At 66.5% G+C, this 57,269-nt stretch carries 52 protein-coding genes and 3 tRNA genes (2 of these 55 running past the window's edge); 29 read left to right on the forward strand and 26 right to left on the reverse strand.

The features are described 5' to 3' along the window. The 6 genes from uvrC to LVB87_RS11040 all read left to right on the forward strand — a co-directional run. A protein-coding gene (gene uvrC / locus LVB87_RS11015; protein ID WP_232898007.1) for an excinuclease ABC subunit UvrC crosses the window boundary here: on the forward strand, window positions 1-147 show its 3' end. It extends 1,749 nt beyond the left edge of the window; 147 of the gene's 1,896 nt are visible here — the last part of the coding sequence; its start codon lies off the left edge, out of view; the stop codon is at window positions 145-147. Then, on the forward strand, window positions 144-740 hold the full coding sequence (gene pgsA, locus LVB87_RS11020; protein ID WP_232898008.1) for a CDP-diacylglycerol--glycerol-3-phosphate 3-phosphatidyltransferase: 597 nt from the start codon (window positions 144-146) through the stop codon (window positions 738-740). Before uvrC ends, pgsA begins: the two co-directional genes overlap by 4 nt. 26 nt (window positions 741-766) lie before the next feature. Then, window positions 767-842, forward strand: a tRNA-Gly gene (locus LVB87_RS11025). Between the two features lie 87 nt (window positions 843-929). Continuing rightward, window positions 930-1,003, forward strand: a tRNA-Cys gene (locus LVB87_RS11030). A gap of 58 nt (window positions 1,004-1,061) precedes the next feature. Then, the gene (locus LVB87_RS11035; RefSeq protein WP_232898009.1) at window positions 1,062-1,379 is read left to right on the forward strand and encodes a hypothetical protein; all 318 of its coding nucleotides are present in this window, start codon (window positions 1,062-1,064) and stop codon (window positions 1,377-1,379) included. Window positions 1,380-1,420: 41 nt separating this feature from the next. Continuing rightward, the gene (locus LVB87_RS11040; RefSeq protein WP_232898010.1) at window positions 1,421-2,344 is read left to right on the forward strand and encodes a M14 family metallocarboxypeptidase; all 924 of its coding nucleotides are present in this window, start codon (window positions 1,421-1,423) and stop codon (window positions 2,342-2,344) included. 2 nt (window positions 2,345-2,346) lie between these two features. Here the strand turns inward: LVB87_RS11040 and LVB87_RS11045 are convergent, their stop codons facing one another. From LVB87_RS11045 to LVB87_RS11080, 8 genes are all read right to left on the reverse strand, one after another. Continuing rightward, window positions 2,347-2,688 carry a hypothetical protein gene (locus LVB87_RS11045; protein ID WP_232898011.1) on the reverse strand — a complete coding sequence of 114 codons (342 nt, stop codon included), beginning with the start codon at window positions 2,686-2,688 and terminating at the stop codon, window positions 2,347-2,349. 51 nt (window positions 2,689-2,739) lie between these two features. Next, window positions 2,740-3,648, reverse strand: coding sequence for a hypothetical protein (locus LVB87_RS11050; protein WP_232898012.1), 909 nt, complete (start codon window positions 3,646-3,648; stop codon window positions 2,740-2,742). Window positions 3,649-3,712: 64 nt separating this feature from the next. Then, window positions 3,713-4,588 (reverse strand): polyphosphate kinase 2, encoded by an 876-nt coding sequence (ppk2, locus tag LVB87_RS11055; protein ID WP_232898013.1) that lies wholly within the window; start codon window positions 4,586-4,588, stop codon window positions 3,713-3,715. Between the two features lie 5 nt (window positions 4,589-4,593). After that, window positions 4,594-6,234 carry a SulP family inorganic anion transporter gene (locus LVB87_RS11060; protein WP_232898014.1) on the reverse strand — a complete coding sequence of 547 codons (1,641 nt, stop codon included), beginning with the start codon at window positions 6,232-6,234 and terminating at the stop codon, window positions 4,594-4,596. Window positions 6,235-6,241: 7 nt separating this feature from the next. Continuing rightward, window positions 6,242-6,523, reverse strand: a complete 282-nt coding sequence (locus tag LVB87_RS11065) for a hypothetical protein (protein ID WP_232898015.1) — start codon at window positions 6,521-6,523, stop codon at window positions 6,242-6,244. A gap of 106 nt (window positions 6,524-6,629) precedes the next feature. Then, complete coding sequence (locus LVB87_RS11070; protein WP_232898016.1) at window positions 6,630-7,190, reverse strand: hypothetical protein; 561 nt, start codon at window positions 7,188-7,190, stop codon at window positions 6,630-6,632. 37 nt (window positions 7,191-7,227) lie between these two features. Further along, window positions 7,228-8,118, reverse strand: a complete 891-nt coding sequence (locus LVB87_RS11075) for a DUF2950 domain-containing protein (RefSeq protein ID WP_232898017.1) — start codon at window positions 8,116-8,118, stop codon at window positions 7,228-7,230. Continuing rightward, window positions 8,115-9,893: a DUF3300 domain-containing protein gene (locus tag LVB87_RS11080; protein WP_232898018.1), complete on the reverse strand. Its 1,779-nt coding sequence runs from the start codon at window positions 9,891-9,893 to the stop codon at window positions 8,115-8,117. The genes LVB87_RS11075 and LVB87_RS11080 overlap by 4 nt, the downstream gene beginning before the upstream one ends. A gap of 106 nt (window positions 9,894-9,999) precedes the next feature. Here LVB87_RS11080 and LVB87_RS11085 point away from each other — a divergent pair, with 106 nt between their 5' ends. The 3 genes from LVB87_RS11085 to LVB87_RS11095 all read left to right on the forward strand — a co-directional run bounded on the left by LVB87_RS11085 (window position 10,000) and on the right by LVB87_RS11095 (window position 12,868). Next, entirely contained in the window at window positions 10,000-11,985 is a 1,986-nt protein-coding gene (locus LVB87_RS11085) for a S9 family peptidase (RefSeq protein ID WP_232898019.1), read from the forward strand. Then, on the forward strand, window positions 11,982-12,755 hold the full coding sequence (locus tag LVB87_RS11090) for a glycerophosphodiester phosphodiesterase family protein (RefSeq protein ID WP_232898020.1): 774 nt from the start codon (window positions 11,982-11,984) through the stop codon (window positions 12,753-12,755). Before LVB87_RS11085 ends, LVB87_RS11090 begins: the two co-directional genes overlap by 4 nt. A gap of 26 nt (window positions 12,756-12,781) precedes the next feature. Beyond that, a tRNA-Leu gene (locus tag LVB87_RS11095) sits at window positions 12,782-12,868 on the forward strand. A 27-nt stretch (window positions 12,869-12,895) separates the two neighbouring features. Here LVB87_RS11095 and LVB87_RS11100 read toward each other — a convergent pair. Next, window positions 12,896-13,318, reverse strand: a complete 423-nt coding sequence (locus LVB87_RS11100) for a hypothetical protein (protein ID WP_232898021.1) — start codon at window positions 13,316-13,318, stop codon at window positions 12,896-12,898. Further along, a complete protein-coding gene (locus LVB87_RS11105) occupies window positions 13,315-13,650 on the reverse strand; it encodes a hypothetical protein (RefSeq protein WP_232898022.1) in 336 nt (111 codons plus the stop codon). The genes LVB87_RS11100 and LVB87_RS11105 overlap by 4 nt, the downstream gene beginning before the upstream one ends. A 246-nt stretch (window positions 13,651-13,896) precedes the next feature. Here LVB87_RS11105 and LVB87_RS11110 point away from each other — a divergent pair, with 246 nt between their 5' ends. Continuing rightward, window positions 13,897-15,012 (forward strand): hypothetical protein, encoded by a 1,116-nt coding sequence (locus LVB87_RS11110; protein ID WP_232898023.1) that lies wholly within the window; start codon window positions 13,897-13,899, stop codon window positions 15,010-15,012. Here LVB87_RS11110 and LVB87_RS11115 read toward each other — a convergent pair whose 3' ends face one another. From LVB87_RS11115 to ligD, 7 genes are all read right to left on the reverse strand, one after another. After that, entirely contained in the window at window positions 15,013-15,504 is a 492-nt protein-coding gene (locus LVB87_RS11115; protein WP_232898024.1) for a spore coat U domain-containing protein, read from the reverse strand. A 24-nt stretch (window positions 15,505-15,528) separates the two neighbouring features. Beyond that, on the reverse strand, window positions 15,529-16,014 hold the full coding sequence (locus LVB87_RS11120; RefSeq protein WP_232898025.1) for a spore coat U domain-containing protein: 486 nt from the start codon (window positions 16,012-16,014) through the stop codon (window positions 15,529-15,531). Then, entirely contained in the window at window positions 16,011-18,302 is a 2,292-nt protein-coding gene (locus LVB87_RS11125) for a fimbria/pilus outer membrane usher protein (protein ID WP_232900545.1), read from the reverse strand. The genes LVB87_RS11120 and LVB87_RS11125 overlap by 4 nt, the downstream gene beginning before the upstream one ends. Before the next feature lie 77 nt (window positions 18,303-18,379). Continuing rightward, window positions 18,380-19,144: a fimbria/pilus periplasmic chaperone gene (locus tag LVB87_RS11130; RefSeq protein ID WP_232898026.1), complete on the reverse strand. Its 765-nt coding sequence runs from the start codon at window positions 19,142-19,144 to the stop codon at window positions 18,380-18,382. A gap of 49 nt (window positions 19,145-19,193) precedes the next feature. Next, complete coding sequence (locus LVB87_RS11135) at window positions 19,194-19,730, reverse strand: spore coat U domain-containing protein (RefSeq protein WP_232898027.1); 537 nt, start codon at window positions 19,728-19,730, stop codon at window positions 19,194-19,196. A gap of 287 nt (window positions 19,731-20,017) precedes the next feature. Next, window positions 20,018-21,514: a Calx-beta domain-containing protein gene (locus LVB87_RS11140; RefSeq protein ID WP_232898028.1), complete on the reverse strand. Its 1,497-nt coding sequence runs from the start codon at window positions 21,512-21,514 to the stop codon at window positions 20,018-20,020. A gap of 119 nt (window positions 21,515-21,633) precedes the next feature. Continuing rightward, window positions 21,634-24,117, reverse strand: coding sequence for a DNA ligase D (ligD, locus tag LVB87_RS11145; RefSeq protein ID WP_232898029.1), 2,484 nt, complete (start codon window positions 24,115-24,117; stop codon window positions 21,634-21,636). Between the two features lie 74 nt (window positions 24,118-24,191). Between ligD and LVB87_RS11150 the strand changes: the two genes are divergently transcribed. The 8 genes from LVB87_RS11150 to LVB87_RS11185 all read left to right on the forward strand — a co-directional run bounded on the left by LVB87_RS11150 (window position 24,192) and on the right by LVB87_RS11185 (window position 35,163). Then, on the forward strand, window positions 24,192-24,371 hold the full coding sequence (locus LVB87_RS11150) for a hypothetical protein (RefSeq protein ID WP_232898030.1): 180 nt from the start codon (window positions 24,192-24,194) through the stop codon (window positions 24,369-24,371). 85 nt (window positions 24,372-24,456) lie between these two features. After that, window positions 24,457-25,104 carry an SOS response-associated peptidase gene (locus LVB87_RS11155; protein WP_232898031.1) on the forward strand — a complete coding sequence of 216 codons (648 nt, stop codon included), beginning with the start codon at window positions 24,457-24,459 and terminating at the stop codon, window positions 25,102-25,104. A 256-nt stretch (window positions 25,105-25,360) separates the two neighbouring features. Further along, the gene (locus LVB87_RS11160) at window positions 25,361-27,433 is read left to right on the forward strand and encodes a ZirU family protein (RefSeq protein ID WP_232898032.1); all 2,073 of its coding nucleotides are present in this window, start codon (window positions 25,361-25,363) and stop codon (window positions 27,431-27,433) included. A gap of 65 nt (window positions 27,434-27,498) precedes the next feature. Beyond that, window positions 27,499-28,251 carry a ZirU family protein gene (locus LVB87_RS11165; RefSeq protein WP_232898033.1) on the forward strand — a complete coding sequence of 251 codons (753 nt, stop codon included), beginning with the start codon at window positions 27,499-27,501 and terminating at the stop codon, window positions 28,249-28,251. A gap of 93 nt (window positions 28,252-28,344) precedes the next feature. Beyond that, a complete protein-coding gene (locus LVB87_RS11170) occupies window positions 28,345-30,336 on the forward strand; it encodes a hypothetical protein (RefSeq protein ID WP_232898034.1) in 1,992 nt (663 codons plus the stop codon). Window positions 30,337-30,468: 132 nt separating this feature from the next. After that, entirely contained in the window at window positions 30,469-32,178 is a 1,710-nt protein-coding gene (locus tag LVB87_RS11175) for a hypothetical protein (protein ID WP_232898035.1), read from the forward strand. Between the two features lie 61 nt (window positions 32,179-32,239). After that, entirely contained in the window at window positions 32,240-33,520 is a 1,281-nt protein-coding gene (locus tag LVB87_RS11180; protein ID WP_232898036.1) for a nucleotide sugar dehydrogenase, read from the forward strand. Window positions 33,521-33,540: 20 nt separating this feature from the next. Continuing rightward, a complete protein-coding gene (locus tag LVB87_RS11185) occupies window positions 33,541-35,163 on the forward strand; it encodes an FMN-binding glutamate synthase family protein (RefSeq protein WP_232900546.1) in 1,623 nt (540 codons plus the stop codon). 4 nt (window positions 35,164-35,167) lie between these two features. Here the strand turns inward: LVB87_RS11185 and LVB87_RS11190 are convergent, their stop codons facing one another. Next, on the reverse strand, window positions 35,168-35,734 hold the full coding sequence (locus LVB87_RS11190) for a TMEM175 family protein (protein ID WP_232898037.1): 567 nt from the start codon (window positions 35,732-35,734) through the stop codon (window positions 35,168-35,170). Between the two features lie 108 nt (window positions 35,735-35,842). Between LVB87_RS11190 and LVB87_RS11195 the strand changes: the two genes are divergently transcribed. Continuing rightward, window positions 35,843-37,681: a M28 family metallopeptidase gene (locus tag LVB87_RS11195; RefSeq protein ID WP_232898038.1), complete on the forward strand. Its 1,839-nt coding sequence runs from the start codon at window positions 35,843-35,845 to the stop codon at window positions 37,679-37,681. 14 nt (window positions 37,682-37,695) lie between these two features. Here LVB87_RS11195 and LVB87_RS11200 read toward each other — a convergent pair whose 3' ends face one another. Then, complete coding sequence (locus LVB87_RS11200; RefSeq protein ID WP_232898039.1) at window positions 37,696-38,322, reverse strand: hypothetical protein; 627 nt, start codon at window positions 38,320-38,322, stop codon at window positions 37,696-37,698. Next, complete coding sequence (locus tag LVB87_RS11205; RefSeq protein ID WP_232898040.1) at window positions 38,319-38,765, reverse strand: hypothetical protein; 447 nt, start codon at window positions 38,763-38,765, stop codon at window positions 38,319-38,321. The genes LVB87_RS11200 and LVB87_RS11205 overlap by 4 nt, the downstream gene beginning before the upstream one ends. 101 nt (window positions 38,766-38,866) lie before the next feature. Here LVB87_RS11205 and LVB87_RS11210 point away from each other — a divergent pair, with 101 nt between their 5' ends. After that, window positions 38,867-39,433, forward strand: coding sequence for a hypothetical protein (locus LVB87_RS11210; protein ID WP_232898041.1), 567 nt, complete (start codon window positions 38,867-38,869; stop codon window positions 39,431-39,433). 3 nt (window positions 39,434-39,436) lie between these two features. On the opposite strand, the gene LVB87_RS11215 is transcribed toward LVB87_RS11210, so the two are convergent. Then, entirely contained in the window at window positions 39,437-39,685 is a 249-nt protein-coding gene (locus LVB87_RS11215) for a DUF6522 family protein (protein WP_232898042.1), read from the reverse strand. Continuing rightward, window positions 39,685-39,837 carry a hypothetical protein gene (locus LVB87_RS11220; RefSeq protein ID WP_232898043.1) on the reverse strand — a complete coding sequence of 51 codons (153 nt, stop codon included), beginning with the start codon at window positions 39,835-39,837 and terminating at the stop codon, window positions 39,685-39,687. Before LVB87_RS11220 ends, LVB87_RS11215 begins: the two co-directional genes overlap by 1 nt. 245 nt (window positions 39,838-40,082) lie before the next feature. Between LVB87_RS11220 and LVB87_RS11225 the strand changes: the two genes are divergently transcribed. Both LVB87_RS11225 and LVB87_RS11230 read left to right on the forward strand, forming a co-directional pair. Beyond that, a complete protein-coding gene (locus LVB87_RS11225) occupies window positions 40,083-40,265 on the forward strand; it encodes a hypothetical protein (protein ID WP_232900547.1) in 183 nt (60 codons plus the stop codon). Between the two features lie 123 nt (window positions 40,266-40,388). After that, the gene (locus tag LVB87_RS11230; RefSeq protein ID WP_232898044.1) at window positions 40,389-40,739 is read left to right on the forward strand and encodes a YkgJ family cysteine cluster protein; all 351 of its coding nucleotides are present in this window, start codon (window positions 40,389-40,391) and stop codon (window positions 40,737-40,739) included. Here the strand turns inward: LVB87_RS11230 and LVB87_RS11235 are convergent. The 4 genes from LVB87_RS11235 to arsC form a co-directional block, all read right to left on the reverse strand. Further along, entirely contained in the window at window positions 40,729-42,423 is a 1,695-nt protein-coding gene (locus LVB87_RS11235; RefSeq protein WP_232898045.1) for an ATP-binding protein, read from the reverse strand. The genes LVB87_RS11230 and LVB87_RS11235 overlap by 11 nt on opposite strands. A gap of 95 nt (window positions 42,424-42,518) precedes the next feature. Next, window positions 42,519-43,193 (reverse strand): GNAT family N-acetyltransferase, encoded by a 675-nt coding sequence (locus tag LVB87_RS11240; protein WP_232898046.1) that lies wholly within the window; start codon window positions 43,191-43,193, stop codon window positions 42,519-42,521. After that, window positions 43,190-43,945, reverse strand: coding sequence for a DUF4239 domain-containing protein (locus LVB87_RS11245; protein WP_232898047.1), 756 nt, complete (start codon window positions 43,943-43,945; stop codon window positions 43,190-43,192). Before LVB87_RS11245 ends, LVB87_RS11240 begins: the two co-directional genes overlap by 4 nt. 20 nt (window positions 43,946-43,965) lie before the next feature. Beyond that, window positions 43,966-44,313, reverse strand: coding sequence for an arsenate reductase (glutaredoxin) (gene arsC, locus LVB87_RS11250; RefSeq protein ID WP_232898048.1), 348 nt, complete (start codon window positions 44,311-44,313; stop codon window positions 43,966-43,968). A gap of 167 nt (window positions 44,314-44,480) precedes the next feature. Between arsC and LVB87_RS11255 the strand changes: the two genes are divergently transcribed. From LVB87_RS11255 to LVB87_RS11285, 7 genes are all read left to right on the forward strand, one after another. Further along, the gene (locus tag LVB87_RS11255; RefSeq protein ID WP_232898049.1) at window positions 44,481-47,303 is read left to right on the forward strand and encodes an FG-GAP-like repeat-containing protein; all 2,823 of its coding nucleotides are present in this window, start codon (window positions 44,481-44,483) and stop codon (window positions 47,301-47,303) included. A gap of 1,625 nt (window positions 47,304-48,928) precedes the next feature. Further along, on the forward strand, window positions 48,929-50,107 hold the full coding sequence (locus LVB87_RS11260) for a VCBS repeat-containing protein (RefSeq protein ID WP_232900548.1): 1,179 nt from the start codon (window positions 48,929-48,931) through the stop codon (window positions 50,105-50,107). 64 nt (window positions 50,108-50,171) lie between these two features. Beyond that, a complete protein-coding gene (locus tag LVB87_RS11265) occupies window positions 50,172-50,885 on the forward strand; it encodes a hypothetical protein (protein ID WP_232898050.1) in 714 nt (237 codons plus the stop codon). A 35-nt stretch (window positions 50,886-50,920) separates the two neighbouring features. Further along, entirely contained in the window at window positions 50,921-51,262 is a 342-nt protein-coding gene (locus tag LVB87_RS11270) for a zinc ribbon domain-containing protein YjdM (protein ID WP_232900549.1), read from the forward strand. A gap of 114 nt (window positions 51,263-51,376) precedes the next feature. Continuing rightward, complete coding sequence (locus LVB87_RS11275) at window positions 51,377-51,919, forward strand: hypothetical protein (RefSeq protein WP_232898051.1); 543 nt, start codon at window positions 51,377-51,379, stop codon at window positions 51,917-51,919. 132 nt (window positions 51,920-52,051) lie between these two features. Beyond that, entirely contained in the window at window positions 52,052-54,901 is a 2,850-nt protein-coding gene (locus LVB87_RS11280; protein WP_232898052.1) for an FG-GAP-like repeat-containing protein, read from the forward strand. 11 nt (window positions 54,902-54,912) lie between these two features. Further along, window positions 54,913-57,269 carry the 5' portion of an FG-GAP-like repeat-containing protein gene (locus LVB87_RS11285; protein WP_232898053.1) on the forward strand. Its footprint extends 568 nt past the window's final position, so 2,357 of the gene's 2,925 nt are visible here — the first part of the coding sequence; it begins with the start codon at window positions 54,913-54,915; its stop codon lies off the right edge, out of view.

Consider the following 57,269-nt stretch of genomic DNA (forward strand, 5'->3'; position numbering starts at 1 on the left):
GGTGGCCTGGCAGGCCTGAAACAGGCCGGATCCGAAGAAATCGCGCGCGTGGAAGGCATCAATGCCGCGCTCGCCGAGCGAATCTATGCGACGCTGCACGGGCTGCCGATGCCGGCGACAGGAATGGATGCGGGACGCGACGGATGAAGATGACGGTACCGACCATGTTGACCCTCGCGCGGATCGTGATGATCCCGGTCCTGGTCCTCGTGTTCTATCTCCCTTACAAATGGACGAATTTCGCGGCGGCCTTCGTGTTCGCCTTCGCGTCGGCGACCGACTGGCTGGACGGCTGGATCGCGCGCCGCTGGAACCAGTACTCGGCCTTCGGCGCGTTCCTCGACCCGGTGGCCGACAAGCTGATGGTCGCCACCGCCTTGTTCCTGATCGTGCAGAGCCACCCGACCAAATGGATGGCCCTGTGGGCGGCCGTGATCGTGGGTCGCGAGATCGCGGTGTCCGCGCTTCGCGAATGGATGGCCGAGCTCGGCCAGCGCGCGAAGGTGGCCGTGGCCACGGTCGGCAAGATCAAGACGATCGTGCAGATGGTTGCGGTGACGCTGCTGCTGTACCAGGCGCCGCTCCTCGGTATTCCCGTGTTCACGATCGGCGAATGGATGCTCGCCGCGGCCGCGCTGCTGACCCTGTGGTCGGGCTACGAATACCTGCGCGCGGCCTGGCCGGCGATGCGTGCGCAAGCCACATCGACGGGGACGTCATCGGGTGTTGACACTCCGTAATTCGCCCGTAGAATGACGGGCTCTCCGCGGGAATAGCTCAGTTGGTAGAGCACGACCTTGCCAAGGTCGGGGTCGCGAGTTCGAGTCTCGTTTCCCGCTCCAGTTTGTGAACCTCAGTGTTCATCCCGAAGCCCCGTTCGCGGGGCTTCGTTGTTTCAGTCGGATGTGGTGAAATCCGATACGTCATCCGGCCGGGTGGCAGAGTGGTTATGCAGCGGACTGCAAATCCGCGTACGCCGGTTCAATTCCGACCTCGGCCTCCAAACAAAAGGGTTGCGCGAAAGCGCGGCCCTTTTTTTGTTCAGGCATGCGAGCAACGCCATGCAATGGATCGAGTGGTACCGCATCGTCGCGTACAGGGACTTCCACGACGTCCCGCGCTATCTGCTCGCGACGAATGATGCCGAAGACGCTTTCTGGATCCTGGATGCCGGCTTCGACGATGTCGTCGATGACTACTCGACGATCTACACGATCCACGGGGCGGGAAGCACGCTGGACGAGGCGATGGCGTGTTTCGAGCGGCACGCGGGCGATACGTCTTCGCTGCCTGCGTTCGGATGCATCCCCGTGGAGCACGTGCAGTTCGACGAGACGCGACACGGCGCGTTGAAGCTGACGAGCCCGCCGATCACTTGAGGTGCTAGATTTCCGGCTCCCCACGATGCCGTGACCGCCCGATGACCACCGCGACCCCATACCCGATCGGCACCCCCAACCAACCTTGGGGCGACGTCGAAAAGCAGCTCTGGCTTTCCCGCCAGGTGCGCCATCGCCGCTACGCCGACGACGTGCTCGCGCGCGTCGACCGCCTGCGCGCGCGCTACGACGTCTCGGAGTTCGGCCGCCTCGAATACGCCACGGATGCCTACCCGTTGCTCGTCCTGCGCTCGCGCGACTGGAACGACGCGCTGCCTTCCATCCTGGTCACCGGCGGCGTGCACGGTTACGAAACCAGCGGCGTGCACGGCGCGCTGCAGTTCCTCGAACATCACGGCGCGGCCTACGCGGGCAAGGTCAACCTGATGGTCGTGCCCTGCGTGAGCCCCTGGGCCTACGAGCACATCCATCGCTGGAATCCGAATGCGATCGATCCCAATCGTTCGTTCCGCGAGAACAGCCCGTCGGAAGAGTCCGCTGCCCTGATGCGTTTGCTCGCGCCGCTGCGCGATCGCTTCACCGTGCACATCGACCTGCACGAGACCACGGACTCCGACGAATCCGAATTCCGCCCCGCGCTCGCGGCGCGCGACGGCAAGCCGTTCGAAGCCGAAGGCATCCCCGATGGCTTCTACCTGGTCGGCGACAGCGAGGATCCGCAGCCCGCATTCCAGCAGGCGGTCATCGCGGCGGTGGAGCAGGTGACGCACATCGCGCCGCCGGACGCGCACAACCAGATCATCGGCTCGGACGTGGTCGCGCACGGCGTCATCAACTACCCGGTGCGCAAGCTCGGCCTGTGCACGTGCCTGACGAACGCGCGCTATCGCACGATCACCGAGGTGTATCCCGACAGCCCGCGTGCGACGCCCGAGCAGTGCAACGATGCGCAGGTGGCGGCGGTGCGGGCGGCGATCGATTACGCGCTGCGCAATCGCGACTGAACTCAGCTCCGCCGGAACAACACCGTCTCGTTGCGCGCCCGCACGGGGAACTGCACGTTCGCGCGCCAGCAGGCGGTGTCCGGGAACGCGGCCACCATCGCTGCTTCGAGCTCATCGAAGCCGGCGCGCCCCTCGCTGATCGCGATGCCCTTGTTGCCCATCCAGAACTCGACGAAGGCCTCGTCCGTCGTGCGCCGGTCGACCTTGTAGGCGCGGATTTCCCCGACCGATTGCCAGGCCACGCAGTCGCGCGCGACGGCAAAGCCGAACGGCGTCACCGTCAGGGGCGAGTCGTCATCGGCGCCGATGCAGGAGCGGCGGGTGGGGAACCGCAGGATGCTCATGCGCGGTTTGACGCAGTCGGGCCCGGAGGGCGGCCACGGGTCGCGATTTCGCTATTTCTTCACGCTCGGCGGCACGCCCATGTTCGGCGGGGGTGTCGCGCGCGTGGGCTGCAGCCACATCCGCCCTGCGGCGAGGTCGAGGGTGACGACCCAGTCCTTGAGGAAGGGCATGCCCAGGTTGCCGTCGATGTTCATCTCGGGGGTCCCGAACAGGCCTTGGGCGACGATGCCAGGCGCGACTTCCAGCTTGCCTGCCTGGAAGTCCTTGGCATCGGGGTCGAGCCCGAACAGGGCGGCATAGCCCTTCGACACGAGCAAGGTGCCGCCATTCCCGCTGTCGAGTTCGAATCGCGCGACGCCCTTGGACGTCGGCACTTCGAGGTTGACCGCGAGCGCCAGGCCCTGCACTTCGCGCGACAACCGGATGGGCAGTTCACGTGCGCCCGCGATGCGTTGCGCGGCACTCGCGGGCGATTCGACATAGAGCTTGCCGCCCGCGAAATCCATGGTGATGGTCTTGCCGGCGAAAACGTCGAGCGCGAGCAGGCCTTCGATGGGCGCGGCGTCCTTCGAAATCAAAGGCGCGACTTGCATGACACCGGCGACGGGCGCGACGACGGGATAGCCACCAATCTCGAAATGCAACGCATCGCAACGCGGCATGGCCAGGCGCGTACCCGTCATGTTGAAGCCGCCGATCTCGCCCCACGGCGTGCAACCCGCGGTGGCGGCGAATTCCGGCGACACGACGGTGTGCCCGCCGGCGGTATCGAAGGCGAACAGCCCTGGCTTGCCATGGGCGGTGACGCGGACGGCGACGCTGCGTCGATACGGTTCGAGGGCAAGCGTGGCGAGCGGGGCGGCCTGCGCTTCGGGGGCTTGCGCGGGCGTTGCGGCACGCACGCCGGGAACCGCGCAGCAGGCGAGGGCGGACAACAACAAGGCAGGCAACATGCGCATGGCGCGACGGCTCCGAAAGGCAATCGCGGACTCGGATGCGCCGAACGAGCGAGGGGTTTAGACCTCAGTACCGCTCCTCGATGTACTTGTACGGGTACCTCGGCTCCACGTACCCGTGCGGCTTCTGCCGTTTCGGGAACTTGACCTTCTCCTTCGGCAGGTCTTCGTAATGCACGTGGTCGAGCAGGTGCTGGATGATGTTCAGGCGCGCGCGGCGCTTGTCGTCGGTGCGGGCCACGTACCAGGGCGCCTGGCCGATGTCGGTGGCGGCGAACATCTCGTCGCGCGCCCGCGAGTAGTCGTACCAGCGGCTGTAGGACTTCATGTCCATCGGCGAGAGCTTCCACAGCTTGCGCCCGTCTTCCGCACGATCCTTCAGGCGCTTGGTCTGTTCTTCTTCGCTCACCTCGAGCCAGTACTTGATCAGCAGCACGCCCGATTTGACGATCGCGGTTTCCACCATCGGCACCATCGCCAGGAACTCGCGCACATGGTCTTCGTCGGTGAAGCCCATCACGCGCTCCACGCCGGCGCGGTTGTACCAGCTGCGATCGAAGATCACGATTTCGCCCGCGGCCGGCAAATGCTTGATGTAGCGCTGCAGGTACATCTGGCTCTTCTCGCGTTCGGTCGGGGCGGGCAGGGCGACGACGCGGAACACGCGCGGGCTCACGCGGTCGGTGATCGCCTTGATCGTGCCCCCCTTACCGGCGCCGTCGCGGCCTTCGAACAGGATGCAGATCTTCAATCCCTTCGCCACCACCCAGCGCTGCAGCTTCACGAGTTCGACGTGCAGCTTGTCGAGCTCGACTTCGTATTCCTTGAACTTCATCTTGCCGGAGGGCGGCGCATCGGCAGCGGCGATCTGCGCGACGACCTTTTTCGTTGCGGCTTTCTTTGTCGCTTTCTTCGCCGCGCGCTTTTTCGTGGTCCGTGTCATGTTGATCACTCCATGGGTGTGGCCGCGGGCGCTTCCAGATGGCGCACCGCCATTTCGAGATTGAAGAACATGCGTCCTTCGCCGAGGGTTTCGTCGAGGGGCGAGCGACGCACCATTTCGAGCGCCTCGGGCGCCAGGCCGACCAACACCACCTGGATGCCCGCTTCGCGCAGGCGGCGCTCGCCCGCGATCAACGCCTGCAACGCGGAGTACTCGATGTCGAACACACCCGCCATGTCGATGACGATGACCTTCGGGTGGAACTCCGCGACGAGGGCCTGGAAGCGTTCGGCCAGGCGATCGGTGTTGAGGAAGAACAGTCGGCCTTCGGGGCGCACGAGCAACAGGCCGGGGAAGGTTTCGTCGTCGGGATTCTCGTCCGACACGGGGCGGAACACGTTGGTCCCGCGCTTGCGCCGCAGCACGTAGAGCCGCGGGTGCGTCGCCTGCTGGCTCAGCGCGACGAGCGAGACGATGATCGCGACGATGATGCCCTTCAGCGTGCCGAGCAGGATGACGCCCGCGAACGCGACCACGGCCCAGATGAATTCCACGCGTCGGATGCGCAGGATGTCGCGGAAGTCCTTCAGTTTGAACAGGCCCACCGAGTAGACGATGACCAGGCCCGCGAGCGTGGCCTGCGGCATCAGGCCGAGCAGCGGCGCGAGCCACAACATGGTGACCAGTGCGGTGACGGCAGTCGTCAGCCCGGACGCCTGCGACTTCGCCCCCGCGCTGCGGTTCACCGCCGTCTGCGACATGCCACCGCCTGCCGGCATCGCGCCCAGCAACGCACCGATCGCGGTGCCTGCGCCGGTGGCGATCAACTCGCGATTGGGGCTGGGCGGCGGTTCGTCCTGGGCCTGGAAGGTGCGCGCAACGGCGATCGTTTCGGTGAAGCTCATCAACGCGATGCCGAGCGCGGCGGGCCAGAGCGCTTGCACGAGGGAGAACTGCGGCAAGGTGATGTGCGGGAGGCCACTCGGGATCGCGCCCACGAGATCGATGCCGAAGCGATTCCACGCGAACAGCCCCGCGCACGCGATGGCCGCGCCCACCGCGATCAAGGGTGCGGGCCAGCGCGGTCGGAAATGCTCGAGCGACGTCAGCAACAGGATCGTGCCCAAGCCGACTGCAAACGTGGGCCACGACAGGTGTCCGAGCCCCTGCAAGATCTGCCCGATGTTGTGCAGGAAGCCGCCTTTCTCGAAGTGCAGTCCGAGCAGCTTCGGCACCTGGTCGACGATGATCACCACCGCGATGCCTGCCTTGAATCCGACGAGCACGGGCGTGGAGATGAAACTCGCGACGAAGCCCAGGCGCAGCACCGCAGCGAGGATCAATGCGAGGCCGACGAGCAGGGTCAGTGTCGCCGTCGCCGTCAGCAATTGCGTCGGGTCGCCGTTGGGCACCACCTGGGAGAGTTCGGCGCCGGTCAGGATCGCGATCGTGGTGGTCGTGCTCACCGACAAGGGGCGCGACGAACCGAGGAACGCATACACGGCCATCGGCACGAGCACCGTGTACAGGCCCACTTCGACGGGCAAGCCCGCGATGGTCGCGTAGGCCATCGCTTTCGGAATGACGACGGCGGCCGTCACCAATCCGGCGACGATGTCCTCGCGCAACTTGAAGCCGGCGAACATGCAGGCCTCACGTGCCCTTCTGCTCGTTCTCGAGGGCCTTCTTCATGATCTGGTCGTACAGGTCGACCACTTGCCCCGCGAGCTTGTGCGACTCGGGGTGCTGCACGAAGTAGCCCTTGTTGCGGTTGGCTTCCTCGAGCACAGACTTGAGGTAGTCGATGTCCTCGTCGCTCATGCGCTCGCCGGCGTCCACGCGCTTCTGCATGTCCAGCAGGCGCGGCAGGCGCTGGTGCATCAGGCGATCGATCATCGCCTGGCCGGTCGCAGCCTCCATCTTCTCGTCGGACATGACGCGCCCTCCGCGGCTCGGTCCCGTGGTGCATGGCAACACCGGCCGGCGGGGATATCCATTGGACTTCGGGCCAACGCGCGGCGCTGGCTCGGCAGTACGGCCTTCAGCGCGTGAATTCGGCCGCGATGGGGGGCGAGAGCAGGCGCTTGATGATCCAGCCGAACACAAGCGCGAAGGCCAGGGTCAGCACGATGCTGGCGGTGCGCAGCACGTGGATGAACATTGCGATGGGCGGTGCGCCTTCGTCCTGCGGGATGGCCGGCAACATCGAGAAGATCTTCTGCTGCACCGCCAGGCCCGCGATCTGCGAAACGATCGTCAGCAGCAGCATCGCGATGAACAACAGGCGGCCCCAGTTCCGGCGATGCAGCAGGCCGATGGAGGCCACGAGCGAGACGATCGACGACAGGAACATCACGCCGGTGATCCACGGGAACCAGTGGAACAGGGAGGTCGCGAACTGGATCTGCGGGTCGCTCGACGTCGACGCCTCCGCCATCGCGTGTTCGAAGTTCTGGCCCGGCAACAGCACGCCCGCGAAGATGGTCTGGACGAACGCGACGAACGCCGACAGGCCCGACATCGCGATCCAGATCCATGCCACCGCGGTGACGAAGCTCGACTTGGCCGGCGCGTTGGCCGCCCTTGGCACGGGCGTGTTCATCAGAGCCTCCCCGTTGGGCAGGCTCGCACCTTAGCGGTCAGGGCGTCTTGGCGTCGACTTCCTGCCAGCCGCTATCCGGGTCGAAGGACTTCATGCCCTTGGCGACGCCTTCGCTGTCCTTGCCCAGGTCGCGCTCGAAGACGGTGCCGTCGTGGCTGATCATGAAAGTCATCACGCCGGTGTCGCCGTACTTCGCGGGCCAAGCCACCAAGGCAAAGCCGCGGCTCATGTTGTCCTTGCCGATGAGGTAGCTGTACGCACCGCCCGGTGCGGACGGGCCCTGCGATTCCAGGATCTTGTAGCGATAGCCGAGCCAATCCGCATGCGGCCCTGCATCGCCGAACAGCGGGCCCAGCGGGCTGATTTCGCCGCTGTCGTCGTCGGCCCAGTACAAGCCGTCGTGCAGGCCGTCGGTGCTCACGATCTTGCGCGCGTATTCCAACACGCCGTCGCCGTCGCGGTCTTCCTCGGCGTAATCGTTCTGCGCATCGTGGTAGGTGCGCAGGGCTTCGACCACGTCGAGTTCGTTGCGACCGATGCGGCGCGCGCGGATTTCATCCGCGCCTGCGTGCAGGTCGTAGTGCCAGCCCTTCGCGTCCTTCGCGATGGGGACGGGCAGGGTCCAGGCATCGTTGCCCACGGCCAGTTGCATGCGGCCTTCCGTGCCGGGTTGCCAGGCGTGTTTCTCGCGATAACGCGCGAGGAAGGCATCCACGTCGTCGCGGTCGACGCTGCCGACGGGGATGAAGTCGCGCCAGTCCTTCCCGAGCAGCGCGGCGAGGCGGTCGGCGTCGGCCTTCGTCGTACCGAGGGCCTGCACGAGGGCCTCGCCTGCTGCGTCGGGAGTGGGGAAAGCTTCCTGCGCGAAGACGGGCGCGGCGAATAACGCGAGCGCAAGCAACGCGATCGAGCAACGTTTCGTGTTCATCGACGATGTCCTCCGCCTCCACGATTGCCGCCCGAGCGCTGCGCGCCTCCCGAGGAGCGCTGGGCGCCTCCCGAAGAGCGCTGCGCGCCGCCGGACCGTTGTCCACCACCACTGTGCGGTTGCCGGTTCACCTGGTGGCTCGCTTGTTGTCGACCGCCGCCGCCTTGCTGGCGTGACCGTTGCTGGCTGGCTTGTCCGCGCTGCGCGGCCTGCCGCGATTGCTGCGGTTGGCGTGCGCCGGAGAAGGCGTCGTTGCGCGGGGACTGGCGTTGTTGCTGCTGACGACGGGCCGCGTCGCGCGAGGCGTTGTTGTTGGCGCCCTGCTGGCGATGGCGCTCGGGCGTCGCCTGGCGATTGCCCGCACCGGCCTGGCGATTGCCTGCGCCCGCTGCGCCGGGGCGGTTCTGCGCGCCACCGGCGCGATTCTGTGCACCGCGATTTTCGGCACCTCGATTCTGCGCGGCACGTTGCGCCTGCGCGCGCTGGGCGTCGCGGTTTCCTGCGCCTGCATTGGCGCGGCCCGCGCCTTCGCGTCCGCCAGGCTCGCGCCCACCGAGCTCGCGCCCTGCATTCTGCGCACGCTGCTGGGCTTCGCGATTGGTGCGCGCCGGGCCTTCCATGCCGCGACGGTCCATCGATTGACGTGCCTGTTCGCGCGAACGCGCACGCGCCGGATCATCGCCACGCATGCGATCGCGCGATGCGGAATCGCCCAATCGGTTGCCGTAATTCTCGCGGCTGTTGCGGTCGCGATACGGCACGCCATCGCGGTTGGCGGCGTTGTGCTGCCACGTCCCGGAATTGATCTGGCGATTGGAGTTGAAGCTGTTGTAGCTGGACGTGTTGATGTTGATGTCGTTGCCGCCCCAGTCCATGTCGCCCCACAGGGAACCTGCGATCGCCATGCCCGTGCCCCACGCCAGGCCGCGCACGAGCGCGCTGCCCGCGTAATAGCCCGCCGGTGGCGGGTAATAGGCCGGCGGATACGACGGGTAGGCCCATGTGCCGTAAGCGGTGGTCGGGTTGTACGACGGCACGTACACCACCTGCGGGTCGGCGGATTGAATGACGATCGTGTCGGTCGATCCGGCTGCGGTCGAGGTTTCATACGCGCCCGTCGACGGCTGTTCCATCGGCGCGGATTCCGCGGGCGCCGCACCGGCGGCCGGCGCCGCGGCGGGCTGCACGCTCACCTTCTGGTACTGGTTGGAATCCAGGTTGCCCGCGTCCTTCGCCTTGTGGCGCAAACGCTGCACCGCATCCATGACGTCGTCGGGCTGCGCGAGGAATGCATCGCCCAGCTTCTGCACCCAGCCCGGATCCTGGCCGAGCGTGGCCAGCACCTGCGGGAACGCGGCGAGCGATTGCACGCTGGGGTCCCAGGGTTGGTCGGCGACCTGGCGCACGGCGGCGTCGCCGTTGGCCTTGGGGTTGGCGGCCGCCCACTTCGCGGCGTCGGCCACATCGCCCGGATAGGTCGCAGCCATCAACACCTGCGCGAGCAGCGGATCGGGATACAGCGCGATGGGCGCGACCATCTGGTCGAGCTCCTCGACGCCGAACACGCGATCCTCCGCGGCCGGGGCGGGCGCGGCAGCCTTCGCAGTCGTGGCGGCTGCGGCAGGCGCGGCGGCAGGCGTCGCGCTCGCGGCGGGTGCAGCCGGGGTGGCGGGCGCCTGGGGCGCGTTCTTCGAACACGCGCAACAGGCGAGCAGGCACAGCAACAGCACGCGCTTGGTCATGGCACGGCCCTCGTCGACGAGGGAAGTGTCCACGCGGCGAGGCGAATGCGCCTCCGCAAAAACCCTCCAGCCGCCTAGGGAAAACTACTGGTGCCGGATCGGGCTAAGCTCATCCGCATCCAATGGCCGGGAGCCCGCAATGCACCGCAAGCACGCCTTGTTCCTGTCGATCCTCGTGACGGTCTGCGCCGCGGCCTCCGCCGCCGACGCGCCGCCTGCAGGGGTCCAGCGCGACGTGGTCGGTACGCGCACCAGCGAGAACATCCCCGAGATCCCGGCCGCGCTGCTCGAACAACTCAACCGTTACCAGAACACGCGCGGCGCGGGCGTCGCCGGCTGGACGAAGGACGGGTGCCTGCTGATCTCCACGCGCTTCGCCGAAACCGCGCAGGCGCATCGCGTGTGCCAGCCGATGGGCATGCGCGAGCAGCTCACGTTCTATCCCGAGCCCGTGAACGGCCTGGCGCCGGTGCCGATGGCGTCGAAGCAGGACGGCTTCGTGTTCGCCAAGGACGTGGGTGGCAACGAGTTCTCGCAGCTTTATTGGTTCGACTTCGGCACGCGCGACATCACCCTGCTCACCGACGGCAAACGCAGCCAGAACAACGGCGCGCTGTTCTCCGACGACGGCGCGCAGCTGGCGTACAGCAGCACGGCGCGCAACGGCAAGGACACCGACGTGTGGGTGCGCGACATCAAATCCGGGGCGGTCAGGCCCGTCGTCACCGAAGGCGGCAGCTGGAGCGCGATGGACTTCTCGCCCGACGGCAAGCAGTTGCTCGTGATGAAGTACGTGTCGGCGAGCGAGATGTACCCGGGGCTGGTCGACCTGGCGAGCGGGAAGCTCGAGTTGTTCCCGGTCGATGGCGGCAAGGCGGCGTTCGGTGGATTCAAGTTCGCGCCGGATGGCAAGTCCGTGTACTACATCTCCGACGAACCGTTCGAAGGGAAGCCGCGCGAGTTCCAGACGCTGCGTTGGCACGATCCTGCCACGCATGCGTTCCGCGAACTGAGCGCCGACATTCCGTGGGACGTGGAATCGCTCGACATTTCCGACGACGGCCGCTATCTCGCGTACACCACCAACGAAGGCGGCATCCAGCGCCTGCACGTGCTCACGCTGCCGGACCACAGGCCGGTGCGCTTGCCGGAGTTGCCGGTGGGCCTGATCGGCGGTGTGTCGTTCTCGCCCGATGGCAAGCGCCTGGCGCTGACGCTCAACACCGCGACCTCGCCCAGCGATGCGTACGTGATCGACCTTGCGGGTGCGAAGCTCGCGCGCTGGACGCGCAGTGAAGTGGGCGGGCTGGATGCATCGAAGTTCGTCGCGCCCACGCTGGTGCGCTTCCCGACCTTCGATAGGGTGGACGGCAAGCCGCGCACGATCCCGGCGTTCTACTACAAGCCGTCGAAGCCTGCGAAGAACGGCAAGTACCCCGTCGTCATCAACATCCACGGCGGCCCCGAATCGCAGGCGCTGCCGAACTTCAGCCCGAATGCGCAGTTCCTCGCCAACGAACTTGGCGTGGCGGTGCTCGTGCCGAACGTCCGCGGCTCCAGCGGCTACGGCAAGACCTACCTGACGCTCGACAACGCCGAGAAGCGCGAGGACTCGGTGAAGGACATCGGCGCGCTCCTCGACTGGATCGCGAAACAGCCGGAACTCGACGCCTCGCGCGTCGGCGTGCAGGGCGGCAGCTACGGCGGCTACATGGTGCTCGCCTCGCTGATGCATTACCCGCAGCGCATCAAGGCGGGCGTGGACATCGTGGGCATCTCGCACTTCGGCACCTTCCTCAACAACACCGAAAGCTATCGACGCGACCTGCGCCGCGCCGAGTACGGCGACGAACGCGATCCGAAGATGAAGGACGTGTTCGACCGCATCTCGCCCCTCAACAATGCGTCGAAGATCACCTCGCCGCTGTTCGTCGCCCAGGGCAGGAACGACCCGCGCGTGCCGTACACCGAAGCCGAGCAGATCGTGAAGGCCGTGCGCGGCAACGGGCAGCCGGTGTGGTACCTGCTGTACGCCGACGAGGGCCACGGATTCCAGAAGAAGGCGAACGCGGATTACTACGGCGCCGCGGCGATCCTGTTCTGGCAGAAGAACCTGCTGGATTGAGCGAGCCGACGCCCGTGGCCGACGTGCCTTCGCTGGATGCCATCGGCCCGGGCGACTTCGTGTGCATCGCGCATCGCGGTGCAGCGGCGCTGGCGCCGGAGAACACGATGGTCGCGTATCGCGCGGCGTATGCGTCGGGGCTGCGCTTGCTGGAGCAGGACGCGCGGTTGTTGGCCGATGGGGCGTTGGCGGTGATGCACGATGCGTCGGTGGATCGCTTGACCGATGGGCGAGGGGACGTGCGCGGCTTTGACACCGCGGCATACCGTGCGCTGCGTGTCGATGCGCGGCGGTTTCCGCAGTTTGCGCAGCAGACGATTGCGCCGGCCTTGTTCGACGAAGTGTTGGCGGAGTTTCGAGGGCGCGCGGTGTTGGTGCCGGAGGCGAAGGACGTGGGCAGTGGCGCGCCGATGGTCGCGGCGCTGCAACGTGCGGGCATCGCGCGGGAGCATGCGTTGGTGCAGTCGTTCCTGTTGGAGGAACTAAGGCCTGCCGTCGATGCCGGTTATCCGGCGATCTACCTCTCGCGCACCGACGAGGGCATCGATGCAGTGAAGGCCGCGGGCGTCGGCTGGGCCGGGATATGGAAGGGCGCCTCGGACACGGTCTTTCGTGCCTGGATCGAGGCGGGCTTCCGCGTCATCGCCTACACCGTGGACGACCACGCCGAGCGCGACCGCCTGCGCGGGCTTGGCGTCCAGGGCATGTTTTCCGACGACCCCTTCGCGCTGATGGCGGGCCTACCATCGGACCTGCGCTGCGTGTATTGAATGGCGCGGCTAGAATCCCCGAGCCGGCCCGGATGGCGAAACTGGTAGACGCAAGGGACTTAAAATCCCTCGACCGCAAGGTCATGTGGGTTCGATCCCCACTCCGGGCACCATGCCGATCCGGCTTGCGGAAGTAGCCGCTACTCGCCAACCGGGCACGCGCCCGACGACAACCGCCATCCTTCCTTCGAACCAAACTCCGACAGGAACGCCGACTGGATCGCGCTGGCCTGCGGTCCCGCGTCGGTTGCCTTCGCATCCACCGACACGGTGAAGTTGAAGCAGTAGCGACTCGCGTCGTTGTTCAACCCGACCAGCACATGCGGCGCGCTGCTGCTCTGGTAGTAGCGATGCACGGCGCCACCGGCGTCGTCGCCGCCCCGTCGCGGATAGCCCTGGCCGTCGAGGAACTGCTCGACCTGGTGCGCCGCTTCGGCTTGCGTGAGCTGCTCGACGACACCGCTGGACGTGGAGACTTCCTTCCACTGCGTGTCCTCGCCACCGATCGAACACGCAGCCAACGCGAGGAGGGCCACCGACGCGAGCGCGATGCGCGCGCTCACAGCGCTTCGATCCGATGGGCTTCCTCGGACAGCTTCTGGCGCTTCCACGGCAAGGCTTCGTAACGGCGCGCGTAGACGGTGCTCTGCAGGCCATCGAGCACCAGGTAACTCACTTCGACGCGGAAGGGGCCGACGACGCGCGCTTCCAGGTCCGACTTGGCGAGGGGCCGATCGGTGCCGCCGAGGGCGTGGCCGCGGATGCCGCGCGGTGCGAGGTCGCCCCATGCGTCGTCGATGCATGCACTGCGTGAAAAGAACGCCGTCGCATATCCGCCCGCGATGGCGAGGACGATCAGGAAGAGGAACAGGCGGATGATCGAACGGACGCCCATGGGCCTTCCGTGGGTCGAGGCGGACCAGAATGCTACACCCGGCCATGAACGCGCTGTCCACCGTGCAGCACCCCGGGATGCGACGTTCGTCGCAACGCGAGCGCCCGACAAGCCTTCGCTGACTTCTTCAGGTGAGAACCATTCCACCTCGTGCGGTGTTTGCCTGAACGCGCGCGGCTTCACATGGACTTGAGTTTTCGACAAGCAACCTGAGCTCGTCATTCGCAGTGCAGCAGGGGACCCCCGATGAATACGAAATCGTTCCGCCACGCCGCCGTGGCGGCCGCCGTCGTCGCCGCTTCCGCCGGCGCCTCCGTTTCCGCCCAGGCCGCCACGCCGCAGGGTCGCATCGTGTTTTCGCGATCGCAGCAGAGCGCGGCCGACGCATTCCCGCGAGCGAGCAGCCTGTGGATGCTGGACCTGGGCACCAGGCAGGTGCGTCCGCTGACGACGTCGACCGACCGCGTGTTCGATGCGGTGGCCACCTGGGCACCGAACGGTTCGGGCATCGTGTTCGACCGCGGCGCCAGCCGCCCGCGCGCGGCCGAGACGCACTCTCTGCATTACCTGCGCGCCGACGGCACGCACCTGCGCTCGGTGGTGCACGGCCTGGGCGATTTCTCGAAGCCGGCGTGGGGCCCGGGTGACCGCATCGCCTACATCGCGGCGCAGGGCGCGGGGAACTGCGTGTCCATCACCGATGCCACCGGCACTTCGCACCGCGCGCTGTTCTGCGTGCCCTCGACCACCGAGCTGGCGCGTCCGCTGTGGTCGAAGGATGGCCGTCAGTTGTTCGTCGCGGGCAACGCACCGGAAGGCAAGCTCGAACCCGTCTTCCACGCACTGGCTTACCGCATCGACGTCGCCACCGGCCGCGCGACGCTCCTCAGCGACATCGTGATGTACGAACCGCTCGAACTGACCTTCTCGCCCGACGGCACGCGCGGCGTGTACGCGGACGTCGTCGCCAACGACATGACGCTGGTGGACTTCCGCAACGGCGCAGCGACGGCCCTGCCGCGCGGCCACGCCCCGTCCTGGTCGCCGGATGGCAAGCGCATCGCCTACGCCGGCGAGGTGTACGAGACCGGCGCGCAGTTCCGTTACTACGAACCGCTGTACGTGATGAATGCGAACGGCACCAACGTCCGCCGCCTGACCGACTCGCGCGTGGACAACCACGCCTACACGCCGGCGCAGTGGTCGAAAGACAACATCCATGTGCTGGTGAACCGCCGCGTCTACTCCGACGTCGGGCTCACGCACGCGACCTATGCACTGCGCATCGTGGATGCGAATACGAAGGCGCTGGTGCAGTTGCCGGCGGGGTTTGCGGATCAGGGGGGGTGGTTCGAGCCCTGATCAGAAGGTGACGGTGACGTTGATCGTGTCGCTGTAAGTCCCCGCACCGACGTTCTGGCTGCCGCCGATCTGCCCGTAGATGGGGCGGACCGCGCGGCGGCTGCCGCCGGAGGGATTGCTGCCGGTGCAGCCGTTGCCGGTCTGGCCGGTGGTGCAGGTCGACGTCGAAGAGCCTCCGGTGCCGTCACCGAAGATGGTGGCGTGCGCCGCTTCGAGATAGAGGTTGTAGAACAGGTTCTCCGCCCCGTTCACCATGCGGCGGTTCGCGAAGGAGCCCGAGTTGCCCGCGTCGATCGAGACGGTGAAGGTGAGTGGATTGCCCGTGCAGTCGATCGTCAGTGAGCCCGTACCGTCCAGGGGCGCGGCAGACGAAGGATCGTAGACGCCGAACGCGACGCCCGCGGTGTTGATCGTGCAGCTGTCGGCCGCGTGCGCACGGGTGGCGAACGCGCAGCCGGCGAGGGCGAGCAGGAGGGCGCAGACGGATTTCATTTCGCATGCTCGCATGCGCGCGGGTCAGAATGTGATCGCGACGCGGATGGTGTCGCTGTAACTGCCCACGGCGACGTTCTGGCCCGCGGGGACGAGGCCATACATGCGCTGCGTCGCAGTGAGCGAAAAGATGCCGCTGCAGCCACCGCTGGTCCAACCGGTCAGGCACGTCACGTCGGAGGTGCCGTTCGTGCCGTCGCCGAAGATCGTGGTGTAACCGGAATCGGTGTAGAGCTGGTAGAACAGTTTTTCGATGCCGCTATTCATGTACCGATTGGCGAAGCCACCCGCGCCACCATCGTCGAGCTGGACCTGGACGCTGACCAGATAGTTGTCGCACGTGACCGACACCGTGCCGGTGCCTTGCAACGCGGTGGCGGAGGCCGGGCTGTAGACGCCGAAGGCCACGCCCGTGGAAGCCACGGTGCACGCGGCCTGCGCCAGCGGCACGGCGCCGAACCATCCGAAGGCGATGGCCAGCACGAGCACCGCCCGCGCATGGCGGCTCATTGCAGCTTCTCGCAGGCGATGGTGCCGAGGTCCACGGTGCCGGCGGCGTCCTGGGCCGGCACGTCCACCTTGCACGCGAAGTTGCCGTCGTCGCTTTCCACGCGCACGTCGTTCTGGCCGACCTGCAAGGTCTCGAAGTAGAACAGGCCGTCGGTGCCGATCGGCATGCCCGCGTCACCGTCCTTCACGTGCGCAAGATCGCCCGCCGCCTGTCCCGCGTAGCGGAAGTGGCCCTTCACCGCGCGCACCGCGTGCGCATCGAGCACGAGGATCGAACCGGTGTTGCGCGCCACGCGCAGCTGGTGGACCGGCTTCTCGCCCAGGTCGACCCCGGCCGGGATGGCGGCGTCATCGAGGCTGAGGCGGTTCGGGTAGTAGGGCAGCATGTCGCGCACGAGCAGGTCGCCGTGCTTGTCGGTGCGGCCGATGCGCTGGTTTTCGCGCAGCACCGGAACGTCCGCCATGCCGGGCACGCGCACGAGCGCGAAGCTGCTGTCGATCGGCGGCGTGGCGAACACCCGGCCGCCGACGGCGACGATCGCGCCGGTCGCCGTGGCGCGGAGGTTGGTGTCGTCGCCGTTGCGCTCGGCTTCGAGCAGGTAGCGGCCGTGCGTGCCTTCGTATTCGCCCAGGCCGAAGCCGATCGTGCGGCCGCCTTCGCGCTGCACGTTGACGGCGTAACCAAAGCCTTGCTCCAGCGGACGCGAGCGCTGCGCGTTGAAGCCGTAGCCATCGTGCGACACGCCATCGCGCTCCTGGTGGCGCGCGGTGAAGCCGACGTTGTCGCGCGAGAACGCCATGTTGAGCGTCAGCTGGATGCTGGTGTCGCGGAAGAAATCCGATTCGGTGCGCTGGCCGAGCAGGTACAGCGAGGTCAGCTCGCCGATGCGCCACGCGGTGGAGAAACCCGCACTGCGCTCGAGCGGCAGGCCATCGCGCTTCTGCCGGCCCGCGTTGAGCTGCACGCTCAGGCGGCTCGTCGGGGAGAAGGAGAAGGCGGCGTAGTCGTTCTCGCGCACGGTGCCGAGCGAGCGGACGAGCGGGTCGGACAGCGCGCGGTAGTCGCTGGTCGCGCGCAGCGCACCCAGGCCGAAAGACCAGGAACGCGCGCTCCAGCTGTAGTTGGCCGAATACGCGTGGCCGTGGTCGAGCAGGTCGGCATCGCTCACCGCGTAGGCGAAGGCGAACTCTCCGAAGCCCGTGCGCAGCGCGGTGTCCACGCCCGCGTTGCGGACGTTGTCGTCGCCTTCGATGCGGCCGCCGAGGGTGACCGCGTCGCTCAGGCCGCGGCGATACCAGCCTTGCGCGGCGGTGTCGTCGGCGTAGTCGCCGTTGCCGAAACCGCCATCCGTGCGCGGCTTGCCCACGCGGAACGAATACTCGCTCAGTCCCTTCGCCAGCAGGCGCGGGCTGCCGCCGTAGTACGACTGCGTGGCGAGCTCGGTGCGATTGCCGAGCGGATCGCGCACGATGACGCGCACGTCGCTACGGCCCGGCGGAATGCCGAGCTGTTCGAGCGTGAAGGGACCGGCGCCGAATTCGCGGCGGCCGATCAGTGCGCCGTTCGCATACACCTCGACCGTGCCGGGCGTCTGCAGCACACCGGAGAAATACGGGCGCGGCACCGTGACGAGATAGGGATCCTGATCGAACGCGCGCTCCACGCCCACGCCGCCGAGCAACTGCCCGCCGCCGAGCGGATCGCGCGCGATCGCGTACTGGTCGCCCACGGTCCAGCGCTGCATGGCGGAGACGCGGTCGTATTCGAAGCGCGTCATGCCGCGCAGCCAACCGTCGATGTTGTTCCATCCGCCGGTGGAGCGCAGCGCGGCGTTGCCGCGGCCGATGGCGGCGTCGAAGAAGAGATTGCGTTCGTCGCGCGTGCCGACGGTGGCGGCATAGTTGGCGAACGCGGTCCACGAAGGCGTGCCCTGTTCGCCCGTGTTGCCGCGCGGGGACATCGTGGCGGTCTGGCGCGGCAGGCGCTCGGGACGCAGCGTCAGGTCCAGGCGCAGTTGGTCGCGGTCGATCGCGAACGTGCTGCCGTGGTTGAGGGCGCGCAGCGAAATGAAGTGGCCCTGGCCGAGCGGTTCGGCCACGACGCCGGAAGTGTCGATGCCGGCGGTGATGAGCGCCTGTTGTTCGACAAGGACATCGTCGCCGCGTGCGATCACCGGCGCGACACCGACGCAACGCGCGTTGATGCACAGGTCGAGCAGAAGCGTTTCATCGCCCGGAAGGGCGTAGACGGGCAGGGCGAGCGCAAGGCCGAGGCACAGGCCGAGCATGCGTCGCACGGGGAGCCGTGCAACGGAAAGCGTTCGTCCTTGAAGCTTGGAATCCTTCGGGAGTTTGCGTCCCTGCGTCAGCGGGCGCATGCGGCAAGACCCGCCGGGACGTCAGCCGTGAGGACCTGGTTTTCCAGGAGCTGCAATTCCACCTTCGCCGCATGCGCGCACGCACCGGCGGGAAGATTGACCTGCACCGGGGCCTGCGCACCGGCCAACAGGTACGGCACTTCGATATTGGCTTCCTTCAGCACCTTGCCGCCTGCGTCGCGGACGATGGCCTTGCCGCCGTTCGGCGCTGCATAGCCGGTGCCGGTGTTGCGGAAGAGCAGCGTCGCGCCGTGGGCGTCGACCTTGTTCACCGAGACGCCGACCGCGGGCTTCGCGTTCGCCGGCTGCACGAACACGGGCACGCTGATCTTCGCGAGCATGCGGATGTGGCCCGCCACGGCTTCGGCGTGACCGGGGAGTTCCTGGAGTTCGACGCGATACGCCACTTCGGACTTGGTGTCCGGCGACAGCGAGCCGATGCGCACGCGGCCTTCGGCCCCCGGCGCGATCTGCAGGATCAGCGGATGCACCACCAGGCCGTCGTCGGGCGTGAGCTGCCACTGGCCGTCGGCGTCCATGCGCCAACGCTTCACGTGGACCTCGAAGGCCAACGGAAGGTCTTCGTTGTTCGTCATCACCACGGTTTCCACCGGGTGCGAAGCACCGAGATGGATTCGGGTGATGTTGAGGTTGAACTGCGCCGCGGACGCAATGCCCGCAACGGTCAACGCGATGGCGATGGCCACGAAGGCGGAGAAGGCCGCGCGCGGGGCCCTGCTGATCGAACGCATGGGTGTGTTACCGAAGGGTGCCCGGCCTCGCGGCCGGGCACCGGGTGGATCAGAAGTTCACGGTGTAGCCGACGGTGTCGGCGTAGCTGCCGTTCGCCACGTCCTGGCCGCCCGGGATCGAGCCGTAGGTCGTGAAGGTCTGTTCGGCGTTGTTCGGCGAGGAAGCGACGGTCACGTCGTTCGCGCCGGCGGCCGGGGACAGCGTGCAACCCCAGACGACCGAGCGGCCGGAGTCGCTATAGATCTGGTAGCCGAGGCGGTTGGTGCCGCTCGCCATCTGGCGGACGGGCGCGCCGCACGTCGAACCGGCGCCCTTGTTCGCCGGCAGGCCTTCGTCGAGCGTGATCTTGATGGCCGTGCCCTTGGTGCAGCGGATCTTGATCGAGCCCGAACCCGTGGCGGCGGTGGACGCGTTCGCGCCGACCGAGTCATAGGTGCCGAACGCGATGCCGGTGGCCGGCGTGGAGATCACGCAGCTCGGCGAAACGGTGGCGGTGACCTGGAAGGTGTTGCCCACGGTGGCGGCGGAAGCATTGGCGGCGACGAGCGCCGTCGCGAGAGCGAGGAGGATCGGAGCAGAACGCATTTTGTGTTTCCCCTGGAGCTTGGTCGTGCGGAGCCGGACGACTCCGTGGCGTTAAAAACTAGTGACGACCCCTCGGGGGAGCAACGAAAAACTGGTGTGGTTCACAGATACGTATCGAAAGTGTGACGTACGTCACAGAAAACGGTTCAGACTGAGACCGAGGTCTCCTATTTAGCGAAGTGAATTGGCTGTCAATGCGCGTCAGTACGGGTGACGCGCCGCGTCCTATGGGTGACCCTGCTACCGCAGGTCACCTTGTGACGTGACGTGGAGGCGCAACGCTACCATTACTCACCCCCGGTTTTCACCGGCAGTTTCATGCGGGGAGGAGGGAGGGGGTTGACCTGCGCGGAAGCACTCGCCAGGCCCACGGGCGAGGGCTTCTGGCCCCCGCCTGTGCGCAGGTCGTCGTTGACGATCGTGCCGATCGCCTGGCCATCGCCGAGCGTGGCGTTGACCGGGTTGGTGAGCGTGACGCGGAAGGTTTCGCTCGCTTCGCGCGTCGCGTCGCCGTTGATCGTGACCGCGAAGCTGCGCGCCGTCTGGCCAGGCGAGAACGTGAGCGAGCCCGACGCGGCGACGTAATCGCTGCCTGCGGTGGCCGTGTCGTTCGACGTCGCGACGGACACAGACACCGCGGACGTCGCCGGTGCGGACAGGCGCACGGTGAACGACAAGGTCTTGGTGCCCGACGCGCCTTCCTTGGCGGAGGCATCGTCGATGAACATCTTCGGCGGCACCGCCGCGGGCTTCCACCCGAGTTGGACCACTTCGAAGTCGCTGGCGCTGAGCGCGCTGAAGGCGGGGTTCAAGGTGCCGTTGTTCCAGCGCACGTTGAAGGTGCCCGAGATGTACATGTCCGAGCCGTTGTCGGCGACGATCAACCCGTACTTCTGCATCGCGCGGAAGATCTTGCGGGCCACGGGGTCGGTGGTGCGCGTCACGGGGTCGACGCCGTTGACGCTCTTCTTCAGTCGCAGGCGCGCGCCCATCGGCAATGCGCCGGCGGTCGAGCCCGCGGTGTGCGAGGCGGGATAGACGTGGCCGTTGCTGGTGCGCACGGTGACGCGGAAGGCGTGGTTGATGTCGGCGACGGCCGTGTTGGCGGCTTCGTCGTAGCGCACCAGGCCCGGGAAGATCGCCAGGCCCGCCGCGTCGGCGGAGGTCCAGCCTTCGGGGCGGCGGTCGTTGCGCGTCATGTCGTAGAACGCGCCGGAGCCGGCGTGCCAGCGCTTCTCGGTGTTCGAATACCACACGTTATAGAGCTCGTAGAGCGTGCGGTTGGTGCAATCGATCATGAGCAAGTGGCGATCGCCCATGTCGCGCTCGTCCACGCTGCCGGGCGAACCGCCTTCGACCCAGTGCGCCTGCGAAATCGCCTGCGTGGGAATCGGATAGAAGGGAATGCCCGCGCCGGAATTCATGTCGACACCGTCGCTCTCGTCCCAATAGAGGAACGAAACGGCCTGCTTGGCTTGCGAACCGCTGACGACGGCGTAGGGGAAACCGTAGATGGCGGTGCTGCCGGGCGACGCCTCGCCGCCGAAATCCGGGTGCAGCTTCCGCGTGGTGCCGATGAAGCCGATGAAGCTGGCCGACTTCGCATCGACCGGCGCCGCGCTGATGTCGGTGTTCCACCAGTTGTCGGCGGGGAACACGGGCAAGGGCGCGGCGATGGGCGCGCCCTGGGCGGGGACGGTGGCGGGGCACTGTTGCGCGTGGGCCAGGCCGTTGCATCCGAGCACGGCGATGGCGAGCGCGAAGGCGATGTTGCGCTTGCACATGGGAAAGCGTTCCTTGCACTTCCGGGACCGGGCCCGAGCGTCTGCCCGGACCCGCGCGAGCGTCAACGCCCGGATGCAGGCAATGGAGGAACGGTCACGTTTCGCCGGGCGAATCCACATCACTCCCAGGCCGACAGGTCTTGTTCGACGGTGTCGATCCCCGCCCACGGGTCCTTCCGTTGACGTTTTATGCGCGCGAGGGTGCTTCCAATGTCGAAGGCATCGGGCCGTTTGAGTGCCGACAGTTCCGACCATGCGAGTGGAACCGCCACGGGTGCGCCGGCGCGTGCGCGCAGCGAGTACGACGCAACGGCGGTCGCGCCGCGGCCGTTGCGCAGGTAATCGATGAAGATTTTCCCGGGGCGCAGTTTCAACGTCGCCGTCGCTAGGAAACGGTCGGGGTCGGAACCCGCAAGCGCTTCCGCGAAGCCCTTCGAGAAGTTCTTCACCAGCGACCACTTGTTTCCCGGCTTCAGCGGGACGACGACGTGCAGTCCCTTGCCGCCCGTCGTCCGCAGGAAGGAGCGCAATCCGAGTTGTTGCAGGAGATCGCGCACCTGCGATGCGGCGCGCTTCACTTCGGGAAAGGAAACGCCGGGGCCCGGATCGAGATCGAACACGATGCGATCGGCGTGGTCGGGGTCGTCGGCGTGCGCGCCCCAGGGATGGAATTCGAGCGCATTGAACTGCACGAGTTCGAGCACGCCGGCGGCGTCGTCGGCGACGAGATAGTTGGCGTTGATGCCACCTTCTTCCTTCAGGCGCACGAAACGCACGATGTCGAGGCCGGGGGTGTGGTGCTTCTGGAAGAAGCAGGCTTTGCCGGCGCCTTGCGGGCAGCGAATGATCGACAACGGGCGTCCCGCGATTTCCGGCAGCAGGCGCGGCATCACCGCTTTGTAGTAATCGAAGACCTGCTGCTTGGTGATGTTGCGGTCGGGGAAGATGATCTTGGTCGGGCTGCTGAGGCGGACTTCGGTGGCGGGGGCGTGTTTCGACGTACCGCGATCGGAGTCGCGCAGGTCGCCGACATCCTTGTCGAGGCGAATCGTTTTCAGCGACGGCTGCCGCAGGATTCCCGAGCTGCCGGTGCCACGCAGGAAGACCTCGACGACGAACAAGGGCGGAAACCACGTCGCACGCTTCAGTTCCGCGGTGAGCGCGATGGGCACGTGCACGCTGGGTGTCGAGGATCCGCGCTTGCCGATGTGCGCCACGATGTCACGCAGGTCCTTCTCCGAAAAGCCGGAACCGACGCGCCCCACGTACACCCAACCGCGTTCCTTGTCTGGCCGCGCGAGCAGCAACGAACCAAAGCCGTCGCCGCGCGCGCCCTGCCCAGGCGTCGTTCCCACCACCGCGAATTCATCCGACTCCTGGCGTTTGGTCTTGCGCCAGTCATCGCTGCGTCCCGCGTGGTAGGGCCGATCACCGCGCTTGGAAATGATGCCTTCGAACTTCTCATCGGACGCGAGCGCGAACGCGGCATCGCCTTCGTCGCCCGGCACGTGTGAGCTGTATGCGAGGTGGGACGTCGGCGTCGCAAGCAATTCCTGCAACAACGCCTTGCGCTCGACGAGCGGCACGTTGCGCAGATCGATGCCGTCCACGTGCAGCAGATCGAACACTACATAAGTGAGCGCGCCATGCGTCTCGCCCGACAAGGTCGCTTGCAGCAGGTTGAAATCCTCCTGCGTGCCGCGGCCCGCGATCAGCTCGCCATCGAAGGCCGCGCGTTGCACACCGAGTTGTTCGAGTGCCGCGCGCAGCTCCGGCACCTTGCCGGTCCACTCCAGCGCATTGCGCGACCACAGACGCGCCTTTCCGTCGACCAGCGTGGCGACGAGCCGATACCCGTCCCACTTCACTTCATGGATCCATTGCGGACCCTTCGGCGCGCTGTCGCCCAGTTTCGCGAGTTGCGGTTCGAAGGCTTCGTTGCGCAGCGCAGCCTTTTTCGCACCCGCAAGCCCGGCCGCCTTCGCCGCCCAATCCACCTTGCGCCGACGCTTCGGTGCCACGTCAGTTGCCTTCCTGGCCACCTTGCGCGGCTTCTCGCCCGGCGGCGGTGTCACGTCGCCGAGCAGGTCGTCCGCTTCCAGCTTGCCCGCATACGCATCGGGTTCCTTGAACAACAGCCATTGCGGCTGCTTCGCCTGCTTGCCCGATCGCACGAGATGCCACTCGCCCTTCAACTTCTCGCCGAACAATTCGAAACGCAGATGGCCCTTGGCAAGTTGCGCCTCCGCGTCGTAGGGCGTCGTCCACACACCCTGGTCGAAGGTGGCCACGTGCCCGCCGCCGTATTCGCCTTCCGGAATGTTGCCTTCGAAGGAGGCATAGGACAGCGGATGGTCTTCCACCTCCACCGCCATGCGTTTCACGCTCGGGTCGTAACTCGGCCCCTTGGGCACCGCCCAACTTTTCAATGCATCGCCGACCTGCAGGCGGAAGTCGTAATGCCGGCGCGAGGCATGGTGCAACTGCACAACGAACATCGGCCGCTCGCCTTTCGGCGGGCGCTTGCCGGCCGCGTGCGTGCCCGGCGCAGGCTCGCGCGTCTTGTCGAACCGTCGTTTGCGTCGGTATTCGGTAAGGCTCATCGATCCGTCACGGACCCTCCACGGAGGCCCGTCGAATCATTGGACGCTAGCCCAGCGACGTGAGGAGGTCGTGAATGCGCAAGCGGGAAGGGGGAGGGCAGGAGCCCAATGACAAGCGCACGCAGCGGCGCGATTCCAAGGGGCGTTTCAGCTACGGCGACAAGCATGCGAGCGCCTCCGAGGAGTCGCATGAGCAAGAGCCCGAAGGGCAACCGCCCGGCGCAGAAAGGGAAGACGGCGAGATGAAGCACTGAATCCGGCCGGTCGCGCTAGGATTCGTGCATGTGCGGCCGCTTCACCCGCGATTTCACCTGGCAGCAAGTTCGCGAGTTTTCGCGGATGCTGGATCTGATCGTGCCGGAAGAAGAGCCGACGGCCGTGTGGAATATCGCGCCGACGGATCCGGGCCCGGTCATCGTCGCGAGCGACCACGTCGCCGGCGGTGGCGGCAAGGTGCACATGATGCGTTGGGGCCTGCTGCCGTCCTTCGCAAAGGACACCAAGCTCGCCTACAGCACGATCAACGCACGTCTTGAATCGGTCGACACGAAGCCTGCGTTCCGCAATGCGTGGCTGACGCGTCGTGCACTCGTGCCCGCGACGGGGTACTACGAGTGGCCGGTGATCGATGGCGTCAAACGCCCGCACTACATCGCGCTCGCCGATTCGCCCGTGATGATGTTCGGTGGCCTGTGGGAAACACGGCCCGACGGGGCGGGCGGATGGTTGTCCACGTATTCGATCGTGACGCGCGAAGCCGATCCGGTGATCGCGCCCGTCCACGATCGGATGCCGCTGATCCTGCCGCCGGACATGCATCGCGATTGGCTGCACGGCAGTGCGGACGATGCAATGGCGATGGCGCATGCGGCGCCGGAACCTGCACTCGTGTTCCATGAAGTCGACAAGGCCGTCGGCAATGTCAGGAACCAGGGGAAGCAATTGATTGCACCGATGCCGTCGGCATCGGACGCGTTGTTCCGATAGACGCGAACTGACAGCACGCGCTTGCCCCAAGGGGCGATAGCGCAATCCAACTCGCGATGTTCTGCTGACGCCGTCGCTCACGGCGTTCTCGCGAGACGAGACCCATGAACGGAATCGCTGGCGAAATTTCTCTCACCCCGGAGGGAAGTCTCCTGCTTATCCATGCGCGAGACGAACGGAACACTACGCCACCCGCTCCCACGCCCCGCTGATTTGCACGGGCTCCCGAAACGACATGTCCGATTCGAACTCCAATATGTTTCCCTCGAGACTGGCGAAAGCGATCGCCATGTCGCTGGCCGTTTCCGTCATGGCGCCGGTTGCAGGCGCGACGGAATCGTCCGCAACCAAAACGACCGAAGTCCTGACCGAAGAAGAGCGCAAGCGCAAGAAGGAGAAGGAGCGCCATCCGCTCCTCGATCCGAAGCGGGAACAGACGCAGAAGGTCCAGGCAAGTCTTCCGGATATCGGCGGTGGCGCGGCCGCGGACGCCGCGGCGAAGAAGGCGCGCGTGGACGCCGCCAAGCAGCAGGTGACCGCCGCCGCAATCGCGACGGCGCAACAGGCCGCCAACCCGAACAACACAACGGCCCCGCTCAAGGATCTGGGCGAAAAGGTCGTCAACTCCGGCTTGTCCGCAGGTGTGCGCGCCGCGGGCGACAGCACGTTGCCGTTCCTCGGAAACCTCACCGGCAACGTGTCCTACGGCGACAACGGCGTCGACTTCAACCTGCAGACCGTCGGCGTGCTGTCGGGCAAGGGCGTGGGCCACACCCTTCTTGCGCAAGTCGGCGCGCACAACGAAGCCGATCGCCCGACCGCGAACGTCGGCCTGCTGTGGCGTTACATCGCCAACACGGAGAATTGGTTCGTCGGTGCAAATGCCTTCTACGACCACGACTTCCACGCGGGCGCGCATCGCGTCGGCGTCGGCGTCGAAGCTGCGTCTAGGCAAGTGCGGGGCTTCGCGAACTACTACACGCCGAAGTCCGACACGTGGGTGGACGTGAAGGGCAATGAAGACCTGATCGAACGCGCCGCGACCGGTTACGACCTCGGCCTCACCTGGATGCCCGCCGCAGCGCCGGGCCTGGACCTCTCCCTGAAGGGCACGTGGTGGCACGGCGAACGCGTCGATGTCTTCGGCACCGGCCAGACGCTCGAGAACCCGAACCTGTTCACCGCGCGCATCGGCTATTCGCCGGTGCCGCTGTTCGGCATCAGCCTGGAGCACGAGAAAGCGATCGGCGGTCCGAGCGACACGCGCGTGATGCTCAACTTCCGGTACCAGCTTGGCCAGTCCTTCAAGGAGCAACTCGACCGCCGGAACCTCGCGCAGCGCAACGACATCCGATCGCTCGCAACGTCGCCGGTCGAACGCGAGCACCGCATCGTCACCGAGCAACGCGACAAGTGGGCACCGCTCGAACTCCTCGGCCCGCAGACCGTCCACGCGACGATCAAGGACACCGAGATCTATCGTTACCTCGTGCAACTGCAGGGCGGCAAGCCGCCGTTCCAGTTCTCGCTCAATGGCGTGGACGCCGCGCTGTTCACGCTGGTCGGCCAGGAGCTGCGCTTCGACCCTTCGGGCCTTCCGAAGCCGGCCGCCGGCGAGGACAGCATCTATGAGGTCACCGTCGCCGTGCGCGGCGCGAATGGCCACGTCGCCGAGAAGCACTTCGTGATCGAAGTGATCTGGACCGACCGGGACGAAGACGGGTTGAGCGACGAACGCGAAGCCGAACTCGGCACCGACCCGACCAAGCCCGACACCGATGGTGACGGCATCAACGACGGCACCGAAGTTGAAAACGGCACCAACCCGCTGGATCCAAACGACCCGGGCAAGGACACCGACAACGACGGTCTCAACGACGACAAGGAACCCGACCACGGCACGGATCCGACCAAGCCGGACACCGACGGCGACGGCATCAAGGATGGTGACGAAATCGAACTGGGCACAGATCCGACGAAGCCGGACACCGACGGCGACGGCATCAACGACGGCAAGGAAGTCACCGACGGCACCGACCCGCTCGATCCCAACGATCCCGGCGTGGCGGCCAACCAGCCCACCGCCGTGACGGTGCTGATGAACGGCGTTGCGCTCACCGACTTCCCGATCGTCGGCGCCACGCTTTCGGCGAACGTCACCTGCGACGGCGACGGCACTTGCCCGCCCACGCTGCAGTACCAGTGGCAGATCGAATCGGAAATCGGTTCGCACATTTACGTCGACATCCCCGGCGCCACGGCGTCCACCTACACGATCCAGCGCACCGACCAGCGACGCCGCATCCAGGTGACCGTGACCCTGCCTTGACGCCCCAACGCCGGGGTGCGGTTACGCGGCCTCGGTTTTTTCAAGTCCACACGATGGAGTGATTCATGCAACACACCCGCAAATCCCGAGCGAGGTTCCGCCTCGCGCTGTTGGCCGCGTGCGTCGGCCTCGCGATGTCCAGCCTCGCCAATGCGCAGGTGGCCGTCACCTCGCTGGAAACCGACACCGTCAAGGGCCGCGCACCGGTCGTCGCGACGGCGACCATCACCGGCACGCCGAGTGGCGCTGGTAGCACCTGGGTCGCCGGCGACGTGCTGACCGCCGCCTACACGCTCAACGATCCCGACGGCGACGACGCGGACGCTGTCGCGACCGACGCGACCATCCAGTGGACTTCGGACGGCGTCGCCGTCGGCACGATCGGCAGCAAGACCTACACGCTGCAGGCCAGCGATGCGGGCAAGGTGATCACGTACACCCTGGTGCCGCACACCGATGCAGCCATCACCGATCCGTACTTCGGCACGCTGACGATCGCCGCCAATGTCGGCTCGGATGGCAGCGGTGGCGGCGGCGGTGGCGATGATGGCGATGGCGGCGAAATCACGCCGGCCGCGGACAACCTGCTCCTGTCCGTCGCGTTGAGCGGCGATCCGCTCGTTGCCGGCACGCTGACCGCAACGCCGACGTGTATCGGCACGTGTACCGGCAACATCACCTACCAATGGCAGCTCGAAACGGGCAACGGCACCGGCGTCTATGCCGACATCGCCGGCCAGACCGGCACGACGTACACGCCGGTCAAGGGTGACCAGCGGCGCGAGGTCAAGGTCGTCGCGAACCAGCCGGCGTTGTAATGCAACACGTCGCAGCGCCCCTGTGGGCGCTGCGATTTTTCCTGAGAGAAGAGATTTCCCATGAGTCGCCCCGCACCCATTCGCTTGCACAGGATGCGCAAGTTCTCTGTTTCCGTCCTGGCCGCTGCGACCGTGGTGGCGTTGGGCGCAGCGCATGCGCAGGTGCGCGTCGAGGCGCCGCCGAGTGACATTCGTGGTCGTGCGCCGATCGTTACGATCGACAACGTGGTGAACGAGAGCGTCCCCGGGCAAGAACCCGCGGTGGGTCACACGTTGAAGGCGAGTGCGAGCGTCGTGGATCCCGACGATGACACGATCACGGGGACGACGTACCACTGGAAGCGAGGCGACACGGAAGTAGGCACTGGCCAGGAATACACGACGACGCCGGCCGACGCAGGGCAGACGTTGACGCTCCAGGTCGATGCGACGACGGATGCAGCAATTACGGATCCGGCGATCGGTTCGGCGACGCAGGATGTGGCGGTCGCGGCCAACACTGCGCCGACGGCTGCACCGACGATCACCGGCACGGTCACGCTCGAAGAACAACTCACGGGTGTGCCCAATATCACCGACGCCGACAACGACACGATTGGCGGCAGCACATACCAGTGGTATCGCGCCGACAACGCGGCCGGCACCGCGAATCGCATCGCCATTGCGGGCGCAACGAACCTGACCTACACGATCACCGCCGAGGACTCGGACAAGTATCTGGTGTTCGAAGTGGTGCCACGCACCAGCACGGGTACGCCGAACGCTGGCGTGGCGACCTCTGCGGTGACGTTGACGGCCGTGACGATGACTGCACCTACGGCGGCGCCGGAGATCACCGGCACGTTGAAGACGCACCAGTTGCTAACTGGTCACGCGAACTACCACGATGCCGAGAACGACGTTCCAGGCGCGCATCAATACAAGTGGTACACAGCGACGGACGCGGAAGGCACCGACCGCACGCCGATCCCCGGAGCGACGTCGGACACGTTCACGCTGACTGGCGAGGAACAGGGCAAGTACCTCGTGTTCGAGGTGACCCCGGTCTCGACGAAGGCGCCGACGACAGGCGTACCCAAGCGCGCAGTCACCGCGCTGGTGCCAGGTACTGAGCCTCGTATCACTAGTCTGGACTTTGTCGGCACCTTTGCAGTGGGCCAGGAACTTGTCGGTACCTATGACTACCGCGATGCGGAGGATGATGCGGAGGACACGGATGCCACCATTATGGAGTGGCTTGTCGGCGACCCGGACACTGGCGAGTTGCGAGTAGTGCCGGGTGCGACCCGCAAGTTCACGATCCGCCCCGAGGATGCAGGGGTGAAGCGATTCATCATCTTCCGCGTGTTGAGCGTTCGCTCGTTGACCGGTAGTCCCAGGGAAGGTAACTCTGGCGCCATTAATTACAATGGCGTGGTGACGGGTCCGGATATGCCGTTTGGCTCCGCTCCTTCGATTTCAGGGACGCCTGACCAAGGCCTAACGCTGACCGCGAACTTCACGTACCAGAACCAGGGAGCGTCAAATCCGGGGCCGGGAACCCACGCCTACCAGTGGTATGTCAGTTCAAACGAGTCGGGTTCTCCCCGCGGAGCCATTGTTGGCGCAACTGGCCAGACCTACACGCTCAAACCGTCCGACCAGGGTCGTTACTTCGTCGTGGACATCAAGCCAAAGTCAAACCTTGGGGGAATAGGGCCGATAGTGACTGGCAAGACCACGGTGGAGTCCCCTTATCGCGTAAGCACCGGGTGGACTGTCCGCAGTTCCGAGACGATCGACATTCCATTGGCGATCTCCGGCCGAAGCGGCAACGCGCCCTCCAACTTGCGCGTCGGCGCATCGCGAGGCACGCAGGGCGTCAACGACCAGCCCATCTCGGTCGAACTGATTGGTCCGAATGGCGCCTCCCTCGGCTCGAGAAGCCTCAACGTAGGCGGCGACACCGAGACGTGGGACGTCAACGCGTCCTCGCAGACAAAAAACGGCACCTGGAACCTCCGCGTCACCGCCCCCGACTTCGGCAACCCGTCGCTGTCCACCGACATCACCCAGTTCACCCTCCAGTTCGACCACACGCCCTGAGTGGAGCGCACGACCAGCAGCTGACCAGAGGCGCAAGGTCAAGGTCGTCGCGAACCAGCCTGCGTTGTAACGCAACACGTCGCAGTGCCCATGTGGGCGCTGCGATGTTTTTCCTGAGAGAAGAGACCCCTGATGAATCGCCCCGCACCCATTCGCCTGCACAAGATGCGAACGCTCACTGTCTCCGCCCTGGCCGCCGCGACCGCGCTGGCGTTGGGCGCGTCGCATGCGCAAGTGCGCGTCGAGGCGCCATCGAGCGACATTCGTGGCCGCGCACCGGTCGTCACGATCGACAGCGTGGTGAACGAGAGCGTCGCGGGGCAAGCACCTGCGGTGGGCCACACGTTGAAGGCGAATGCGAGCGTCGTGGATCACGACGACGACGCGATCACGGGGACGACGTATCTCTGGAAGCGAGGCGACACGGAAGTCGGCACTGGCCATCAATACACCACGACGCCGGACGATGCGGGGCAGACGTTGACGCTTCATGTCGATGCGACGACGGATGCAGCGATTACGGATCCGGCGATTGGTTTTGCGACGCGGGATGTGGCCGTCGCGACCAATACGGCGCCGACGGCTGCACCGACGATCACCGGCACGATGAAGACGCACCAGGTGCTAACCGGTCACGTGAACTACAACGATGCCGAAGGAGATGCGGCAGGCACGCATCAGTACCAGTGGTACACAGCGACGGACGCGGCAGGCACCGAACGCACGCCGATCCCCGGGGCGACATCGGATCGGTTCACGCTGACGGGCGCGGAACAGCAAGCGTACCTCGTGTTCGAAGTCACTCCAGTCTCAACGAAGGCGCCGACAACAGGCTTACCTGCGCGCGCAGTCACCGCGCGCATTCCAGGCAATGCCCCCTGGGCCTCCGCCCAGCCTGTGGGAACCTTTGAGGTTGGCCAGGAACTGGTCGCTTCATATACCTATCACGATGCGGACGGCGATGCGGAGAAGACAGGAGCCGACGGCACCAAGTTTCGGTGGGTCACCACCACCCCTGAATCGCTAAATTATGTGACAGTGCCTGGTGCCACCACCGACAGGTACACAATCCGCCCCGAGGATGTAGGCCGATATATCTGGGTCATCGTGACGCCTCACGCGTTGACCGGTACGCCGAGTGTTGGCGCCTCATCTGGGGTTGCGCACGGTGAGATCGCGAGGGGGCCGGAGGATATTCCATTCGCTTCCGATCCTTCGATATTGGGAACGCCGGACCATGGCCAGACGCTGACTGCGAATTTCAGCTACCAGAACCACGGGACATCCGATCCGGGGCCGGGAACCCACCTGTACAGCTGGACTAGATCAAACGGTACAAGCATATCTCCAGGCGGAAACGGCCCAACCTACACACTCCAACAGCCCGCCGATCAAGGGACTTACTTCGGCGTCAAAATCACGCCAAGGTCGAACCTCGGAGGATATGGGAAGCCGGTGTACCTGAAGACCGCGGTGGAGTCCCCATACCGCGTAAACGGATTGAGCGTCCAGAGTTCCCGGACGATCGACATTCCAATGACGATCTCAGGTCGAAGTGGCAGCAGGGCACCCTCCAACTTGCGCGTCGGGGCATCGCGAGGCACGCAGGGCACCGTGAACGATCAGCCCATCACCGTCCAATTGATTGGTCCGAGTGGCAGTTCCGTAGGCGGCTCGAGAACCCTCGCAGCGGGAGGCGACTCCGAGACTTGGGATGTCAACGCGTCCTCGCAGACGCCAAACGGCACCTGGAAACTCCGCGTCACCGCCCCCGACTTCGGCAACCCGTCGCTCTCGGCCGACATCACGGAGTTCACCCTCCAGTTCGACCACACCCCCTGAGTGGAGCGAACCACCAGCCCCATGCCAAACTCGCCCCCGGGACTTCCCCGGGGGCTTCTTCATGCGGGACACAACGTCGGCACGCATCGCCGTCATCGGCCTGGGTTACGTCGGCCTGCCATTGGCCGTCGCCTTCGGCCGCCAGCACGACACCCTCGGCTTCGACATCTCCCAACCCCGCATCGACGCACTGACCAACGGGCAGGGCGACCACAACCGTGAAGTGACCCGCGAGGAACTGGCCGCCGCCGAACTCCTCCGCCTCACCGCCGATGTCGAGCAGCTGCGCGACCGCGACGTCTTCATCGTCACCGTCCCCACGCCCATCGACGAGCACAAGCGCCCGGACTTCAGCCCGTTGATCTCCGCCAGCCGCACCATCGGCAGCGTGCTCAAGCGCGGCGACATCGTGGTGTACGAATCCACCGTTTACCCCGGCGCCACCGAAGAGATCTGCGTGCCCGAGCTCGAGCGCACCTCGGGCCTGCGCTTCAACCACGACTTCTTCGTGGGCTACAGCCCCGAACGCATCAACCCGGGCGACGTGAAGCGCCGGCTGCCGGACATTCCCAAGGTCACCTCGGGCTCCACGCCGGAGACGGCGGACTTCGTCGACGCCCTGTACCGCGCGATCATCCGCGCCGGCACGCACAAGGCCTCCAGCATCATGGTGGCCGAGGCCTCCAAGGTCATCGAGAACACGCAGCGCGACGTCAACATCGCGCTCATCAACGAGTTCGCGCTCATCTTCCATCGCCTCGGCATCGACACCAACGAGGTGCTGGAAGCGGCGAAGACCAAGTGGAACTTCCTGCCGTTCTCGCCCGGCCTGGTGGGCGGCCACTGCATCGGCGTGGACCCGTACTACCTGATCCAGAAGGCGCAGGCGCACGGCTACTACCCGGACATCCTGCTGGCCTGCCGCCGCATCAACGACGCGATGGGGCAGCACATCGCCGCCGAACTGGTGAAGCTGATGGTGCAGCGCGGGGCCACGGTGGCCGGCGCGCGCATCCTGCTGCTGGGCATCACCTTCAAGGAAAACTGCCCGGACCTGCGCAACACCCGGGTGGTGGAGCTGGCGCAGGAGCTGGAGCAATACCGGGCCACCGTGGACATCCACGACCCGTGGGCCGACCGCCACGAAGCCCTGCAGGAATACGGCATCCGCCTGGTGGACACGCCGGCCGCCGGGGTTTATGACGCCGTCGTGATCGCGGTGGCGCATGATGAGTTCAAGGCGATGGGCATCGACGGCCTGCGCCGGCTGGGCCACGCCAACACGGTCTACTACGACATCAAGAGCGTCTTCCCCCGAGAGGCCGTCGACGCACGCCTCTGACTCCAAGGAGTTTCGGCATGCTGGGTCGTTACGGGTTGTACATCGCAAGCATCGTGCTGACCGTGCTGTTCGGCGCGCTCACGCTGTACAACTTGCAGTGGGAGTGGGGCCTGGCGATCGCCGGCCTGTTGGTGGTGGTGGGCACCATCGACCTGCTGCAGCACAAGAGCACGCTGCGCCGCAATTACCCGATCCTCGCGCACTTCCGGTATGGCCTGGAGGCCATCGGCCCGGAGATGCGCCAGTACTTCGTGGAGAGCGACATCGCGGAAACGCCGTTCTCGCGCCAGGAGCGCGCGCTCGTGTACCAGCGCTCCAAGTCGGTGCGCGACACGCGACCCTTCGGCACGCTCTACGACGTGTACGGCACCGATTACGAGTGGATCAACCATTCGCTGCGGCCGGCGCACATCGAATCGGACGATTTCCGCGTGGACGTGGGCCTCAAGTGCTCGAAGCCCTATTCGGCGAGCGTGTTCAACATTTCGGCGATGAGCTGGGGCGCGTTGTCGGCGGCGGCGATCCGCGCATTGAACGAAGGCGCACGGCGCGGGCACTTCTACCACGACACGGGCGAGGGCTCGCTGTCGCCGTACCACCTGGAGAACGGCGGCGACATCGTGTGGGAAATCGGTTCGGGCTACTTCGGTTGCCGCACGGCCGATGGCAAGTTCGACGCAGACAAGTTCACAGCGCAGGCCGCGCGCGAACAGGTGCGCATGATCGAGGTGAAGCTCTCGCAGGGCGCCAAGCCCGGCCACGGCGGCGTGCTGCCCGGCGCGAAGGTCACCGAGGAAATCGCGCAGGTGCGCGGCGTGCAGGCGGGCGTGGATTGCGTTTCGCCCGCGGCGCACACGGCTTTCACCACGCCGATCGAGTTGCTGCAGTTCGTGGCGCGTTTGCGCGAGTTGAGCGGCGGCAAGCCCACCGGGTTCAAGCTCGCCATCGGGCATCCGTGGGAATGGTTCGGCATCGCCAAGGCGATGCATGAAACGCAACTGTGGCCGGACTTCATCGTGGTGGACGGCGCGGAAGGCGGCACGGGCGCGGCTCCCGCGGAGTTCATCGACCACGTGGGCGTGCCCATGCACGAAGCGCTGATGCTGGTGCACAACACGCTGGTGGGCTTGAACCTGCGCGAGCACATCGCGATCGGTGCGGCCGGCAAGATCGTGAGCGCGTTCGATATCGCCAGGACGATGGCGATGGGCGCGGACTGGTGCAACGCGGCGCGCGGCTACATGTTTGCACTCGGGTGCATCCAATCCTTGTCGTGCCACACGGATCGCTGCCCGACCGGAATCGCCACGCAGGACCCGGCGCGTTGGAAGAGCCTGGACGTGCCCGACAAGGCCACGCGCGTGCATCAGTTCCACGACAACACCTTGCACGCGTTGCGCGACCTGTTGTGCGCGGCGGGGCTGGAGCATCCGCGCGAGCTGGGGCCCGAACACATCCTGCGCCGCATTTCGCCGACGGAAGTGCGCTCGCTCGCGGCGATCTATCGGTTCCTGGCGCCGGGCGAGTTGCTGCACAAGGTGCCGGAGCACGCGGTGTTCAAGACGTTCTGGGCGGATGCGAGCGCGCAGTCGTTCACGCCACCGGACAAGGTGAAGGCGTTGCGGGTGGGGAAGACGGTTTGACGCCTCAAACGCCAGGCGGATCCGGCTTGAGATAAACGACCAGGCAAACGCCGCACAGCCCGATCGCCGCGATCGGCGACCACAACGCCACACCCGTCGCCAACACGAACAACCCCAACGTAAACGTGGCCCGCCAGCGCATCCTGCGCTGGACGTGCGTTTGCGCGACGCCCGGGCGGATCAACTCGACGATCAGCCCGAGGTAGGTCGCGTTGACCAGCATGAACACCGCGGCATAGAACGACACCGCCGCCGGCGCCAGCTTGCTCACCGCCATCCACGCCGTCGACAGCGGCACCAACGACATCCCGAACAAGTGCGCGAAGTTGGTCCACAGCAGGCGCGGCGTGGCCTCCTGCGCGTAGCGCATCAGGTAATGGTGGTTCATCCACACGATGGCGATGAACAGATAGCTCATGCCATAGCTCACCCATGACGGCCACAGTGCGAGCAAGGCGGAGTAGGTGGGTTCGGCGGGTGGTCGCAGCTCCAGCACGAGCACCGTGATCAGGACGGCGAAGACGCCGTCGGAAAAGAGCATCAGGCGTTCGGGAGTGGCTTTGCGGAGCATGGTGGGGGCTTCCCCTTCGCCATTCGCTACGGCACGTTACCGTGGCGCAGGAGTTTACGCATAATCGACCGGCGCACGCCCTCCGGCGTGCCGTGCTTCGGAGACGCCATGCGCCTGTCCGTCCTGTCCTGCCTCGGCTTCGCCTTCCTCGTTCCGTTCGCTTCGTCTGCTTCACCAGCGAGCGCGCTTCCGCTTCCGGACAAGGACGTCGCTGCGCTCGCACGCGAGGTCAATGGCGAGATCGCCATGCAGACCCTCGAAGGCATCGTGCAGCAGCATCGTGAGCGTGGCTCGCGCGGCTTCCACACGTCGGCGGAATGGGTGGCCAGTCGCGCGCGGTCGTTCGGGCTGGCGGATGTCGAGATCCTCCAGTTCCCCGCCGACGGTACGAAGTTCTACGGCACGCAACGCTCGCGCCCGGCCTGGGATGCGGACAAGGGGGAACTGACCGAAGTCCGCGACGGCAGTGAGGCGACGATCGCCAGCTACGCCGCGGTGACCATGGTGCTCGCCGAGGACAGCGAATCGGCGGACGTGACCGCGCCGCTCATCGACGTCGGCGCCGGTAGCAGCGAGGCCGATTACGCGGGCAAGGACGTGAAGGGCAAGCTCGTGCTGGTGTCGGCCTCGCCCGGGGAAGTGCAGGATCTGGCGATCGGCAGGTTCGGCGCGGCGGGCATCCTTAGCTATCAGCAGAACCAGCCGAACGGCTGGTCAGGCGACAACCTCGAACAGATTCGCTGGGGCCATCTCGACACCTTCTCGGCGCATCCGACCTTCGCCTTCATGCTCTCGATGAAACAAGCGAATGCCTTGAAGGCGCGTCTTGCCGCCGGCGAAACCATCCGGCTGCATGCTTCGGTGAAAGCCGGACAACACAACGGTCCCTACGAAGTGGTGACGGCCACGATTCCAGGCGCCGATCCGCGCCTGAAAGACGAGGAAATCGCCTTCACTTGCCACCTGGACCATCCCAAGCCCGGCGCCAACGACAACGCCAGTGGCTGCTCGACCATCCTGGAAGTCGGCCGCACGCTGCAGAAGTTAATCGCCGAGGGTGCGCTTGCACGACCGGCGCGCACGATCCGCTTCATCTGGGGACCCGAGGTGGAGGGCACCGTGACCTTGCTCAACGCGCGTCCGGATTTCGCCCGTCGCATCAAGGCCGTGGTGCACATGGATATGGTCGGCGGCGGGCCGCAGACACAAGCGGTGTTCCATGTCACGCGCGGGCCGGCGAGCCTGCCGTCCTTCATCCACGACGTTGCGTGGGACTTCGCGCAATGGGTCAACGCGCAAAGCTACGACTTCGCCGCGACCGGCAAGGCGCAGTTCCCGATGCTCGCGCCTTCGGGCGGCAAGGCGCCTTTGCGCGCGGAGGATTCGCCCTTTTCGTTGGGGAGCGACCACGAGGTCTACCAGGATTCCAGCTTCGCGATTCCGGCGGTCTATCTCAACGACTGGCCCGATCGCTACATCCACACCACGCTGGATACCGCGGCGAACATCGACCCGACCAAGCTGGGTCGCGTGGCCTTCATCGGCGCGGCGACGGGCGTTGCACTCGCGAACGATCCGCGCATCGGTACGACGGCGGCAACGCCCGCGCCGATGCGCGCACCGGGGCCTGCTTCGAGTGGCGACGGCAAGCGGATCTTCCGACGCAACCCGGAACCGCGGGGGCCACTCGGCGTGTTCGGCTACGACTGGTTCGATGACCACGCAAAGCAGTTGCACCTGACGCGGCCGAAGCTGCTCGATTTCGAGGGCCTGCACGGTGGCGGCGGCGACTATGCCTATGAAGTGCTGAATTTCGCCGACGGCAAGCGCGATGCGCAGCAGATCACGAACGAGGTGTCGGCCGAGTTCGGACCGGTGCCGTTGGCATTGGTGATCGAATACCTGAAGGCGCTGGAGCGGGTGGGCGTGGTGGGGCAGGTGCGTTAGGCGTTGCGTGTGCCTTACCCGTCAGCAAACAGCGCAAGCGCCTTCCCGATCGCCGGGGCGGGGACTGCAGGCTTCAGGTCATGCGAGTTCGGCAAGTCCGCCCACAGCTTCGCCCAGGCGGGGTTGTTGCGTACACCGATCATCATGTTGACGCGCGGGTGTTCACCCAGCTCGTCCCGGAACACGAAGTAGAGGCGATTGACGCAGCGCGGTCCGTCGGAGGCAACGCATGCGAACGTGAGGGACAGCGCATGGGCGTCCGCGTCCCACTCGTATTGCTTCAGCGCGCCGACCGCAGCGAAATAGCGTCGGAGGGCGGCCATGTCGTTCATCGAGGTCCCGCTCCCCGGATCATCCAGGAAAGGACCGGCGACGGTCGACGACGTTGCAAGGCCGCCGTAGTAGTTGGCCAAATTCGCAAAGGCTTCGGGAGAAGGCGGCGGCGTGTCGTCATGGATCGTCAAATCGTCGACCTTGGCTTGGTCGTTCGCCGCGACCGCCGACAACAACGCGGCCACGGTGGCCGTGGCGGTGTCGTAGTCCACGTCCCGGCTGAGGTCGATCGCCAGACCGGTGCACGCGGTGGCGATACAGGCGACTGCGCCTGCAACGGCGAACGAAAGAATGCGCCTGGTCGTCATGGCGCCTCTCGCCGGCCCGGATCGCGCGCAGCCTGCACGCGCGGAAAGTGGCGCATCACGAAGCCCAGGTACACCAACCAGAGCGCGAACCAGGCAACCGCGACGACAAGCAGCTTGATCGTGAAGAGGATCAGGCTCGGCGTCAGGAATAGCAGCACGCATCCGAGCAGCCAGAAGCGATCGCCGCGGCGCGAGTACTTGGCGCGTTCGGTATCGTCGATGCGGCCGCCCAGCGAGGCGCCGTAGTAATAGAAGGACGAGAAGGCGAAGGAGAACGTCGCCACGCCCATCGCGATCAAGGCCGCCTGGTACAGGTAGGCGTTGACTTCGCCGCTTGCGTACCTGGGATACAGGAAGAACACCAAGAACGTGAAGATCGCGATGCTGGAGGCCGCGAGCTGGTACGAGCGATTGACGTTGGCGGCGGCAAGTTCGTCGGTCATGGAGCGCTCCCGGGGTCCACGAGTGGGCGAAGATACTCCCTTTGATGGAGTGGGTTGCCGGGATGTATAACCTGACCGCGTCGGTCTACGGGGGTCGGGTCATGGGGAAGATCATCGTCTTGGTCGCACTGCTTTCGCCGGCGCTGGCCTTTGCCCAGGACGCCCAAGTCGCGGGCGCAGTGCTTCCGTTGCCGGTGCAGTTGCGCGCCGGTGCCACGGTCGTTCGCCTGAATGACACCAAGCAGCCCGAAGTGCTTCGCGCCGGCACCAACGGCATGGTCTGCATCGCCGACAACCCGAACGACGACGAGTTCGACGTGCGCTGCTATCGGGACACCTTCATTCCCGTTGTCTACCGCGGCTTCCAGATCGGCGGCGGGGAGAAGGTCGGCGCGGAAATCCAGGCGGGAAAGCTCAGGCTTTCAAAGGAGCCCACCGCGGGATACCGCTGCCTAGGCCCCGCTGCGGGTTATGACGCTGCCCGCAACACGACCGACGCGCGGATCGAATGCTGGCAATCGCTCCACTTCCCGTATCGCACCGCCGCCGAAGTGGGTTTCCCGGATGAAGCCGACGTGCCGGAGAGCGAGCAGCAAAGCACGCCATACGTGATGGCGAGCGGGACGTACTGGTCGCACGTGATGATCCGCCACCCGGGCGGACACTGATCATCAAGCAGAAACCACGCGCCCATCCTGGCCCACGACCAAGCGCGCCTTTCGATCCCCGTAATAAAAGCTCGCCCGATACAGCCCCGCATCCTCCCCGGTGCCGCGTTCGCACAGCACCGTGACCTTGCGATCGGCCATCAGTTGCCGAAACGCCGCCACCTCAAGCCCGAGCGCACGAGCGACGACGGCGCCATCGATCTCGATCGAAGCGCTGTCCGCGAGGGCAACAGGAATCGGCTTGCGCGCCATCAACCGCCGACGCCGACACCCGCCATGCACTCCGCATCCGGCGTCTCGTAATCGCTGGCGGCGTCGATGACGCGCGTTTCCCACGTCGTGCCGGCTTCGCATTCGTCTTCGAAGTCGGCGTGGATTTCCGTTGTCATAGGGAACGAAATCATGGGCATCTCCGGAAGGCAGCATCGTCCGCCACCGAGCAGCGCGCCTTGACCTCGGTCAACCGAAGGGATGCCAATGAATCAACGACGAGGACCGGCATGCGAGGGCTTATGTCCTCGGAGCAAGGCCATGGATGGCCTTGCGCACGGTGCTCTGTCCGCAGGGATGCAGCTACAGCGCACCGGCCGAGGACATGAGCCCTCGCAGGACGGGCCGTCCTTCCGAAGTGGATGCCCGCCTGAAATGGATGCTCACTCCCCCGCCGTTGTGCCATGCTCGCGCCCACCCAACCGACCACCACGAGGGGATCCCCATGGCAAAGGGCCTGGACAAGAAGAAAGAGCAGAAAAAGAAGCCGGCGAAGACGCTGAAGGAAAAGCGCGCCGAGAAGAACGAAAAGAAGACGACCCGCGGCTTCGCGCCGACCTGAGCTCGGCCGCCGTTAACGTCGCACCCACCGCCGGGGCGTAGACTGCCCCGGCACTCGGCAGCGTTCCCCCGCGCCGTGCCCCGAGCCTCCGTGCAGCTCCCCTCGAAAGGTGCTCGCCCAAGGATGGCCATCGCGCTGCCCAACACCGATCCCTGCGCGGCTTCCACCCAGCACGCCGAAACGCCGGCCCACTGCAGCCGCTGCGACGCGGTCTGCTGCCGCCTCACCGTCGTGGTGATGCCGGAAGACAAGATCCCCTCGCACCTGACCGAAGAACGCGAAGGCCTCACGGTCATGGCCCGCGACGAAGAAGGCTGGTGCATCGCCCTCGACGGCGCACGCATGTGCTGCTCGATCTACGACAGCCGCCCGGCCGTGTGCCGCCGCTTCAAGATGGATGGGCCCTACTGCCGCAGCATCCGCGAGGATTACGCGCAGCGGCGCGCGATCGGCATCGAACTCGTCATGTACTGACGGCCGGCAGGCGCACGGTGAACGTGCTGCCTTTGCAGGTGCCTTCGCTCTCCACGCTGACCTCGCCGCCGTGCAATTGCACGAGCCGGCGCACCAGCGTCAGCCCGATCCCGAGCCCGCCCTGCGCGCGGTCGATGCTCTGGTCGATTTGCGTGAACATGTCGAACACGCGCGCGAGCATGTCGCGCGGAATGCCGATGCCGTCGTCGCGCACGCGGAGGCGCCAGGCGTGGGCATCGCGGTCCACCAGCAGCGCGATGTCGCCGCCGGGCTGCGTGTATTTCGCGGCGTTATTGAGCAGGTTGGCGAGCACCTGCGCCAGGCGCGTGCGGTCGCCGTCGATCGGCAAGGGGCCGTCGGGCAGGGTGACGGCCAGGCGGTGCGCATTCGCGTCGATCAGCGGCCGCGCCAATTCCAACGCGGAGACCACCACGTCGCGCAGGTCCAGCCGCTCGCGGTTCAAGGTCACCTTGCCACGCGTGATGCGCGAGACATCCAGCAGGTCGTCGACCAGGCGGATGAGGTGCGCGAGCTGGCGTTCCATGACGTCGCGGCTGCGCGACACCACGGCCGGGTCGTCGGTCATGCGCAGGATGTGCAGGCTGGTGCGGATGGGCGCCAGCGGGTTGCGCAGTTCGTGCGCGAGCATCGCGAGGAATTCATCCTTGCGCCGGTCCTGTTCGCGCAGCCGTTCGTAAAGCTGCGCGTTTTCCAGCGCGACCGCGGCGATCTGCGCGAACTGCCGCAGGATGGCCTGGTCGGCGTCGCCGAATTCACCGTCGACGCGATCACCGACCTGGATCTGGCCGATCTCGGTGCCGTCGTGGCCCACCATGCGGGCGACGAGCCAGCTGTGCGCGTCGGCCACCGTCAACGTGCCTTGCGAATACGAGGTCGACGCCAGCGGCGGCGCGCCGTCTTCGTCGGGCGTGAGCGAGGCGATTGCCACCTGCGCTTCGAGGATGTGGCACGAGGCTTCCGCAGTGGCGCGCAATACGCGATCGACCGTGGCGCAGCCGTGGATGGTGCGCGCCGCTTCGGCCACGCGGGCGAGCAGGCGGGCGTTCTCGCGTTCGCGCGCGAGCAGTTCGCGTTGGGTGCGGGCGTTGGCCTGCAGGGTCTTGATCGCGCGGTCGTGTTCGATCGCAAGCGCCGCCGTGCGCGACGCGACGGCGACGAGGTCGCGTTCGCCCGCCGTGGGTTCGCGCGTTTCGGGGAAATAGGTGCCGAAGGTGCCGAGCACGCTGCCGTCGGCGCCCAGGATCGGCATCGACCAGGCCGCATGCAGGCCGATCGCCATCGGCAGGTGGCGGAGGCCTTCCCAGCTCGGTGCCGTCGCGAAGTCGCGGGTCACCACCACGCGGCCGGTCGCAGCGGCATCCGCGCAGGTGCCCACGCCCGGTGCGATGCCGATGCCGTCGACCGCGGCGTTGTAGTCCTCGGGCAGGCTCGGTGCGGCGCCCGTGCGCAGGCAGCGCTTGTCGGGGTCGACCAGGAAGATGGACGCGCGCACGCGGCCGATGGCTTCGGCTTCGACCACACGGCACAAGGCAGCAAGCGTCTCGCACAGCGGATCGCCGCGGACGATGGCTTCCAGGATGTCGCGTTGCCGTTCCAGCAACGACGCATGGTCAGTCGGCTCGTTCGCTTCCTGCGCGAGCGCTTCGCGGACTTCCGCGTTCATTCCCGGGCTTTCCCCAGATGGAACTGCAATAGGGGCGGAGTCTAGGCACACGCCAGCGGGAATCGCGTGAAGCGGACTTCACGCCGCGGGAAGGCTTACCTGGACGCAGTCAGCGACCAGAACCCGATGTTGCGCCGCACCCGGAACCCCTGCCGCTCGTACATCGATTTTGCGCGCAGGTTCTCATGGCTGACATGCAGGAAGGGCTGCAAGCCGCTGGCGAGCAAATCGTTTGTCAGGAACGCCATCAGGCGCCGCGCGTACCCGCGCCCCAGGAAATCCGGGTGCGTGCAGACCGCGCTGATCTCGCGCGCGTTCGGCGTGCCCATGCGCTCGCCGATCATCGCCGCGAGCCGGCCTTGCTGGTAGATGCCGAAGTAGCGGCCCATCTCCATCGTGCGCGGGCGGAAGTAGTGCGGATACACGAGCGCCACCAGGTCGAGGACGTCCTGCCGCTGCGCATCGCCCAGCGCCTGGATCACGGGGCCGTCGACCGCTTCCAGCGGCGCATCGCACACCATCTGCGCGAGCTCGGGGAAGGCAGCGAGCGTGGCCTTGCGCACCGACAGCGGCGCGATGCCGAGCAGCAGCACCGTTTCGCCGGGCGCGAGCAACGTGGCGACCGCGTCGTCGATATCGTCGCCCGCACGCGCCATGCCGAAGAACGGCGCGACGTCGGCGGGGTAGCGCACGCCATTCCCCGCGCGCCGGGCGAATCCGGCGTGCAGGCTCTCGAGCGAAGCATGGATGGGATTGTCGAGTGCGTTCATATGCCGGAGCGGATGGCGCCGAGGGCCTGCTGGAAGGTGTCGGGCGGCAACACGATCAGGCCGTGGAAGGGTTGGGCGAGGTCGTAGATCATGAACAACACGATGCCGGCGTAGACCGAATACGCACCGGCGATCCACATGTGCTTGCGCGACGGCTCGTGCACGAAGAACACCGCGCCGATCAGCACCAGGCCGGCGATCGCGGCGAACCAGAAGCCGTAGGGGATGTGCATGCCGGCTTCGTAACCGCGCAACTGGCGCAGGTGTTCGATGCGGAAGGCCTGGTCCTGCATCGCATCGGCGAGCTTCGAATGCGCGCGGTCGGTCGGCTGCAGGGCGAGGGTGGCAGCCGACAAGCGCCGGAATGCGAGCCAGCCTTCGTCGCTCAATTGCGCTTCGCGTTCCTGCCGCGGCCAATCGTGCGTGACCACGGCTTCCAGGTAAGCGCGCGCGGCTTCCTGGACCTGCGGCGCGCCGTAGGCACCGGCTCGGTAGTAAATGTGCTCCGCGGCCGCGGCTTCTTCGCGCATGCCGCTGTAAAGATCGTTGACCTGGCCCATCACCTGGCCGAACACCAGGCCCAGGATCAGGCCGTGCAGCACGCCGATGCGCGAGGCGACGTCGCGTGCGAGCTCACGTGTGTCCATCGGTTGCTGCGTGCCGTGCCGCGCGCGCATCCACATGCCGGGCAGGGCGGTGGCGAGGAAGGCAAGGAAGATGAATCCGACGGCGACGGCGAGAGTGAGGAGCATGGCGTCGCCCTTGGAAGGGGTCAGAGCAGTTGGAGGACGTTCTCGATCGGCCGGCCGATGACGGCCCGACCCCCATGCACGAAGACCGGACGCTCGATCAGGATCGGATGCGCGTGCATCGCGGCGAGCAGTTCCTCGTCGCTGCGCGCGGGGTCGGCCAGGCCGAGCGTCTTGTATTCGTCCTCGCCCGTGCGCAGCAGCGCGCGGACCGGCAGCCCGAGCATGCGCACCAGCGCGCGGAGTTCCTTCACGTTGGGGGGCGTGTCGAGGTAGGCGACGACCTCCGGTTCCACGCCGTGTTCGGCCAGCAGGGCGAGCGCCCCCCGGGACTTGGTGCAGCGGGGGTTGTGGTAGTAGCGGCTGTCCATTCCACGAGTGTAACGCTCGACTGAATGAGGATTCGGACACCCTCCCTGCAAGCCCGCGCTTTTTCCCATCTGCGTTGCTAGAGTCCACCGGCGCTCGAAACGGGCGTTTTTCCTATTGACTCGGAGGTCGTGTGATCGGCAGGGAATTGCGGCGCATTGCGTGCGCCATGGTGGTAGGGATCTCGTTTGCCGGCGTGGCCTCGGCCCAGTCGCAATTCACCCAGATCGCAGGCGGTGCCTTCGGTGACGGCGGGGCGGCGACCTCGGCCAACATGCAGGGCGCCACGGACGTCGTGATCGACGCCGCCGGCAACATCTACGTCTCGCAATTCAACGCGAACCGAATTCGCAAGATCGCGACCAATGGCGTGGTCACCACGCTCATGGGCGGCATCACCGGCTTTGCAGGCGACAACGGCCTGGCCATCAACGCCGCCATGGATCGTCCCGACGGCCTTGCCGTCGACACGATCGGCAACGTCTATTTCAGCGACCGCGGCAACCGCCGCGTGCGCCGCATCGCGCCGAACGGCGTCGTCACCACGGTGGCGGGCAACGGCAGCGGCGCCACCTCGGGCGACAACGGCCTGGCGGTCAACGCGGGCCTGACGGCCCCCTCGGGCCTGGTGCTCGACGCCGCCGGGAACCTGTACATCGCCGACCAGGTCGCCAACCGCATCCGCAAGGTGACGCCGGGCGGCATCATCACCACCGTCGCCGGCACCGGCGCGGATGGCTTCACCGGCGACATGGGCCAGGCCACCGCCGCCACGCTGTCCAGGCCCACGGACGTCGACATCGACAGCGCCGGCAACCTGTACATCACCGATCTCGGCAACATGGCGTTGCGCAAGGTCGCAACCAACGGCGTGATCAACACGATCTTCACCGCGGCCAACATGTCCACGCACACGTCCGTCGACGGCGCGGGCAACCTGTACTTCGCCGACATCGGCGCGTGCACCCTGATGAAGCTGACCGGGCCGACCCTGACCCGCATCGGCGGCTCGGGCACGGCCTGCGGCGACGGCGCCAACGGCACCGTGGGCACGGTCACCAACATCGGTGCGGTCGAAGGCATCGCCATCGACTCGGCCGGCAACGTCATCTTCGTCGACGCGGACTACGCCCGCGTGCGCAAGATCTCGAAGCCCGGCAACATCCATACGATCGTGGCGGGCTTCGGCGGCGACATCCCCAATGGCACGCTCGCCAACAGCGCGCCGCTGTCGGCCAACATGGGCCTGGCAGTGGCCACCAACGGCGACCTGGTGGTGTCCGAACTCGCGCACCGTCGCGTGCGCCGCATCAGCGCCGGCCGCGTCTACACGCTCGGCGGCAGCGGGCTGTTCAAGGACCGCGGCAACTGCACCGTCGCCCTGCCGTGCCCGGCCACCGACATGGTGCTGTACCAGATCTACGGCGTGGCGTTCGGCAACAACGGCGCCGTGCTGGTGGCCGACCGCGGCCGCGCACGCGTGTTCTCCATCACCCCCGATGGCAACCTCGGCATCTTCGCCGGTACCACGCGTTCCGGCGACAACGGCGACGGCGGCCCGGCCGGCAACGCCATCATCGATCCCCAAGGCCTGGCGCGCGACGCGGCCGGCAACATCTACATCACCGACACGCGCGCCAGCCGCATCCGCAAGGTCGACACCGGCGGCACGATCACCACGTTCGCGGGCAGCACCATCGGTTACAGCGGCGACAATGGTCCGGCGACGAGCGCGAAACTCAACAGCCCGACGGCGTTGGCCACCGACGCGGCGGGCAACGTCTACGTGGCCGACAACGGCAACCTGCGCGTGCGCAAGATCACGCCGACCGGCGTGATCACGACCATCGCGGGCAACGGCGCCGATGCCATCACCGGCAACGGTGGCGCGGCGACCGCCGCCGCCATCGGCCAGGTGCGCGGCATCGCGGTCGATGCGAGCGGCGCGGTGTATCTCGCCGGCAACGGCACCCTGCGTCGCGTCCGCACGGACGGGCGCATCGAGGCGTTGCCGGGCTGGACGCACTACGCCATGTCGCTGGCGTTCCGCAGCGGGCTGCTCTACGTCGGCACGCAGGAAGGCTTGGTCTACACGCTGCCGGTGGGAACGCGCTCGAGCGACTACGACGGCGATGGCCGGTCCGACATCCTCTGGCGCAACGGGCAGACCGGCGCCAACGCGCTCTGGAAGGCGGCGAACAGCGCGCAGGCGCAAACGCTGACCGGCGCGACCAACCTCGCGTGGAAGATCCTGGGGCAGGGCGATTTCGACGGCGACGGGAAGGACGACATCTTCTGGCGCAACGTGCAGGACGGCAGCAACGTCATCTGGCGTTCGGCGAACTACGCCACGCAGACCCCCGTGTCGCGCGTGCCGGACGTGAACTGGGCGATGGTGGGCGTGGGCGACTTCGACAACGACGGCAAGGCCGACCTGGTCTGGCGCCACGGCGTCACGGGCCAGAACGTCATCTGGCGTTCGGGCAATTCGGCCACGACGACGACGCTGACGAGCACCACCGACAAGAACTGGAAGATCGTCGGCGTCGGCGATTTCAACGGCGACGGCGTGTCCGACCTGCTGTGGCGCAACGTCGTGACGGGCGCGAACGCGATCTGGCGTTCGGGCAACTTCGCCTCGACGCAGGCCGTCACGGGCGTCACCGACGTGGCGTGGAAGGTGCAGGCCGTGGGCGACTTCAACGGCGACGGCCGCGCGGACATCTTCTGGCGCAAGCCGAGCACGGGCCAGAACGTGATCTGGAACGATGCGCTCAGCACCTCGCCGCGCACCGTGGCCACCGCGGCCGCGCAGTGGTCCCTCGTGGCGGTCGGCGATTACGACGGCGATGGCAAGTCGGATCTGCTCTGGCGCAACACGGTCACCGGTGCCGACACCATCTGGCTCGGCGCCGATGCGACGAAGGTGCAGGCCGTGACCGGCGTGACCAACCAAGCCTGGAGTGTCGTACCCTACGAATTCCAGCCCTGACCTCGCGCAGGGCTTCATCAGGGGAAGATGAAGTGGCGAATTCGTTCCGGCGGCGCGCAGTGCGCGCCGCCTTTTTCATGGCGCTCGCCGGTGTGGGTTCCGCGGGCGCGACGACGTTGAAGTTCGATCTGGTCGCCGGCGGTGCGTTGGGCGACGGTGGCCAAGCCACGAACGCGCACATGCAGGATGCAGGAAGCCTCGTCTACGACAAGGCCGGCAACCTGTATGTGTCGCAGGCCTTCGCGAACCGCATTCGAAAAATCACGCCTTCGGGCGTGGTCACGACGATTGCCGGCGGCAAGTATGGTTTCAGCGGGGATGGCGGCCTGGCCGTCAACGCGAGCATCGCGGCTCCGCGCGGGCTTGTGTTCGATGCGGCCGGCAACCTGTATTTCGCTGACTCCGAGAACAAGCGCATTCGACGCATCGCGACGAACGGCACGATCACCACCATTGCGGGGAACGGCACCTACTCGTCCAACGGCGACGGTGGTCCTGCGCTGCAGGCGGGTTTCAAAAGGCCGGTCGCGGTGGAATTCGACGCCGCGGGTAACCTGTATGTCAGCGAATTCGAAGGAAACCGGGTCCGCAAGATCACGCCTGCCGGGATCATCACGACGGTCGCCGGTACGGGCGCGGAAGGCACGGATGGCAATGGCGGTCCCGCGACTTCCGCGACGCTGACGTATCCAAGCGGTCTCGCCTTCGATTCGGCTGGCAACCTTTACATCAGCGAAATCTCCGGCGGCGTTCGCAAGGTCACCCCGGCTGGCGCGATTTCTTTGCTCACCTCGATGACCGCGGAAGACCTGGTCTTCGCTTCGGACGGAACGCTGTACTTCGTCGAAGAAGATGGCTGCAGGCTGATCAAGCTGAAGGATTCGATCTCCACCAGCCTCGCGGGTGACCCCAACGGCACGTGTCACGCCAGCGGCGACGGCGGGCCGGCCTCCGCGGCCGAGCTGGGCGGCTACGCCCCCGGCATCGCCATCGATCCGGCGGGCAACATCGTCTTCAGCGATTCCGAAAGTGCGATCGTCCGCCGCTATGTCGTTGGCACCAGCCAGATGCAGCGCGTCGCGGGCGCCGGTCTTGAATTCCCGGACGGCCGCGATGCGAATGGCGCGTCGCTTGCCTCGCTTGCCGGGATCGCGGTCGACGCGACGGGCACGTTGGTGTTTGCCGATGCGTTCTATGCGAGACGCTGGGTGACCAGGACGCCGGGGGGCACGGTCACGACGACACCGTCCATTGGAACCCCGCTTGATGTGGCGTTCCGCTCCGACGGCCGGGCCTTCGCGCTGAGCCGCGGCGCGTCTCGCATCACGTCGCTCGACGGGGTGGACACGTACTACATCAGCGGCATGGGCGCTCGCTCCGTTGCGGCGGACAGCATCGGCAACCTCTATGTGGCCGACTACACAAACAACGTCATTCGAAAAATCGACTTGGCGGGGAACAACTCCATCATCGCGGGAACAGTCGGCTACCCGACGAGATCCGGCGATGGCGGGCCGGCCGTCGACGCCATGCTTGTGCGTCCGTTCGAAATCGCCGTCGATGCGACGGGCAACATATACTTTGCCGAGAGCGGGCGCATTCGCAGGATTGGCACCGACGGCATCATGACCGCGTTCGCCGGTGCCGATCCGGCCAACGGGGACTATTCGGCATCTCCCGATGGCACGCTCGCGGCAAACGCCGTCGTCGGTATTTCCGGTGGTCTTGCGGCAGACGCCTCCGGCGTTTATTTCATCTCCGGTGGCTCCGTCCGCCGCTTCAATCCCGCTGGCGTGCTCGAAACGCTTCACGGCCTGCCGTTTTACGCGGTGTCGCTGGCGACGCGGGACGGTCACCTCTATGTGACCACGCGCGATGGCCGCGTTTGGCATGCGAACCTCGCGAACGCCACCACCGCGCCCGTCGCCCACGACTTCAACGGCGACGGCTACTCCGACGTCCTCTGGCGCAACACGCAGACCGGGCAGAACGTCGCCTGGAAGTACGCCAACAGCACCAAGACGCAAGCCATCACCGGCGTCACCCAACTCGCCTGGAAGATCGCTGGCCAGGGTGACTTCGACGGCGACGGCAAGGACGACCTGTTCTGGCGCAACACGCAGACCGGCGCGAACACGATCTGGCGTTCGGCCGACAACACCACGCAGACCGCCACCACCGGCGTCACCGACCTGGCGTGGTCCGTCGTCGGCGTGGGCGACTTCAACAAGGACGGCAAGTCGGACCTGGTCTGGCGCAACGCCAACACGGGCGCGAATGCGATGTGGCGTTCGGGCAACGCCGCCACGCAGACCGGCATGACCACGATCACCGACAGGAACTGGAAGATCGTGGGCGTGGCCGATTTCAACGGCGACGGCGCCTCCGACCTGTTGTGGCGCAACACCGCGACGGGCGCGAATGCGATCTGGCGTTCGGGCAACTACAGCACGCCACAGACGGTCACCTCCGTCACCAGCCAGCAGTGGAAGGTGCAGGGCGTCGGCGACTTCGACGGCGACGGCCGCGCCGACATCTTCTGGCGCAACCCGACGACGGGCCAGAACGCGCTGTGGAACGACGCCAACGGCGCTTGGGTGCGCGCGGTGCCGACCATCGCACTGCAGTGGAAGGTCGTCGCGGCCGCCGATTACGACGGCGACGGGCGCGCGGACATTCTTTGGCGCAACACCTCGACGGGCGCGGACACCATCTGGCGCAGCGGCGATCCGAACCTGGTGATGCCGGTGGCGGCAGTCGGCAGCCAGGCGTGGGTCGTGCAGCCGGCCGAGTTCCAGCCCTGACGAAAGGCAGGGGACGGCACCGCCGTCCCCGCCGCACGCTGGGCCTCCCCCGAGGAGGCCCCGCATGCTTGCTCTCGCACTCACTGCCGCGCTTGCGGCGGCTACGCCCGCGCCGCAAGGCGACCGTCTGCCGGAAGGCACCTGGTGTTACGCCATCACGGCCTCGAAGGACGGCGCGACGCAGACCGTCGGCCACACCTTCCAGTCGATCGAACGCACCACGCACGACGGCAAGCCCGCGCTGAAAGTGGTCGTGCACCAGCGCATGGGCGCGAAGTTCGACCTGCGCGATACCTTCCTGCTCGATGCGGCCACGCTGCGTCCGTTCGAAGTCGCGAGCGCGCGATTCGGCAAGCCGCACGTGCGCGATGTCTACGACGCCAAGGGCGTGACGGAAACGCGTTGGGACAAGGACGGCAAGGACACCACGACGACCAAGCCGCTCGCGCGCCCGGTGTGGGAAGGCAACCTCTATGGCGTGATGTTCGCCGCACTGCCGCTGGAACAAGGTGCGTCGTACGCGGTGCCGTTCTATCAGTACGACAAGGGCGAGGGCACGTTCGCGATCGACGTGACGGGCACGCGCACGGTCGACACGCCGGAGGGCAAGCGCGAGGCGATCGTGCTCAAGGCCGGGCCGTCGAAGGACGAGCAGATCGAATATCTCATCGGCGCATCGCCCCGCCTGGAGTTGGCCTACACCGGGCCCCAGGGTTTCGGCCAGTCGCTCGCGCCGAACTGCGCGGGATTCGAAGCGGCCGTCCCGGCCACGCCCTGAGGCCTAGAATGGCGGCCCCCCGAGAGGTCGCCGCCATGCCGCACGTTCCCGCCTGTCCGCAATGCACGCTCGAGAACACCTACGCCGACGGCGATCGGTTCGTGTGCGCGGATTGCGGTTTCGAATGGACGGCGGAGGCCGTTGAAGCGCCTGGCGCGGCGATGGTCGTGCGCGACAGCAACGGCAACGTGCTCGTCGAAGGCGACACGGTGGTGGTGATCAAGGACCTGAAGGTGAAGGGGTCTTCGATTCCGCTGAAGCAGGGCACGGTGATCCGCCAGATCCGCCTGGTCGAGGACGACCCTGAGCACATCGAAGGCAATTCCGAGAAGATCAAGGGCCTCGTGCTCAAGACGATTTTCCTCCGCAAGGCCTGAGCGAAAATTTCTTTCGCGCTGAATGCGCGATTCGCACTTCGGGACGGTTGTAGGCGCGCGAATGCGGGACTAGTCTCGACCCGTGGCTTGGGGAAGCCCGGGGAGCAAGTGCAAATGAATTTCCGCAAGACGATCCTGATCGGCGCGCTCGCATGCGTTGCCTTGCCCGTGTTCGCCGGCCAGTCCGCCGATGGCACGCCCCCGTGGCGTCCGGATGCGAACGCCGCGCGCGACACCGCCGCCGGCTTCGCCATCTCCACCGCGATGGTGGTCAACGACGTCGCCACCCGCTGCGCGGCGATCGACGCCGACCACGCCGCCGCCGCCAATGCCGCGCGTGATGCATGGTGGGCGCGCAACCAGTTGATGGTGGAAACCGCCAACGGCTATGTCCGCTACCTGCAGGCACTCCACCAGGTGAAGCGCGGCGAAGAAGCAGCGAGGACGTTTTATGCAAGCGTGTTCGACGACCTGCGCGCGCAGAGCGATGAAAGCGTGGCGGGCCTGTTCAAGGACGTGAAGGACGAGCGTGCGACCTGCGAGCACCTGGTCGCCGCCTATACCGACGGCCGCATGGACCTGGCGGCGAGCGACGACCAGTACCAGATCCTCGTGGCGATGGATCGCGATCTGAAGACGTATCGCGGCATTCAGTGACGCGAAGTCACCCGGTGACCTGCGGTCTACGGGAGGAATTCCCGCTGCGCGGCCGCCGTGGGCCCGGATATAGTCGCGCGTAACCGTGGGGGGCCTCCGATGATCGGGGGCGCGGTCGACGAGGCGGATTGCATGGAAAGCAAGGAGCAGGGCGCATCGCGCCTGGCGGTGTTCGGTCGCGCGTTCTGCGCATCGATGTTTGCGGGCGCCCTGGCGCTCTCCTCGAGTCTCGTGGTCCCGGCGCAAGCCGCGCCATTGAATTTTCGCCTGATCGCGGGCGGTGTCACCGGCGATGGTGGGCAGGCGGCCAACGCCAGCTTCATCGGCCTCGGCGACCTGGTCTTGGATCCGGCCGGCAATCTTTACGTCAGCGAGTTCGCCGGCAACCGCATCCGAAAGATCGCGCCGGACGGCACGATCACGACGATCGTCGGCGGCGCGGGCGTCGGCTTCAGCGGCGACGGTGGCCCGGCGTCCGCGGCGCGTATCAGCGGCCCGATGGGCCTCGTGCGCGATGCCTCCGGCAATCTGTATTTCTCCGACTCGCGCAATCATCGCGTGCGTCGCATCGACGGCGCCGGCACGATCACGACCATCGCCGGTGGTGGTGAACAGGTCTCGGGGACCGGCCCCGCGACCAGCGCAAAGTTGTACGAACCCAGCGGCCTCGCGTTCGATGCGGCCGGTGACTTGTACTTCGCCGACGCGAGCGACTACCGCGTTCGCAAGATCGCGATGGAGAGCGGCACGATCAGCGTGTTCGCAGGCGATGGCGGTATCGGCTACGTCGGCGACGGTGGCCCGGCGACTTCCGCGCGATTCAATCGCCCGCTCGGCATCGACTTCGACGCCGCCGGCAATCTCTACGTCGCCGACCTGGTCAACAGCGCGGTCCGCAAGATCGCCACCGACGGCACGATCTCGACGATCATGACCTGGGACTTCATGCAGCCGTCCAACGTCGCCGTCGGGCCGGATGGCGCGGTGTACACGGACGACTACAACAGTTGCCTGGTGATGAAGTGGAAGGACGGCGTGACCACCACGGTCACCGGCGACGGCACCTGCGAGGAGAAGGGCGACGGCGGCATGGCGTCGCTGGCGAGCAGCGGTTCGGTCGACGGCATGGTCTTCGACGCGTCGGGCGCCCTGTATCTCGCCGATGCCGATTTCTCCCGCATCCGTCGCATTTCGGCCGACGGTTTCATCTCCACCTTCGCCGGCCGCAAGCGCACGTTCACGGACGGCACGCCTGCGCTCGACGTTCCGCTGACCTGGGGCCTGGGCGTTGCGACGTCCGCCACCGGCAATGTCGCGATCGCCGACTCGATGTGGGAGCGGCGCGTGGTTGAAGTGTCCGCGTCGGGCACGGCGAAACTGCGCGCGGGCAACGGCACGCTGTCCACGAGCTGCAGCCTGCCTTGCGCCGCCAAGGACTTCAGCCTTTACCAGCCGTGGGGCGTTGCCTATGCGCCGAACGGCACGCTGCACGTCGGCGACCGTGTCCTCAACCAGGTGTATGCCGTGGACGCGAACGGCACGATGCGCGTCGTCGCCGGCTATCGCGGCTCGGTCGGCGGTGGCGAAGGCGCGCCGGCGACGTCGGTGAAGATCGATCCGTACGGCATCGCGTTCGATCCGTCGGGCAATCTGTTCATCGCCGACTACCTCAACAACCGCATCCGCAAGGTCGATGCCGCCGGCGCGATGACGACCGTCGCCACGTCCTACCACCCGATGTCGCTGACCACGGACGTCGCGGGCAACGTGTACTACTACGAGAAGGACTCGCTGATCATCTACAAGCTCGCACCGAACGGTTCGGTGACCCACGTCGTCGGCAACGGCGGCCTGAGCCAGGACGAGTCCGAAGGACAGAACGCGGTCAACACCTACATTCCCGACGGTTATGGCTTGGCGGTGCATCACGGCGAGGTGTTCTTCTCCGTCAGTGGCCGCGTACGCAAGCTCGGGCGCGATGGCCTGGTGCACACGGTCGAGGGTTTCAGCGATTACGCCCGTGGGCTGGCAATCGGCTGGAACGCGCTCATCGTGAACGGGCAGAACGGCCGCGTGACGCGCGCCGCGCTCTCCCGCCCGGTGCACGACTTCGAAGGCGACGGCCGCGGCGACCTGTTCTGGCGCAACGGCACCACCGGCGCGAACGCCCTGTGGAAGGGCGGCAGCGCGGCGACGCAGCAGGCGGTGACGAGCGTGACCGACAAGGCGTGGAAGCTCGTCGGCTCCGGCGACTTCGACGGCGACAGCCGCACCGACTTGTTCTGGCGCAACACCAACACCGGCGCGAATGCCATCTGGCGGGGGGCGATCAGCACGCAGCAGATCAGCACCGTGGGCGTCACCGACCAGGCATGGAAGGTCGTGGCCGTCGGCGACTTCGACGGTGACGGCCGCAGCGACCTGTTCTGGCGCAACACCACCACCGGGGCGAACACGATCTGGCGCTCGGCCAGCAATGCGACGCAGACCACGACGACAGGCGTGACCAACCTCTCCTGGCAGGTCGTCGGTGCGGGCGACTTCGACGGCGATGGCCGCGACGACGTGCTGTGGCGCAACGCCGCCGATGGCAGCGGCACGATCTGGAAGTCGGGCAACGGTGCCACGCAGCAGGGCATCACGCGCATCACAGACATGCGATGGAAGACCGTGGGCATCGGCGATTTCGACGCCGACGGCCGCGCCGACATCGCGTGGCGCAATTCGGTGACCGGGGCGAACACGATCTGGAAGGCGGGCAATTCCGCGACGTTGCAGACGGTGGTGGGCGTGACGCAGGCAGGTTGGCAGATCCAGCGCGTGGGCGACTTCGACGGCGACGGTCGCGCGGACCTGTTCTGGCGCAACACCACGAACGGTGCGAACACCATCTGGCGTGCGGCCAACAACCTGACGCAGACGGCGGTGAGCGGCGTGACAGACCTTGCGTGGACCGTGTTGCCCACCGAAAGCCAGCCCTGAAGGACTGCACCATGAAGATCACGAACGGCGGCCGCATGGCCGCCACGCTGAAGTGCGCAGCAACGCTGGGCCTGGTCGTCGGCGTTGCGAGCATCGCTTCGGCCGGTGCGTCGCTTGCGCCGCTGTCGATCGACTACACCGTGATCGCGGGCAACGCCGCGTCCGGCGACGGCGGCCCCGCCACGCTGGCGAACCTGCACGGCGTGCACGACGTGGCCTTCGACGCCGCGGGCAACCTGTATTTCTCGCAATCCTTCGGCAACCGCATCCGCAAGGTGTCCACCGATGGCACGATCACCACGATCGTGGGCGGTCCGCTCGGATTCGGCGGCGATGGGGGGCCCGCCTCGCAGGCCCTGATCAAGGAACCGATGGGCCTGCGCTTCGACGCGGATGGCAATCTGTTCTTCGCCGACACCGGCAACCACCGCATTCGTCGCATCGCAACCGACGGCACGATCACCACGGTCGTGGGCAGCGGCAGCGCACAGCCGACGGGCGAGGGCGTGATTGCGACCGATGCGGGCCTCGCGTATCCCTACGACATCGCGTTCGATGCAGCCGGCCAGTTGTTCATCAGCGACGCGTCTGCGCATCGCATCGTGGTCGTCAGCGGGGGCGTGACCTGGACCTACGCCGGCGACGGCTCCCGCGGCTTCTACGGCGACGGCGGCGGTGCCATGTCTGCGCAGCTCAACACGCCCGAAGGCATCGACGTGGATGCCGCCGGCAACCTGTACATCGCGGACACGGGCAACAACCGGATCCGCAAGGTGTCCACCGGCCGCACGATCAGCACGGTCAAGTTCGCGGCCGACCTGGCGCCTTACGACGTGCGGGTGATGCCGTCCGGCGACCTGCTCTACACGCAGACCGGTGAGTGCTCGCTGCGGCGCTTCGCACCCGATGGGTCTTCCGACACGCTCGTCGCCGGCGCGTCCGGGGACTGCGAATTCCACGGCGACGGCGGCGCTGCCGCCAGCGCAGGCACGAGCGAGGTCGAGGGCATCGCCGTCGGCCCCGATGGCAACGTGTACTTCGCCGAACCCGCGCACCAGCGCGTGCGCCGCGTGGATTCAAACGACGGCACGATCTCGACCGTCGCCGGCAACGGCGCCACCGTCGTCGACGACAGCGTGGCCCTCACCGCACGCCTCACCACAGGCCGCCACATCGCGGTGAATGCGAAGAACGAAATCGCGCTCGTCGACGATTGGTTCGCCAAGCGCGTCATGCGCATCGGCACCGATGGCAGGATCCGCACGCTCGCGGGCAACGGCCGCCGCGCTTCCAACTGCACTAGCGATCCTTGCAACGGCACCGACTTCGCGCTGATCGATCCGTGGGGCGTCGCATGGGCCGGCAACGGCACCGACGTGTTCGTCAGCGATCGCACGAAGGACCGCATCTATCGCCTGGTCAACGGCAAGGTGCAGGACTTCGCGGGCGAGCGCGCCTCCGAAACGCCGATGGGCAGCAATGGCGACTATGGTCCGGCAAGCAAGGCGGTCATGGACCCGTATGGCATCACCACGGACAGCTTGGGCCTGGGCATGTTCGTGGCCGACTACGGCAACCATCGCTTGCGTTACATCGACGTCTACGGCGACATCACCACCGTGGCGGGCAACGGCGCGTCGGGTTTCAGTGGCGACGGTGGGCCGAGTGCGTTCGCGCAGTTGTCGTATCCCAATTCGGTCGCGGTCGACCTCGAAGGCATCACCTACGTCAGCGACGTGGGCAATCGCCGCATCCGCAGGATCGACCTGGACGGCATCATCACCACCTTTGCCGGCAACGGCAGCAGCGTGCAGAGCGGCGACGGCGGTCCGGCGACGCAGGCGGGCCTGGGCGTCGTGCGCTACATCGCGGTGGACAAGACCGGCCTGTATGTCGTGGCGGACGGCACGCTGCGCCGCATCGCGCCGAACGGCATGATCCATACCTTCGGCAACATCCCCGAGAACCTGCAAGGCATCGCCATCCGCAACGGCACGCTGTACGCGGCCTCGCGCAGCGGCCGGGTGCTGAAGATCTCGCTCGTGCCGTTCCAGCGCAACAACCAGGATTTCGACGGTGACGGCCGCGCGGACCTGTTCTGGCGCAACACCACCACCGGCCAGAACACGCTGTGGAAATCGGGGAATGCCGCGACGCAGCAGGCGATGCTGGGTGTCACGAACCAGGCGTGGAAGGTCGTGGGCATCGGCGACTTCAACGGCGACGGCCGCGCGGACCTTGCGTGGCGCAACACGACCGATGGCCAGAACACGATCTGGTTGTCGGGCAACAGTGCGACGCAACGCGGCATGGCCCGCGTCGCGGACCAGGGCTGGACGGTGATGGGCGTCGGCGACTTCAATAAGGA

The organism is Lysobacter sp. KIS68-7 (genome assembly GCF_021284745.1).
In the GTDB taxonomy this organism is placed as follows: Bacteria; Pseudomonadota; Gammaproteobacteria; order Xanthomonadales; family Xanthomonadaceae; genus Noviluteimonas.

Coding starts and splice junctions, on each gene's coding strand:
- pgsA (WP_232898008.1), top strand. CDS start 144: ATGAAGATGACGGTACCGACCATGTTGACCCTCGCGCGGATCGTGATG.
- LVB87_RS11035 (WP_232898009.1), top strand. CDS start 1,062: ATGCAATGGATCGAGTGGTACCGCATCGTCGCGTACAGGGACTTCCAC.
- LVB87_RS11040 (WP_232898010.1), top strand. CDS start 1,421: ATGACCACCGCGACCCCATACCCGATCGGCACCCCCAACCAACCTTGG.
- LVB87_RS11045 (WP_232898011.1), bottom strand. CDS start 2,688: ATGAGCATCCTGCGGTTCCCCACCCGCCGCTCCTGCATCGGCGCCGAT.
- LVB87_RS11050 (WP_232898012.1), bottom strand. CDS start 3,648: ATGCGCATGTTGCCTGCCTTGTTGTTGTCCGCCCTCGCCTGCTGCGCG.
- ppk2 (WP_232898013.1), bottom strand. CDS start 4,588: ATGACACGGACCACGAAAAAGCGCGCGGCGAAGAAAGCGACAAAGAAA.
- LVB87_RS11060 (WP_232898014.1), bottom strand. CDS start 6,234: ATGTTCGCCGGCTTCAAGTTGCGCGAGGACATCGTCGCCGGATTGGTG.
- LVB87_RS11065 (WP_232898015.1), bottom strand. CDS start 6,523: ATGTCCGACGAGAAGATGGAGGCTGCGACCGGCCAGGCGATGATCGAT.
- LVB87_RS11070 (WP_232898016.1), bottom strand. CDS start 7,190: ATGAACACGCCCGTGCCAAGGGCGGCCAACGCGCCGGCCAAGTCGAGC.
- LVB87_RS11075 (WP_232898017.1), bottom strand. CDS start 8,118: ATGAACACGAAACGTTGCTCGATCGCGTTGCTTGCGCTCGCGTTATTC.
- LVB87_RS11085 (WP_232898019.1), top strand. CDS start 10,000: ATGCACCGCAAGCACGCCTTGTTCCTGTCGATCCTCGTGACGGTCTGC.
- LVB87_RS11105 (WP_232898022.1), bottom strand. CDS start 13,650: ATGGGCGTCCGTTCGATCATCCGCCTGTTCCTCTTCCTGATCGTCCTC.
- LVB87_RS11110 (WP_232898023.1), top strand. CDS start 13,897: ATGAATACGAAATCGTTCCGCCACGCCGCCGTGGCGGCCGCCGTCGTC.
- LVB87_RS11115 (WP_232898024.1), bottom strand. CDS start 15,504: ATGAAATCCGTCTGCGCCCTCCTGCTCGCCCTCGCCGGCTGCGCGTTC.
- LVB87_RS11120 (WP_232898025.1), bottom strand. CDS start 16,014: ATGAGCCGCCATGCGCGGGCGGTGCTCGTGCTGGCCATCGCCTTCGGA.
- LVB87_RS11125 (WP_232900545.1), bottom strand. CDS start 18,302: ATGCTCGGCCTGTGCCTCGGCCTTGCGCTCGCCCTGCCCGTCTACGCC.
- LVB87_RS11130 (WP_232898026.1), bottom strand. CDS start 19,144: ATGCGTTCGATCAGCAGGGCCCCGCGCGCGGCCTTCTCCGCCTTCGTG.
- LVB87_RS11135 (WP_232898027.1), bottom strand. CDS start 19,730: ATGCGTTCTGCTCCGATCCTCCTCGCTCTCGCGACGGCGCTCGTCGCC.
- LVB87_RS11140 (WP_232898028.1), bottom strand. CDS start 21,514: ATGTGCAAGCGCAACATCGCCTTCGCGCTCGCCATCGCCGTGCTCGGA.
- ligD (WP_232898029.1), bottom strand. CDS start 24,117: ATGAGCCTTACCGAATACCGACGCAAACGACGGTTCGACAAGACGCGC.
- LVB87_RS11150 (WP_232898030.1), top strand. CDS start 24,192: ATGCGCAAGCGGGAAGGGGGAGGGCAGGAGCCCAATGACAAGCGCACG.
- LVB87_RS11155 (WP_232898031.1), top strand. CDS start 24,457: ATGCTGGATCTGATCGTGCCGGAAGAAGAGCCGACGGCCGTGTGGAAT.
- LVB87_RS11160 (WP_232898032.1), top strand. CDS start 25,361: ATGTTTCCCTCGAGACTGGCGAAAGCGATCGCCATGTCGCTGGCCGTT.
- LVB87_RS11165 (WP_232898033.1), top strand. CDS start 27,499: ATGCAACACACCCGCAAATCCCGAGCGAGGTTCCGCCTCGCGCTGTTG.
- LVB87_RS11170 (WP_232898034.1), top strand. CDS start 28,345: ATGCGCAAGTTCTCTGTTTCCGTCCTGGCCGCTGCGACCGTGGTGGCG.
- LVB87_RS11175 (WP_232898035.1), top strand. CDS start 30,469: ATGAATCGCCCCGCACCCATTCGCCTGCACAAGATGCGAACGCTCACT.
- LVB87_RS11180 (WP_232898036.1), top strand. CDS start 32,240: ATGCGGGACACAACGTCGGCACGCATCGCCGTCATCGGCCTGGGTTAC.
- LVB87_RS11190 (WP_232898037.1), bottom strand. CDS start 35,734: ATGCTCCGCAAAGCCACTCCCGAACGCCTGATGCTCTTTTCCGACGGC.
- LVB87_RS11195 (WP_232898038.1), top strand. CDS start 35,843: ATGCGCCTGTCCGTCCTGTCCTGCCTCGGCTTCGCCTTCCTCGTTCCG.
- LVB87_RS11200 (WP_232898039.1), bottom strand. CDS start 38,322: ATGACGACCAGGCGCATTCTTTCGTTCGCCGTTGCAGGCGCAGTCGCC.
- LVB87_RS11205 (WP_232898040.1), bottom strand. CDS start 38,765: ATGACCGACGAACTTGCCGCCGCCAACGTCAATCGCTCGTACCAGCTC.
- LVB87_RS11210 (WP_232898041.1), top strand. CDS start 38,867: ATGGGGAAGATCATCGTCTTGGTCGCACTGCTTTCGCCGGCGCTGGCC.
- LVB87_RS11215 (WP_232898042.1), bottom strand. CDS start 39,685: ATGGCGCGCAAGCCGATTCCTGTTGCCCTCGCGGACAGCGCTTCGATC.
- LVB87_RS11220 (WP_232898043.1), bottom strand. CDS start 39,837: ATGATTTCGTTCCCTATGACAACGGAAATCCACGCCGACTTCGAAGAC.
- LVB87_RS11225 (WP_232900547.1), top strand. CDS start 40,083: ATGCTCACTCCCCCGCCGTTGTGCCATGCTCGCGCCCACCCAACCGAC.
- LVB87_RS11230 (WP_232898044.1), top strand. CDS start 40,389: ATGGCCATCGCGCTGCCCAACACCGATCCCTGCGCGGCTTCCACCCAG.
- LVB87_RS11235 (WP_232898045.1), bottom strand. CDS start 42,423: ATGAACGCGGAAGTCCGCGAAGCGCTCGCGCAGGAAGCGAACGAGCCG.
- LVB87_RS11240 (WP_232898046.1), bottom strand. CDS start 43,193: ATGAACGCACTCGACAATCCCATCCATGCTTCGCTCGAGAGCCTGCAC.
- LVB87_RS11245 (WP_232898047.1), bottom strand. CDS start 43,945: ATGCTCCTCACTCTCGCCGTCGCCGTCGGATTCATCTTCCTTGCCTTC.
- arsC (WP_232898048.1), bottom strand. CDS start 44,313: ATGGACAGCCGCTACTACCACAACCCCCGCTGCACCAAGTCCCGGGGG.
- LVB87_RS11255 (WP_232898049.1), top strand. CDS start 44,481: ATGGTGGTAGGGATCTCGTTTGCCGGCGTGGCCTCGGCCCAGTCGCAA.
- LVB87_RS11260 (WP_232900548.1), top strand. CDS start 48,929: ATGACCGCGTTCGCCGGTGCCGATCCGGCCAACGGGGACTATTCGGCA.
- LVB87_RS11265 (WP_232898050.1), top strand. CDS start 50,172: ATGCTTGCTCTCGCACTCACTGCCGCGCTTGCGGCGGCTACGCCCGCG.
- LVB87_RS11270 (WP_232900549.1), top strand. CDS start 50,921: ATGCCGCACGTTCCCGCCTGTCCGCAATGCACGCTCGAGAACACCTAC.
- LVB87_RS11275 (WP_232898051.1), top strand. CDS start 51,377: ATGAATTTCCGCAAGACGATCCTGATCGGCGCGCTCGCATGCGTTGCC.
- LVB87_RS11280 (WP_232898052.1), top strand. CDS start 52,052: ATGGAAAGCAAGGAGCAGGGCGCATCGCGCCTGGCGGTGTTCGGTCGC.